General features: G+C 68.4%; 58 protein-coding genes and 2 pseudogenes (2 of these 60 running past the window's edge). 35 read left to right on the plus strand and 25 right to left on the minus strand.

Going from position 1 to position 53,727, the window contains the following annotated elements; all coding sequences use genetic code 11:
• The 3 genes in view from HNO51_RS19950 to hemC are tightly spaced (at most 6 nt apart) and all read right to left on the minus strand, a layout consistent with a single transcriptional unit that may run on beyond the window.
• Positions 1 to 823: the 5' portion of a uroporphyrinogen-III C-methyltransferase gene (locus HNO51_RS19950; RefSeq protein WP_209538150.1), read on the minus strand. Its footprint begins 749 nt before the window's first position; the window shows 823 of its 1,572 coding nt (coding positions 1-823); the start codon lies at positions 821 to 823; its stop codon lies beyond the left edge, outside the window.
• A gap of 6 nt (positions 824 to 829) precedes the next feature.
• A complete protein-coding gene (locus HNO51_RS19955; RefSeq protein ID WP_197448871.1) occupies positions 830 to 1,627 on the minus strand; it encodes a uroporphyrinogen-III synthase in 798 nt (265 codons plus the stop codon).
• On the minus strand, positions 1,628 to 2,566 hold the full coding sequence (gene hemC / locus HNO51_RS19960; RefSeq protein WP_197448872.1) for a hydroxymethylbilane synthase: 939 nt from the start codon (positions 2,564 to 2,566) through the stop codon (positions 1,628 to 1,630). It lies immediately after the preceding gene.
• Between the two features lie 254 nt (positions 2,567 to 2,820).
• Here hemC and argH point away from each other — a divergent pair, with 254 nt between their 5' ends.
• The 7 genes from argH to HNO51_RS19995 are packed head-to-tail and all read left to right on the plus strand — an operon-like array spanning position 2,821 to position 8,997.
• Positions 2,821 to 4,233 (plus strand): argininosuccinate lyase, encoded by a 1,413-nt coding sequence (gene argH / locus HNO51_RS19965; RefSeq protein WP_197448873.1) that lies wholly within the window; start codon positions 2,821 to 2,823, stop codon positions 4,231 to 4,233.
• A gap of 8 nt (positions 4,234 to 4,241) precedes the next feature.
• Positions 4,242 to 4,436, plus strand: coding sequence for an LPS translocon maturation chaperone LptM (lptM, locus tag HNO51_RS19970; RefSeq protein WP_209538151.1), 195 nt, complete (start codon positions 4,242 to 4,244; stop codon positions 4,434 to 4,436).
• Between the two features lie 3 nt (positions 4,437 to 4,439).
• On the plus strand, positions 4,440 to 5,732 hold the full coding sequence (gene lysA / locus HNO51_RS19975) for a diaminopimelate decarboxylase (protein WP_197448875.1): 1,293 nt from the start codon (positions 4,440 to 4,442) through the stop codon (positions 5,730 to 5,732).
• The gene (dapF, locus tag HNO51_RS19980) at positions 5,732 to 6,565 is read left to right on the plus strand and encodes a diaminopimelate epimerase (RefSeq protein ID WP_197448876.1); all 834 of its coding nucleotides are present in this window, start codon (positions 5,732 to 5,734) and stop codon (positions 6,563 to 6,565) included. The genes lysA and dapF overlap by 1 nt, the downstream gene beginning before the upstream one ends.
• A gap of 33 nt (positions 6,566 to 6,598) precedes the next feature.
• Complete coding sequence (locus HNO51_RS19985) at positions 6,599 to 7,318, plus strand: DUF484 family protein (RefSeq protein ID WP_197448877.1); 720 nt, start codon at positions 6,599 to 6,601, stop codon at positions 7,316 to 7,318.
• Positions 7,311 to 8,234, plus strand: coding sequence for a tyrosine recombinase XerC (locus HNO51_RS19990; protein ID WP_197448878.1), 924 nt, complete (start codon positions 7,311 to 7,313; stop codon positions 8,232 to 8,234). The genes HNO51_RS19985 and HNO51_RS19990 overlap by 8 nt, the downstream gene beginning before the upstream one ends.
• Positions 8,227 to 8,997: an HAD family hydrolase gene (locus tag HNO51_RS19995; protein ID WP_338035272.1), complete on the plus strand. Its 771-nt coding sequence runs from the start codon at positions 8,227 to 8,229 to the stop codon at positions 8,995 to 8,997. The genes HNO51_RS19990 and HNO51_RS19995 overlap by 8 nt, the downstream gene beginning before the upstream one ends.
• On the opposite strand, the gene yihA is transcribed toward HNO51_RS19995, so the two are convergent.
• Complete coding sequence (gene yihA, locus HNO51_RS20000; protein ID WP_209538153.1) at positions 8,994 to 9,611, minus strand: ribosome biogenesis GTP-binding protein YihA/YsxC; 618 nt, start codon at positions 9,609 to 9,611, stop codon at positions 8,994 to 8,996. The genes HNO51_RS19995 and yihA overlap by 4 nt on opposite strands.
• 250 nt (positions 9,612 to 9,861) lie before the next feature.
• Between yihA and HNO51_RS20005 the strand changes: the two genes are divergently transcribed.
• The 5 genes from HNO51_RS20005 (at position 9,862) to HNO51_RS20025 (ending at position 14,205) form a co-directional block, all read left to right on the plus strand.
• Entirely contained in the window at positions 9,862 to 10,482 is a 621-nt protein-coding gene (locus HNO51_RS20005) for a c-type cytochrome (RefSeq protein ID WP_197448881.1), read from the plus strand.
• Between the two features lie 185 nt (positions 10,483 to 10,667).
• Complete coding sequence (locus tag HNO51_RS20010) at positions 10,668 to 11,318, plus strand: thiol:disulfide interchange protein DsbA/DsbL (protein WP_197448882.1); 651 nt, start codon at positions 10,668 to 10,670, stop codon at positions 11,316 to 11,318.
• Between the two features lie 83 nt (positions 11,319 to 11,401).
• Positions 11,402 to 12,157: an endonuclease/exonuclease/phosphatase family protein gene (locus HNO51_RS20015; protein WP_197451131.1), complete on the plus strand. Its 756-nt coding sequence runs from the start codon at positions 11,402 to 11,404 to the stop codon at positions 12,155 to 12,157.
• 85 nt (positions 12,158 to 12,242) lie between these two features.
• Positions 12,243 to 12,791 (plus strand): TRAP transporter small permease subunit, encoded by a 549-nt coding sequence (locus HNO51_RS20020; RefSeq protein ID WP_197448883.1) that lies wholly within the window; start codon positions 12,243 to 12,245, stop codon positions 12,789 to 12,791.
• Between the two features lie 10 nt (positions 12,792 to 12,801).
• Positions 12,802 to 14,205, plus strand: a complete 1,404-nt coding sequence (locus HNO51_RS20025; protein ID WP_197451132.1) for a TRAP transporter large permease — start codon at positions 12,802 to 12,804, stop codon at positions 14,203 to 14,205.
• Positions 14,206 to 14,207: 2 nt separating this feature from the next.
• Here HNO51_RS20025 and HNO51_RS20030 read toward each other — a convergent pair whose 3' ends face one another.
• Positions 14,208 to 14,639 (minus strand): YqaA family protein, encoded by a 432-nt coding sequence (locus HNO51_RS20030; RefSeq protein ID WP_197448884.1) that lies wholly within the window; start codon positions 14,637 to 14,639, stop codon positions 14,208 to 14,210.
• A 43-nt stretch (positions 14,640 to 14,682) separates the two neighbouring features.
• On the opposite strand from HNO51_RS20030, the gene thiD reads away from it, so the two are divergent.
• The 3 genes from thiD (at position 14,683) to dtd (ending at position 16,921) form a co-directional block, all read left to right on the plus strand.
• Positions 14,683 to 15,495, plus strand: coding sequence for a bifunctional hydroxymethylpyrimidine kinase/phosphomethylpyrimidine kinase (gene thiD / locus HNO51_RS20035; RefSeq protein WP_197448885.1), 813 nt, complete (start codon positions 14,683 to 14,685; stop codon positions 15,493 to 15,495).
• Between the two features lie 81 nt (positions 15,496 to 15,576).
• Entirely contained in the window at positions 15,577 to 16,422 is an 846-nt protein-coding gene (locus tag HNO51_RS20040; protein ID WP_197448886.1) for a universal stress protein, read from the plus strand.
• Between the two features lie 61 nt (positions 16,423 to 16,483).
• Entirely contained in the window at positions 16,484 to 16,921 is a 438-nt protein-coding gene (gene dtd, locus HNO51_RS20045; RefSeq protein WP_197448887.1) for a D-aminoacyl-tRNA deacylase, read from the plus strand.
• A 79-nt stretch (positions 16,922 to 17,000) separates the two neighbouring features.
• Here the strand turns inward: dtd and HNO51_RS20050 are convergent, their stop codons facing one another.
• A complete protein-coding gene (locus HNO51_RS20050) occupies positions 17,001 to 18,953 on the minus strand; it encodes an ATP-binding cassette domain-containing protein (protein WP_209538154.1) in 1,953 nt (650 codons plus the stop codon).
• A 78-nt stretch (positions 18,954 to 19,031) separates the two neighbouring features.
• Here HNO51_RS20050 and HNO51_RS20055 point away from each other — a divergent pair, with 78 nt between their 5' ends.
• The 7 genes from HNO51_RS20055 (at position 19,032) to HNO51_RS20085 (ending at position 25,081) form a co-directional block, all read left to right on the plus strand.
• Positions 19,032 to 19,556: a TIGR02444 family protein gene (locus HNO51_RS20055; protein WP_209538155.1), complete on the plus strand. Its 525-nt coding sequence runs from the start codon at positions 19,032 to 19,034 to the stop codon at positions 19,554 to 19,556.
• Positions 19,557 to 19,657: 101 nt separating this feature from the next.
• Positions 19,658 to 20,674 carry a TRAP transporter substrate-binding protein gene (locus tag HNO51_RS20060; protein ID WP_197448890.1) on the plus strand — a complete coding sequence of 339 codons (1,017 nt, stop codon included), beginning with the start codon at positions 19,658 to 19,660 and terminating at the stop codon, positions 20,672 to 20,674.
• A gap of 214 nt (positions 20,675 to 20,888) precedes the next feature.
• Entirely contained in the window at positions 20,889 to 21,467 is a 579-nt protein-coding gene (locus HNO51_RS20065; RefSeq protein WP_197448891.1) for a TRAP transporter small permease, read from the plus strand.
• A gap of 24 nt (positions 21,468 to 21,491) precedes the next feature.
• Positions 21,492 to 22,775, plus strand: coding sequence for a TRAP transporter large permease (locus HNO51_RS20070; protein ID WP_197448892.1), 1,284 nt, complete (start codon positions 21,492 to 21,494; stop codon positions 22,773 to 22,775).
• 30 nt (positions 22,776 to 22,805) lie between these two features.
• On the plus strand, positions 22,806 to 23,249 hold the full coding sequence (locus tag HNO51_RS20075) for a universal stress protein (RefSeq protein ID WP_197448893.1): 444 nt from the start codon (positions 22,806 to 22,808) through the stop codon (positions 23,247 to 23,249).
• Between the two features lie 103 nt (positions 23,250 to 23,352).
• Complete coding sequence (locus tag HNO51_RS20080) at positions 23,353 to 24,036, plus strand: BamJ family beta-barrel-assembly machinery protein (protein ID WP_209538156.1); 684 nt, start codon at positions 23,353 to 23,355, stop codon at positions 24,034 to 24,036.
• 10 nt (positions 24,037 to 24,046) lie between these two features.
• Complete coding sequence (locus tag HNO51_RS20085; RefSeq protein WP_197448895.1) at positions 24,047 to 25,081, plus strand: alpha/beta hydrolase family protein; 1,035 nt, start codon at positions 24,047 to 24,049, stop codon at positions 25,079 to 25,081.
• Positions 25,082 to 25,102: 21 nt separating this feature from the next.
• Here the strand turns inward: HNO51_RS20085 and HNO51_RS20090 are convergent, their stop codons facing one another.
• Complete coding sequence (locus HNO51_RS20090; RefSeq protein WP_209538157.1) at positions 25,103 to 25,696, minus strand: SCO family protein; 594 nt, start codon at positions 25,694 to 25,696, stop codon at positions 25,103 to 25,105.
• Positions 25,693 to 26,205, minus strand: coding sequence for a hypothetical protein (locus HNO51_RS20095; protein WP_209538158.1), 513 nt, complete (start codon positions 26,203 to 26,205; stop codon positions 25,693 to 25,695). Before HNO51_RS20095 ends, HNO51_RS20090 begins: the two co-directional genes overlap by 4 nt.
• Positions 26,206 to 26,333: 128 nt before the next feature.
• On the opposite strand from HNO51_RS20095, the gene HNO51_RS20100 reads away from it, so the two are divergent.
• Positions 26,334 to 27,251, plus strand: a complete 918-nt coding sequence (locus HNO51_RS20100; protein ID WP_209538159.1) for an AEC family transporter — start codon at positions 26,334 to 26,336, stop codon at positions 27,249 to 27,251.
• 391 nt (positions 27,252 to 27,642) lie between these two features.
• On the opposite strand, the gene HNO51_RS20105 is transcribed toward HNO51_RS20100, so the two are convergent.
• Positions 27,643 to 28,548, minus strand: coding sequence for a LysR family transcriptional regulator (locus HNO51_RS20105; protein WP_197448899.1), 906 nt, complete (start codon positions 28,546 to 28,548; stop codon positions 27,643 to 27,645).
• Positions 28,549 to 28,633: 85 nt separating this feature from the next.
• On the opposite strand from HNO51_RS20105, the pseudogene HNO51_RS20110 reads away from it, so the two are divergent.
• Positions 28,634 to 29,488, plus strand: a pseudogene (locus tag HNO51_RS20110) (DMT family transporter); the annotation flags it as partial.
• Between the two features lie 10 nt (positions 29,489 to 29,498).
• Here HNO51_RS20110 and trmB read toward each other — a convergent pair.
• The 3 genes from trmB to thiS are packed head-to-tail and all read right to left on the minus strand — an operon-like array spanning position 29,499 to position 31,318.
• On the minus strand, positions 29,499 to 30,239 hold the full coding sequence (gene trmB, locus HNO51_RS21110; protein ID WP_242597162.1) for a tRNA (guanosine(46)-N7)-methyltransferase TrmB: 741 nt from the start codon (positions 30,237 to 30,239) through the stop codon (positions 29,499 to 29,501).
• Positions 30,240 to 30,263: 24 nt separating this feature from the next.
• A complete protein-coding gene (locus tag HNO51_RS20115; protein WP_197448901.1) occupies positions 30,264 to 31,058 on the minus strand; it encodes a thiazole synthase in 795 nt (264 codons plus the stop codon).
• Between the two features lie 59 nt (positions 31,059 to 31,117).
• Positions 31,118 to 31,318, minus strand: a complete 201-nt coding sequence (gene thiS, locus HNO51_RS20120; protein ID WP_197448902.1) for a sulfur carrier protein ThiS — start codon at positions 31,316 to 31,318, stop codon at positions 31,118 to 31,120.
• Between the two features lie 104 nt (positions 31,319 to 31,422).
• Here thiS and HNO51_RS20125 point away from each other — a divergent pair, with 104 nt between their 5' ends.
• Complete coding sequence (locus tag HNO51_RS20125; protein ID WP_197448903.1) at positions 31,423 to 31,827, plus strand: DUF423 domain-containing protein; 405 nt, start codon at positions 31,423 to 31,425, stop codon at positions 31,825 to 31,827.
• Here HNO51_RS20125 and HNO51_RS20130 read toward each other — a convergent pair.
• Positions 31,803 to 32,216, minus strand: a complete 414-nt coding sequence (locus HNO51_RS20130) for a PaaI family thioesterase (protein WP_111414879.1) — start codon at positions 32,214 to 32,216, stop codon at positions 31,803 to 31,805. The genes HNO51_RS20125 and HNO51_RS20130 overlap by 25 nt on opposite strands.
• A gap of 295 nt (positions 32,217 to 32,511) precedes the next feature.
• Between HNO51_RS20130 and HNO51_RS20135 the strand changes: the two are divergent.
• A pseudogene (locus tag HNO51_RS20135) lies at positions 32,512 to 32,751 on the plus strand (response regulator); the annotation flags it as partial.
• A 103-nt stretch (positions 32,752 to 32,854) separates the two neighbouring features.
• A complete protein-coding gene (locus HNO51_RS20140; RefSeq protein WP_209538161.1) occupies positions 32,855 to 33,790 on the plus strand; it encodes a substrate-binding domain-containing protein in 936 nt (311 codons plus the stop codon).
• A gap of 90 nt (positions 33,791 to 33,880) precedes the next feature.
• Here the strand turns inward: HNO51_RS20140 and HNO51_RS20145 are convergent, their stop codons facing one another.
• Positions 33,881 to 36,055, minus strand: coding sequence for a malate synthase G (locus tag HNO51_RS20145; protein WP_197448905.1), 2,175 nt, complete (start codon positions 36,053 to 36,055; stop codon positions 33,881 to 33,883).
• A 304-nt stretch (positions 36,056 to 36,359) separates the two neighbouring features.
• On the opposite strand from HNO51_RS20145, the gene HNO51_RS20150 reads away from it, so the two are divergent.
• The gene (locus HNO51_RS20150) at positions 36,360 to 37,343 is read left to right on the plus strand and encodes an alpha/beta hydrolase (protein WP_209538162.1); all 984 of its coding nucleotides are present in this window, start codon (positions 36,360 to 36,362) and stop codon (positions 37,341 to 37,343) included.
• A complete protein-coding gene (locus tag HNO51_RS20155) occupies positions 37,337 to 37,816 on the plus strand; it encodes a hypothetical protein (RefSeq protein WP_209538163.1) in 480 nt (159 codons plus the stop codon). The genes HNO51_RS20150 and HNO51_RS20155 overlap by 7 nt, the downstream gene beginning before the upstream one ends.
• A 6-nt stretch (positions 37,817 to 37,822) precedes the next feature.
• On the opposite strand, the gene HNO51_RS20160 is transcribed toward HNO51_RS20155, so the two are convergent.
• A complete protein-coding gene (locus HNO51_RS20160; protein ID WP_197448908.1) occupies positions 37,823 to 39,328 on the minus strand; it encodes a YifB family Mg chelatase-like AAA ATPase in 1,506 nt (501 codons plus the stop codon).
• 75 nt (positions 39,329 to 39,403) lie between these two features.
• Positions 39,404 to 39,760: an accessory factor UbiK family protein gene (locus HNO51_RS20165; protein WP_197448909.1), complete on the minus strand. Its 357-nt coding sequence runs from the start codon at positions 39,758 to 39,760 to the stop codon at positions 39,404 to 39,406.
• Positions 39,761 to 40,047: 287 nt separating this feature from the next.
• On the opposite strand from HNO51_RS20165, the gene HNO51_RS20170 reads away from it, so the two are divergent.
• From HNO51_RS20170 to glnK, 3 genes are all read left to right on the plus strand, one after another.
• Positions 40,048 to 40,386 carry a P-II family nitrogen regulator gene (locus HNO51_RS20170; RefSeq protein WP_197448910.1) on the plus strand — a complete coding sequence of 113 codons (339 nt, stop codon included), beginning with the start codon at positions 40,048 to 40,050 and terminating at the stop codon, positions 40,384 to 40,386.
• A gap of 45 nt (positions 40,387 to 40,431) precedes the next feature.
• On the plus strand, positions 40,432 to 41,757 hold the full coding sequence (locus HNO51_RS20175) for an ammonium transporter (RefSeq protein ID WP_209538164.1): 1,326 nt from the start codon (positions 40,432 to 40,434) through the stop codon (positions 41,755 to 41,757).
• 138 nt (positions 41,758 to 41,895) lie between these two features.
• Positions 41,896 to 42,234 (plus strand): P-II family nitrogen regulator, encoded by a 339-nt coding sequence (glnK, locus tag HNO51_RS20180; protein WP_086509163.1) that lies wholly within the window; start codon positions 41,896 to 41,898, stop codon positions 42,232 to 42,234.
• Positions 42,235 to 42,509: 275 nt separating this feature from the next.
• On the opposite strand, the gene HNO51_RS20185 is transcribed toward glnK, so the two are convergent.
• Positions 42,510 to 43,286 (minus strand): ferredoxin--NADP reductase, encoded by a 777-nt coding sequence (locus HNO51_RS20185; protein ID WP_197448912.1) that lies wholly within the window; start codon positions 43,284 to 43,286, stop codon positions 42,510 to 42,512.
• Positions 43,287 to 43,432: 146 nt separating this feature from the next.
• On the opposite strand from HNO51_RS20185, the gene HNO51_RS20190 reads away from it, so the two are divergent.
• Positions 43,433 to 44,359, plus strand: a complete 927-nt coding sequence (locus HNO51_RS20190; RefSeq protein ID WP_197448913.1) for a LysR family transcriptional regulator — start codon at positions 43,433 to 43,435, stop codon at positions 44,357 to 44,359.
• Positions 44,360 to 44,380: 21 nt separating this feature from the next.
• On the opposite strand, the gene HNO51_RS20195 is transcribed toward HNO51_RS20190, so the two are convergent.
• The 6 genes from HNO51_RS20195 to phnD all read right to left on the minus strand — a co-directional run bounded on the left by HNO51_RS20195 (position 44,381) and on the right by phnD (position 50,564).
• Complete coding sequence (locus tag HNO51_RS20195) at positions 44,381 to 46,444, minus strand: methyl-accepting chemotaxis protein (protein WP_197448914.1); 2,064 nt, start codon at positions 46,442 to 46,444, stop codon at positions 44,381 to 44,383.
• Between the two features lie 101 nt (positions 46,445 to 46,545).
• A complete protein-coding gene (locus HNO51_RS20200) occupies positions 46,546 to 46,974 on the minus strand; it encodes a host attachment protein (protein ID WP_197448915.1) in 429 nt (142 codons plus the stop codon).
• A 96-nt stretch (positions 46,975 to 47,070) separates the two neighbouring features.
• Entirely contained in the window at positions 47,071 to 47,880 is an 810-nt protein-coding gene (gene phnE / locus HNO51_RS20205; RefSeq protein ID WP_197448916.1) for a phosphonate ABC transporter, permease protein PhnE, read from the minus strand.
• Positions 47,874 to 48,683, minus strand: a complete 810-nt coding sequence (gene phnE, locus HNO51_RS20210) for a phosphonate ABC transporter, permease protein PhnE (RefSeq protein ID WP_197448917.1) — start codon at positions 48,681 to 48,683, stop codon at positions 47,874 to 47,876. The genes phnE (HNO51_RS20205) and phnE (HNO51_RS20210) overlap by 7 nt, the downstream gene beginning before the upstream one ends.
• Positions 48,670 to 49,476 (minus strand): phosphonate ABC transporter ATP-binding protein, encoded by an 807-nt coding sequence (phnC, locus tag HNO51_RS20215; RefSeq protein WP_197448918.1) that lies wholly within the window; start codon positions 49,474 to 49,476, stop codon positions 48,670 to 48,672. The genes phnE (HNO51_RS20210) and phnC overlap by 14 nt, the downstream gene beginning before the upstream one ends.
• An 80-nt stretch (positions 49,477 to 49,556) precedes the next feature.
• Complete coding sequence (phnD, locus tag HNO51_RS20220; protein WP_197448919.1) at positions 49,557 to 50,564, minus strand: phosphate/phosphite/phosphonate ABC transporter substrate-binding protein; 1,008 nt, start codon at positions 50,562 to 50,564, stop codon at positions 49,557 to 49,559.
• 157 nt (positions 50,565 to 50,721) lie between these two features.
• On the opposite strand from phnD, the gene HNO51_RS20225 reads away from it, so the two are divergent.
• Entirely contained in the window at positions 50,722 to 51,312 is a 591-nt protein-coding gene (locus HNO51_RS20225; protein ID WP_197448920.1) for a histidine phosphatase family protein, read from the plus strand.
• Positions 51,313 to 51,424: 112 nt separating this feature from the next.
• Positions 51,425 to 51,853, plus strand: coding sequence for a hypothetical protein (locus tag HNO51_RS20230; protein ID WP_197448921.1), 429 nt, complete (start codon positions 51,425 to 51,427; stop codon positions 51,851 to 51,853).
• A gap of 63 nt (positions 51,854 to 51,916) precedes the next feature.
• Here HNO51_RS20230 and HNO51_RS20235 read toward each other — a convergent pair whose 3' ends face one another.
• Together HNO51_RS20235 and HNO51_RS20240 are read right to left on the minus strand one after the other, a co-directional pair.
• Entirely contained in the window at positions 51,917 to 52,645 is a 729-nt protein-coding gene (locus HNO51_RS20235; RefSeq protein ID WP_197451133.1) for an amino acid ABC transporter ATP-binding protein, read from the minus strand.
• Between the two features lie 51 nt (positions 52,646 to 52,696).
• A protein-coding gene (locus tag HNO51_RS20240; RefSeq protein ID WP_197448922.1) for an amino acid ABC transporter permease crosses the window boundary here: on the minus strand, positions 52,697 to 53,727 show its 3' portion. It continues 70 nt past the right edge of the window; 1,031 of the gene's 1,101 nt are visible here — the last part of the coding sequence; the start codon falls outside the window, past its right edge; the stop codon is at positions 52,697 to 52,699.

Here is a 53,727-nt window from a genome sequence, read left to right on the forward strand (position 1 = left end):
GCACCTGGTCGAGCGCCTCGTCGACCTCGCTGCGGTAGCTGGCGAACTCGCCCTGCATGGCGTCGATCGCCTCCGACAGGGCGGCGTCGCGCTCCTGCTCGCCGCTCTCGAGGCGTTCGCGCAGGCTGGCGAGTTCGTCGGCCGAAGCGGCCCCGCCGGCGCGCTCCTCCAGTTCGGCCAGGCGCTGCTGCTGGGCGTCGAGCCGCTCCCAGGTATTCCACGCGAACAGCCCCGCACCGATGCCGAGGAACAGTACCAGGATCAGCGCCAGCACACCGGCGGCACGACCGGCCCCTTTGCCGCCACCGCCCCCCGTGGCAGGCAGGGTCGAGCCGCCGCCGCCCCCCGGGGCCGCCGGCTTGCCCGTGCTGTCGTCGGGCTTGCTCGCGCCCGTGGTCTTGCCCGTGGCGGCGGGCTTGTCAGGTCCGGCGTCCTTCGGCTTCGCGCTATCGGACTCGGCGCCCTTCGGCTTCGCGCTATCGGACTCGGCGCCCTTCGGCTTCGCGCTATCGGATTCGGCGCCCTTCGGCTTCGCGCCAGCACCGGAGTCGTCGCTGGCCTTGGCCGGGGCCGCCTTGGCCTCTCCCGGCGTGGCCGTAGAGGCAGGCTTGCTCGAGCTTGCGGAAGCATCGGCGGAGGCTGCCGGGGACGTCTCGCCGGCCTTGGCGGTCGTAGGCGGCGTCGATGAGCTGCCACGCGGAGAACGACCCTTGCCGGCATCGCTGCCGGACTTGTCCTTGGCTCCGGCCTCTCGCCCCCTGTCATCCTTGCCCTTTGCGGAAGGCGCCTTCTGTTCGTCCTGCTCGTTGGTCTGCTTGCTCATCTGTCGCTAGCCCTTTTCGAGATCATCTTGATCGACATCGGCATCCTCCTGGTGACAGGCCGCGGCCACAGCGCCGGCAAGCGCTGCCGGCGTGGCGCCCGGCGCCACCACGGGGGTGCGAAACCCCAAGTCGCCGGCCAGTGTAGCCAACCGGCGACTGGAGACGATTAACGGTGGGTTCAAGGTGGCCCTGGTGCTCCATCTTGCCAGATGTTCGAGGATTTCTCCGCTACTCACTACCAGCGCCCGAAACTCGCCCCGGGCGAGGCGTTCACGCAGGGCCGGGGGCGGCGGCTGCAGGCGCCGCCGATAAAGCGACAGCCGCGTGATTCGCGCCCCGCGTGCCGCCAGGGTGTCGGCCAGTAGCGCACGGCCGCCCTCGCCGGCCACCAGCAGCACGCGCTGGCCCGCGAGCGAGCGCAGCGAGGCGAGCTCGAGCAGCGCCTCGCTGGTATCCTCGCCGGCGGCGGCCGGCGGCAGGTGCACCCTGACCCCGAATCGCTCGTGCAGCACCTCGGCGGTGGCCGCCCCCACCGCGTACCAGGCCGTGCCCAACGGCAGCTGCGGCCAGTAGCGGTCGAGCGCCTGGTAGAGGCACTCGGCGGCGAAGGGGCTGACCACCACCACCTTGTGAAAGTGATCGAAGTCGAGCCACGCCTGGCGCATCGCGGGAGTCTCCGGCAGCGCCTCCAGCGTCATGGCCTCGAGGTTCGCCACCGGAAAGCCGGCGGCCTCGATGGCCGCCGCCAGGGCCGCCGCCCGCTCGCCGGGCCGGCAGATCAGCACGGGAGCCCCGCCAGACATTCAGGCGCCGTAGACCTGTGCCAGGATCTCGCCGGCGCCCTGCTCCAGCAGGTCTTCCGCCACCCGCACGCCCAGCGCCTCCGGCTCGTGGATCGAACCGCGCCCCTCGGCGCGCAGCACCTCGGTGCCCTCGGGGTTGCCCACCAGCGCCCGCAGCCACAGGGTCTGACCGTCCTCCTCGAAGACGGCATAGCCGCCGATGGGCACCTGGCAGCCGCCCTCCAGACGGGTGTTCATGGCGCGCTCGGCGCGCACCCGGGTCGCCGTGACGGGGTCGTCCAGCGGCGCCAGCAGCGAGACCAGCTCCGGGTCGTTGATGCGACACTCGATGCCCAGCGCACCCTGGCCGCAGGCCGGCAGGCACACCTCGGGGGGCAGCTCCTGGGCAATGCGCTCGCCCAGCCCAAGGCGCTTGAGCCCGGAGGTGGCCAGGATGATGGCATCGAACTCGCCGGCGTCGAGCTTGGCCAGGCGGGTCTGGACGTTACCGCGCAGGGTGAGGATCTCCAGGTCGGGGCGCTGCTCGCGCATCTGCAGGCCGCGGCGCAGGCTGGAGGTGCCGATGCGCGCCCCTTCGGGCAGCGCGTCGAGCGAGGCGTAGTGGTTGGAGACGAAGGCATCGGTGGGCTCGGCCCCGGCGAAGATCACCGACAGCCCCAGCCCCTCGGGGAAGTGCATCGGCACGTCCTTCATCGAGTGCACGGCGATGTCGGCGCGGCCGTCGAGGATCGCCTCCTCCAGCTCCTTGACGAACAGCCCCTTGCCGCCGATCTTCGCCAGCGGCGTGTCGAGGATCTTGTCGCCGCGGGTGGAGAGCGCGACCAGTTCCACCTCGAGCCCCGGATGCTCGGCCATCAGCAGGTCGCGAACGTGTTCGGCCTGCCACAGGGCCAGCAGGCTCTTGCGGGTGGCTATGCGCAGCGTAGTGTTGGATCGCACGTGGTTCTCCCCTGCAGCGGGCCCGGCTGCCCCTGCTCAGCTGTAGTTGCCGTGCCATTATCGGTCACGGCCGGTAGACGGTCATTGACGATCATCATAAAGCACCGGGCGAAGCAGGAAAAATTGGCCCTCTCGTCGCCCGCCGCGCCCCTCGCCACTCGCGCCGACTCTGGTACACTGCAAGACTTGACCTCCGCCGCCGCACGCGGCTCCCGAGAACGCCACAGCACGCAACACGCAGGATGTCCACGCCGATGAGCTCTAGTTCCCCAACCCCCGGCACCAACCAGTCCTGGGGCGGCCGCTTCAGCGAACCCACCGATGCCTTCGTCGAACGCTTCACCGCGTCGGTCGACTTCGACCGGCGCCTGGCCCTTCAGGACATCCAGGGCTCCATCGCCCATGCCACCATGCTGGCCCGGGTGGGCGTACTGACCGACGCCGAGCGTGACGCCATCGTCGCGGGGCTGACCGAGATACGCGGCGAGATCGAGCGCGGCGAGTTCCAGTGGTCGGTGAAGCTCGAGGACGTGCACATGAACATCGAAGCACGCCTGACCGACAAGATCGGCGTCACCGGCAAGAAACTGCACACCGGGCGTTCGCGCAACGACCAGGTGGCCACCGACATCCGCCTGTTCCTGCGCGACGAGATCGACGTGGTCGAAGGTGAGCTGGCGCGCCTGCGCGCAGGGCTGATCGAACTCGCCGAGCGCGAGGCCGACACCATCATGCCCGGCTTCACCCACCTGCAGACCGCCCAGCCGGTGACCTTCGGCCACCACCTGCTGGCCTGGCAGGAGATGCTCGCCCGCGATCACGAGCGGCTGCTCGACTGTCGCAGGCGGGTCAACGTGATGCCGCTGGGCGCCGCCGCGCTGGCCGGCACCACCTATCCCATCGACCGCCACGTCACCGCCGAGCTGCTGGGCTTCGAGCGCCCCGCCGAGAACTCGCTCGACGCCGTGAGCGATCGCGACTTCGCCATCGAGTTCGCCAGCTTCGCCAGCATCCTGCTGATGCACCTGTCACGCATGAGCGAGGAGCTGGTGCTGTGGACCAGCGCCCAGTTCGACTTCATCGACCTGCCCGACCGCTTCTGTACCGGCAGCTCGATCATGCCGCAGAAGAAGAACCCCGACGTGCCCGAGCTGGTGCGCGGCAAGACCGGGCGCGTCTACGGCCACCTGATGGGCCTGCTGACGCTGATGAAGTCGCAGCCGCTGGCCTACAACAAGGACAACCAGGAGGACAAGGAGCCGCTGTTCGACACCCTCGACACGGTGCGCGACTGCCTCAAGGCGTTCGCCGACATGGTGCCGGCCATCGAGGCGCGCAAGGCGAACATGCATGAGGCCGCCCGCCGCGGCTTCTCCACCGCCACCGACCTCGCCGACTACCTGGTGCGCCGCGGCGTGGCCTTTCGCGATGCCCACGAGATCGTCGGCCAATCGGTGGCCTTCGGCATTCGCGAGAAAAAGGATCTCTCCGAGATGAGTCTCGACGAGCTGCGCCAGTTCTCCGAGGTGATCGAGGCCGACGTCTTCGAGGTGCTGACGCTGGAGGGCTCGGTGGCGGCGCGCAACCATATCGGCGGTACCGCCCCGGACCAGGTGCGCGCCGCGGCGAGCCGCGCCCGCGAGGCCCTGGCGAACCTGGGCCGCTGACCATGCGCATGACGAGCACACGCGCGGCACCGCGGGCCCGCCCGCTGGCGCTGGCGCTGGCGCTGGCCGCGCTGCTGCTGGCCGGCTGCGGCCAGAAGGGGCCGCTCTACCTGCCCGGCGACGAGGCCGCCGAGGAGCGCTACGGCAGCGGGGCGGCACACCAGGGCGAGCGGCACGACGCCGACGACGAGGACACGGACTGAATCATGGATCACTTCGAATATCGCGACGGCGTGCTCTACGGCGAGGAGGTACCGCTGTCGCGGGTGGCCGAGGCGGTCGGCACGCCCTGCTACGTCTACTCCAAGGCGACCCTGGCGCGCCACTTTCGCGCCTATACCGAAGCACTGGGCAGCCACCCCCACCTGATCTGCTACGCGGTCAAGGCCAACTCCAACCTGGCGGTGCTGGGTCTGCTGGCGCGCCTGGGCGCCGGCTTCGACATCGTCTCCGTGGGCGAGCTCGAGCGCGTGCTGGCCGCCGGCGGCGACCCGGCCAAGGTGGTGTTCTCCGGCGTGGCCAAGCAGGAAGCCGAGATGGCCCGCGCGCTCGAGGTCGGCATCAAGTGCTTCAACGTCGAGTCGCGCCCCGAGCTCGAGCGGCTCAACGCCGTGGCCGAGCGGCTGGGCCGGGTGGCGCCGGTGTCGCTGCGGGTCAACCCCGACGTCGACGCCGGCACCCACCCCTACATTTCCACCGGGCTCAAGGACAACAAGTTCGGCATTCCGGTGGACGAGGCGCTCTCCGTCTACGAGCTGGCTGCGCGCCTGCCGGGGGTGAGGATCGTCGGCCTGGATTGCCATATCGGCTCGCAGCTCACCGAGCTCGCCCCCTTCCTCGACGCCCTGGACCGCCTGCTGGTACTGCTCGAGCGCCTGCGCGAACGCGGCATCACGGTGGAACACCTCGACCTCGGCGGCGGGCTCGGCGTGCCCTACCGCGGCGAGCGCCCGCCGCAGCCCTTCGACTACGCCGCCTCGCTGCTCGAGCGCCTGTCGCGCTGGGAGCACGGCGCCGGCCTGACCCTGCTGTTCGAGCCGGGCCGCTCGATCGCCGCCAATGCCGGCGTGCTGCTGACCCGGGTGGAGTACCTCAAGCCCGGCGAGACCAAGAACTTCGCCATCGTCGACGCCGGCATGAACGACCTGATTCGCCCCTCGCTCTACCAGGCCTGGCAGGCGATCATCCCGGTGGACACCCGCCCCATGCGTGAAAGCGCCACCTACGACGTGGTCGGCCCGGTGTGCGAGACCGGCGACTTCCTGGGCAAGGAGCGCGAACTGGCGATCGACGCCGGCGACCTGCTGGCGGTACGCTCCGCCGGCGCCTACGGTTTCGTCATGGCTTCGAACTACAACAGCCGGCCGCGCCCCGCCGAGGTGATGGTCGACGGCGAGGCCTTCCATGTGGTGCGCCACCGCGAGAGCGTGGCGTCGCTGTGGGCCGGCGAGTCGCTGCTGCCCGAACCGGCAGCGGCACAGGACGGAGAGAGGCGCTGATGCTGCTGCACTTCACCAAGATGCATGGCCTCGGCAACGACTTCATGGTGGTCGACCTGATCACTCAGCGCGCCCGCCTGCGCGACGAACAGATCCGCCGGCTCGCCGACCGCCGCTTCGGCGTGGGCTTCGACCAGCTGCTGCTGGTCGAGCCGCCGCGCAACCCCGACATGGACTTTCGCTATCGCATCTTCAACGCCGACGGCAGCGAAGTGGAGAACTGCGGCAACGGCGCGCGCTGCTTCGCCCGCTTCGTGCGCGACCAGCGCCTGACCCACAAGCGCGAGATCCACGTGGAGACCGCCGGCGGCCCGCTGACGCTGGTGGTACAGGAGGACGGCCAGGTCACGGTAAACATGGGCAGCCCGCGCTTCGCACCGGCGGCGCTGCCCTTCGATGCCGCCGAGGATCGTCCGCTGCACGCCCTCGAGGTCGACGGCGAAAGCTACTCGATCGGTGCCGTCTCGATGGGCAACCCGCACGCGGTGCTGCGGGTCGACGACGTCGATTCGGCTCCGGTCGAGCGTCTCGGCCCGGCCATCGAGGCCCACCCCCGCTTCCCGCGGCGGGTCAACGTGGGCTTCATGCAGGTAGTCTCGCCCCACGAGATCCGCCTGCGAGTCTTCGAGCGCGGCAGCGGCGAGACTCTGGCCTGCGGCACCGGTGCCTGTGCCGCCGTGGCCAGCGGCATGCGCCAGGGCCTGCTCGAGAGCCCCGTCACGGTCCACCTTCGCGGCGGCGACCTGCGCATCGAGTGGCCCGGCGGCGAAGCGCCGCTGTTGATGACCGGGCCCGCCGAACGCGTCTTCGAGGGACGCATCGCCCTGGCCTGACCAGCCGGGCCCACCCGAACCGAGGAGCCAAGCATGACCCGAGCCGTCCCCGAACCGCGCAAGACCCTCGATCCGGACCGGGTCGCCGAGTGGCTGGCCCGCCACCCGGACTTCTTCGTCGGCCGCGAAGGGCTGCTGCAGCAGCTCAAGGTGCCGCACCCCGAGGCCCATGGCACCACCTCGCTGCTGGAGCGCCTGGTCTACGACCTGCGCCGCCGCGCGGAGCAGGCCGAGTGGCGCCTGGAGCAGCTGCTGGAATCGGCGCGCCACAACGAAGTGCAGTATCGACGCACCCGCGAGCTGGTGCTGGCGCTGCTGGAAGCCGAGGACGCCGACGCCCTGGGCCAGGCGCTGGCCACCCAGATGGCCGAACATTTCCAGATCCCCGCCGTGGCGCTGTGGTGCCCGGCGCAGCTCACCGACCACGAGCCGCTGCCGCCGCAGCCGCCACGCCACGTCCTCGACGAGCACGCCGGCGTGCGCCTGGCCGCGCTGCTCGACGGCCGCACCAGCCGCTGCACCCGGCTCACCCCCACCGACTGGGGGCGCCTGCTGCCGCACGCGCGGCCGCCGCGCCAGGCCGGCTCCTGTGCCCTGGCCCGGCTGACCGTGGGCGAGCCGATGGGCTACCTGGTGCTGGCCAGCCCCGACCCCGACCACTTCCGCGCCAGCATGGACACGCTGTTCACCGAATACCTCGGCGACGTGCTGGCGCGGCTGCTGCTGCGCCATGCCCCGGCCAGCCATGGCTGAGGCTCCGCTGCGCCGACAGCTGGCGGCCTGCCTGGAGGCCCTGGCGCGCACCGCCAGCCCGGCCACGCTGAGTGCTTACCGCCGCGACCTCGAGGCGCTGGCGGCCTTCCTCGAGGCGCGCGGCATCGCCGACGGCGCCGGGCTCGACGTCGGCCTGGTGCGCCGCTTCCTCGGCGCCGAGCGCAGCCGCGGCCTCGCTCCGCGCAGCCTGGCGCGACGCAGGGCGGCCATCTCGCACTTCGCCGGCTTCCTGGTGCGCGCGGGCGTGCTCGGGCACAATCCCGCCGAGCTGGTGCCCACCCCGCGCCAGGGGGCGCACCTGCCCAAGCCGCTGGACGTCGACCAGCTCGCCCGGCTGCTCGATACACCCCACGACGGCTCGCCGCTGGCACTGCGCGACCAGGCGCTGCTGGAGCTGTGCTACTCCAGCGGGCTGCGCCTGGCGGAGCTCGCCGGCCTCGACCTCGACGACCTGGAGCCGCGTCGCGTGCGGGTGCTCGGCAAGGGCGGCAAGCCGCGCCAGGTGCCGGTGGGGCGCAGCGCCCGGCGCGCGCTCGACGCCTGGCTGGCCTGCCGCTCGGCGCTGGCCGCCCCCGGCGAGACGGCGCTGTTCGTCGGTGCCCGCGGCCGGCGCCTCGGGCACCGCGCCATCCAGAAGCGGATGACCGAGGTGGCCCGTCGGCGCGGCCTGCCCGAGCACCTGCACCCGCACCGCCTGCGCCACTCCTTCGCCAGCCACCTGCTGGAATCGAGCCAAGACCTGCGCGCGGTGCAGGAGCTGCTGGGCCACGCCAACCTCTCGACCACCCAGGTCTACACCAAGCTCGACTGGCAGCACCTGGCGGCGAGCTACGACGCCGCTCACCCTCGTGCCCGGCGGCGCCACACCGAATCACGCGACAATGACCATGGCTGACCTCTTGCCTCTCCAGGCCATCACCTTCGACCTCGACGACACCCTGTGGGACAACCACGGCGTGATGGTGGCCACCGAAACCGGCCACTACGCCTGGCTCGACCGCGAACTCGCCGCCTGGCGGCAGACCCGCGGCGAAGCCGCTTCGCCACGCTTCACCGAGCGCTTCCCGCTGGAGAGCTTCGAGCTGCGCCGTCGCGCGCTGGCCCATGCGCACCCGCTGCATCGCGGCCACTTCACCTGGCTGCGCGAACGGGCGCTCAGGGAGATGCTGGGAGAGTACGGCCTCGAGCCGGCCACGGCGGAGCAGTGGGCCAGGGCGGCAATGGCGCGCTTCATGGAGCTGCGCCATCGGGTCGAGCCGCACCCCGAGGTGGAACCGCTGCTGACCGGGCTGGGCCGGCACTACCGCCTGGCCAGCATCACCAACGGCAACGTCGACGTGCGGCGTCTGGCCGTCGGCCGGCACTTCCCGGTGGCCATCGCCGCTGGCGAGATATTGGCCCCCAAGCCCGACCCGCGGCCCTTCCTGGCGGCACTGGCGCGGCTCGATGCATCGCCGGCCCGTGCCCTGCACGTGGGCGACTCCTGGCGCGAGGACGTCGAGCCGGCCCGGCGCCTGGGCATGCAGGTGGCCTGGATCTCGCCCCAGGTGGAGGAGCTCCCCCTGCCGCCGGGGATTCATCGCCTCGATCACGTGCGCGAACTGCCCGCGCTGCTGCGCCGGCTGGGCCAGCCGGCGCCGGCGTGTGAGTCGCGCTAGGCGGGTTCGGGGCCGGCCAGCCAGGCGTCGAGGCGGGCACTGGCCTCGTCGACCCCTTCGCGCTTGAGCGACGAGAACAACTGCACCGTCACCAGGTCCTCCCATTCGCGCAGGCGGCTGCGCACCTGCTGCAGGGCGTTCTTGGCCGCGCCCGACTTCAGCTTGTCGGCCTTGGTCAGCAGGATGTGGACCGGCATGTCCTGGTCGTCGGCCCAGCCCAGCAGGGTCTGGTCGAATTCGGTCAGCGGATGACGCACGTCCATCACCAGCACCAGGCCGCGCAGGGCGCGGCGCCCCCGCAGGTAGTCGGCGAGGTGACGCTGCCACTCGCGCTTGACCGCCTCCGGCACCTTGGCATAGCCGTAGCCGGGCAGGTCGACCAGTCGGCGGCTGGTGTCATCGCCCAAGGCGAAGAAGTTGATCAGCTGGGTGCGCCCCGGGGTGCGCGAGGTGCGCGCCAGCGCCTTCTGCCGGGTCAGGGTATTGATGGCACTGGACTTGCCGGCATTCGAGCGCCCGGCAAAGGCGACCTCGGCGCCCTCGTCGGGCGGGCACTGGGCCAGCGTGGGCGCGCTGGTCAGGAAGCGCGCGCTCTGGTAGTTCATGCGGATCATGACCTCAACGTTTCGCCGGCAGGAGCGCTGCGGGCAGCGCGGGTGGCCGCCCTGCATTTCCGATGCCGGCTTGTTTCGTTATAATGCGATGTCTTTTTTCTGCGACCTGGGCGCGCTAGTGTAGCACCGTGCTCTGGCCGGCAGCGACCGACGCTGCGGCAGCAGGGCAAGGCCGGCCTGGCATCAGCAAGGCGGGACAGCCCCCAGGAATGCGTACCGGTATAATCCATAACGGCATAGTGAATCAGCGATGAGAAAGTTACTGGCAAGCCTGGCAATCACCCTCGGCGCCGTAGGCGTCGCTCACGCCGACCTGGAAGCAGACGCCGACGCTGCCGCTGGTCGCGAAAAAGCCCAGAGCTGTGCGGCCTGCCATGGCCAGAACGGCATCAGCTCGGCCCCCTCCTTCCCGCATCTCGCCGGCCAGCAGACGACCTACCTGGCCAAGCAGATCATCGACATCCGCGACGGCAACCGCGTGGTGCCCGAGATGGCCGGGCAGGTCGACGACTTCTCCGACCAGGACGCCTGGGACGTCGCCGCCTACTTCTCCGAGCAGGACGCCAACGTCGGCCAGGCCGACCCGGCCGAGGAAGCGCTGATGCGCGGCCAGGAGCTCTATCGTGCCGGCGACATGGCCAAGGGCATCCCCGCCTGTGCGGCCTGCCACGGCCCCACCGGTGCCGGTATCAATACCGCCGTCTACCCGGCGCTTTCCGGCCAGTTCCCCCAGTATGTCGTCGCCTCGCTGCAAAAATTTGCCGCCGGCGAGCGCACCAACGACCCCAATGGCATGATGGGCGACATCGCCGCCAAGATGAGCGACACCGACATGCAAGCCGTGGCCAACTACATCAGCGGCCTGCACTGAGCGTCTCGTCGTCTGGCAATGGTCGGCCACGGCCGGCATGAAAGGCGGCCGCTGGCCGCCTTCGCCGTTTTGGATCGTCAGCCGAACCGGGAACCGTGAGCGGTTCATGCGCTCAAAGTGATCGACACACCCGTTCTTGCTGACAAAGCCGCTACTTACAGGCGATCTTTCAAGGAGCCTCACCCATGTTCAAGCCCTTGCGCATCCTCCAGTCAGCCGCTTTCGCCGTGGCCGGCCTCGGCCTGGCGACGCTGGCCGCCGCCGACAACCTGGTCGAGGGCCAGCACTACGAGAAGCTGCCCGAGCCCATCGAGACCAGCGCCGGGGGGGACCGGGTCGAGGTGACCGAAGTGTTCTGGTACGGCTGCCCGCACTGTTACAACCTGGAGGAACCGCTCAACGCCTGGGTCGCCGAGCAGCCCGAGGACGTCGCCTTCAACCGCATGCCGGCCACCATGGGCGGCGACTGGAACACCCACGCGATGATGTTCTACGCCGCCGAGGAGCTGGGCATTCGTGAGGACGCCCATGACGACATCTTCCACGCCATCCACGAGGAGGGGCAGCGCCTCAACGACGCCGACAGCATCGCCCGCTTCTTCAGCAAGTACGACGTCAGCGAGGAGGAGGCCCGCCAGGCGCTGGACGCCTTCGGTGTCAAGGCCCAGGTCAACAAGGCCCATGCGCGCATGCGTGCGATGCGCCTGATGGGCGTGCCGGCCCTGGTCGTCGACGGCCGCTACCTGGTGACCCCGAGCAGCGCCGGCAGCCTCGAGAATATGCCGCAGGTCGCCGGCGCGCTGGTCGAGCGCGTCCGCCAGGAACGCACGGACTGACCGTGCCCGTCGAGTCATCGCACCTGGTCGACGCCAGGACGCCGCCCCTGGAGGGTGGGCACCTCAAGTTGCTCACCTTCAACATGCAGGTGGGCATCCAGACGTCGGCCTACCATCACTACCTGACCCGCAGCTGGCAGCACCTGCTGCCGCATCCCCAGCGGGTGCGGCGGCTGGACATGGTCAGCAGCGTGCTGAGCCGCTTCGACATCGTCGGCCTGCAGGAGGTCGATGGCGGCAGCTTTCGCTCCAGCCACGTCAACCAGATCGAGTACCTGGCCACGCGCGGCGGCTTTCCGCACCACTACCAGCAGCTCAACCGCAATCTGGGGCGCTTCGCCCAGCACAGCAACGGGCTGCTGTCGCGCCTCTCCCCCTCCCAGGTCGAGGAGCACCGCCTGCCCGGCACCCTGCCCGGGCGCGGCGCCATTCACGCCCGCTACGGAGACGGCGCGGATGCGCTGCACCTGTTCGTCGCCCACCTGGCCCTGAGCCACCGGGCCCGGGTGCGCCAGCTCGACTATCTCAGCGAGATCATCCAGCCGCTGCAGCACGTGGTGGTGATGGGCGACCTCAACTGCACGCCGGACCAGCTGCACACCCATACGCGCTTCTGCGCCTCGCTGCCGCTGCACCCGGTCCGCCCCTTGCTCAGCTACCCCTCGTGGCAGCCGCGCCGGGCGCTGGACCATATCCTGATCTCCAGCTCGCTGAAGGCGTGCGACGTCCGTGTGCTCGATCACCTGTTCTCCGACCACCTGCCCATCGCCGTCGACGTGGCGCTGCCGCCCGGCTGTCTGGCCCTGCTCGAGGGCCTGCGCAAGCGCCAGCAGCGCTAGCCGAGACGTTGAGCCGCGAGGATGACGCACGCCGCGTAATCAGCGATGATGCGTTCCCTGAAATGTTTCGACACGAGATTCCACCATGCAAACCGCGAACCGCGATCCGGTCCTGCTCGCATGGCTCGACGGCTTTACCGAGGTCGTGGGCCGCTCCATCGCCTGGCTGGTGATCGTCATGATGGCGGTACAGTTCGCCATCGTGGTGATGCGCTACGTCTTCGCTCTCCACAGCATCGCCATGCAGGAGTCGGTCATGTACATGCATGCCGTGGTGTTCATGCTGGGGGCCGCCTGGACGCTGCGCCACGATGGTCACGTCCGCGTCGACATCTTCTACCGCAAGCTCTCCGCCCGCGGCCGGGCGTGGATCGACCTGCTCGGCACGCTGTTCCTGCTGTTTCCGGTGACGCTGTTCATCGCCGTCTCGAGCTTCGGTTACGTGAAGAGCAGCTGGGCGATACTCGAACGCTCGCCGGACGGCGGCATCCCCGGGGTCTTCCTGCTCAAGTCGCTGATCCTGGTGATGATGGCCCTGCTGCTGCTGCAGGGCGTGGCGCAGGTGTTGCGCCAGGTCCTGATCCTGCGCGGCAAGGCCCCAGGCAACACGCCTGACCACGACGAGGTGATCTGACGTGGAAGCCCTGCTCGAATTCATGCCGCTGTTCCTGTTCCTCACCGTCTGTGCCGTGCTGATGCTGGGCTACCCGGTTGCCCTGTCGCTGGCCGGCACCGCGCTGATCTTCGCCGGGCTTGGCCACCTGATGCTGCAGATGGGCGTGCCGGTGCCCTTCGAGCCGCGCATGCTGGGTGCCATGCCCAACCGCCTCTACGGCATCATGACCAACCAGACGCTGCTGGCAGTACCGCTGTTCGTGCTGATGGGGGTGCTGCTGGAGAAGTCGCGCGTCGCCGAGACCCTGCTCGATGCCATGGCCATGCTGTTCGGCTCGCTGCGCGGCGGACTCGGCATCTCGGTGATCCTGGTCGGCATGCTGCTGGCCGCCTCCACCGGGATCGTCGGGGCCACCGTGGTCACCATGGGCCTGCTGTCGCTGCCGACGATGCTCAAGCGCGACTACTCGCCGTCGCTCGCCACCGGCACCATCTGCGCCACCGGCACCCTGGGCCAGATCATCCCGCCCTCCATCGCGCTGGTGCTGCTGGGTGACGTGCTCTCCAATGCCTATCAACAGGCACAGCTGGCCATGGGCGTGTGGAGTCCCAAGACCGTGTCGGTGGGCGACCTGTTCGTCGGCGCGCTGGTACCGGGCCTGCTGCTGGTGGCGGCCTACATCGTCTACCTGCTGGCTGTCGCCTGGTGGAAGCCCGCAAGCGCCCCGCCCGCGGACCGCGAGGCGCTCAAGCAGGAACTCGGTCACACCGGCAGCCTGTGGCCGCTGCTGATCAAGGGCCTGATTCCCCCCGTGCTGCTGATCGTCGCCGTGCTGGGCTCGATCCTCGGCGGCTTCGCCACCCCCACCGAGGCCTCGGCGGTGGGCGCCATGGGTGCGCTGCTGCTGGCGCTGACCAACCGTCGGCTCAACGTGGCGATGCTGCGCGAGGTGGTCCAGTCCACCGCCAAGGTCACCAGCATGGTGTTCCTGATCCTGATCGGTGCCGCGCTGTTCTCGCTGGTGTTCCGCGCCTACGGCGGCGAGGAGCTGGTCAAGCACCTGTTCGAGGCGCTGCCCGGCGGCGTGGTGGGGGCCACCCTGGTGGTGATGCTGGTGATCTTCCTGCTCGGCTTCATTCTCGACTTCATCGAGATCACCTTCGTGGTGGTGCCGATCGTCGGGCCGGTGCTGCTGATGATGGGTCTCGATCCGATCTGGCTCGGCATCATGATCGCGGTGAACCTGCAGACCTCGTTTTTGACGCCGCCGTTCGGTTTCGCGCTGTTCTACCTGCGCGGGGTGACGCCGGACTCGGTGCCGACCGCCGCCATCTATCGCGGCGTGATTCCGTTCATCCTGCTGCAGCTCGGCATGCTGCTGGCGCTGGCGCTGTTCCCGGGGCTGGCGACCTGGCTGCCGTCGGTACTGTAGGCTCAGCCGCACAGCGGGGCCAGCCACGCCTGGGCCAGATAGAGCACCACGGCGTAGCGTGCCCCCTTGGCCAGGGTGATCAGCAGCACGGCCCGCCACCAGGGCAGGCGAAAGATGCCGGCGAGCACGGTGAGCGGGTCGCCGATCAGCGGTGCCCAGCTCGCCAGCAGGCTCCACTCGCCGAAGCGGTGGTACCAGCGCTCGGCGCGGGCCAGGCCCTCGCGCGAGGCGGGGAACCAGCGGCGGTCCTGGAAGCGGCGCGCGTAGCGCCCCAGCCAGACGTTGACCAGGCTGCCCAGGGTATTGCCCGAGGTCGCCACCAGCCACAGCCCCAGCAGCGGCTGGCCCAGGCACCACTGGCGTGCCAGCCACACCTCCGAACCGCCCGGCAGCAGCGTGGCGCTGGCGAAGGCCACCAGGAACAGACTCAGCATTCAGCGCCCCCCTCCTTACTTCCCGCATGCAGGACGAGACGCCATGACGAACGACCGCCCCATTCCCAACGTTCTCAGCATCGCCGGCTCCGACCCCAGCGGCGGCGCCGGCATCCAGGCCGACCTCAAGAGCTTCTCGGCCTTGGGCGCCTATGGTACCAGCGTCATCACCGCGCTGACCGCGCAGAACACCCGCGGCGTGCGCGGCGTGCACCCGGTGCCGGTGGAGTTCATCCGCCTGCAGCTCGACACCCTGCTCGACGATGTCGCCATCGATGCGGTGAAGATCGGCATGGTGGCCAGCCGTGAGGTGGCCGAGACCATCCGCGACGCGCTGCAGTCACGGCGCCCGCGCTGGATCGTGCTCGACCCGGTGATGGTGGCCAAGAGCGGCGATGTGCTGGTCGACGACGCCGGCATCGCCGCGGTGCGCGAGGTGCTGGTCCCGCTGGCCGACCTGATCACGCCCAACCTGCCCGAAGCCGCGGTGCTGCTGGCGAGCCCCACACCGGCCAGTCGCGACGAGATGCTGGCCATGGCGCCGGGCCTGGCGGCGCTGGGCGCCGCCGCCGTACTGCTCAAGGGGGGGCATCTGCGCGACGAGGGCTGCCCCGACCTGCTGATCGGCAACGGCGACCCGCACTGGGTCGAAGGCCCCCGGATCGGTACCGACAACCTGCATGGCACCGGCTGCTCGCTCTCCTCGGCCATCACCGCGCGCCTGGCGCAGGGCGACACCCTGCCGCAAGCGATCGCGACGGCCAAGCAGTGGCTGGAGGCGGCACTGACCGAGAGCCGGCGCCTCGACGTCGGCAGGGGCCGTGGCCCGGTGCACCATTTCCACCGTTGGTGGTAGCGAAACGCGCCTTGCGCCCTGGCCGAGTGCCACCCATGCTGAAGTCTGTCCCGCCCGGCTCATCCGCGATGGAGAGACGCCATGACCCAGACCTTGCTGTTCGCCTGCGACCTCTCGGCCGAGAACCGCGCCGCCTTCGCCCGGGCCATTCGCCTGGCCATCGAGAGCGGTGCGCGTCTTGACGTTATCCACGTACTCGACCCCTACCTTCCCCGCCGGGTGCTGCACGACCTGGAAGAGGCCGTAGTGGCCGACATGCAGGCCATCCTGACCGACGTGCGTGAGGACTATGCGTTGCCGGAACCGAGCGTGATGCTGCAGACGGTGGCCGGTGTGAGCTATGCCGAGATCATCCGCGAGGCGCACGATCGCGAGGTGGACATGATCGTGCTCGGCTCCCACCGCAAGCGCGGCCAGCCCGACCTGGTCGCCGGTACCACCCTGGCGCGGGTACTGCGCAGCGCGCCCTGCCCGGTGCTGTCGGTTTCCCAGCCGGCCAGTCGCGACTGGCAGGAGATCCTGGTACCGGTGGATTTCTCGCTGGCCAGCCGCAACACCCTGCGCGAGACGCTCAAGCGCTTTCCCGAGGCCCGCCTGACGCTGCTGCATGCCTGGGACATCCCCGGCGAGCGCGAGCTGGGCTCCGACAGCGACTACGCGCGCTGGCGCGACCGCGAGGTGGAGCGCCTGCGCTGCCAGATCGAGCGCGAGACCGACCAGTTGATGGGCGAGCTCGACTGCGTGCCGGAGGTGGAGCTGGTGCTCGAACAGGGCGAACCGCTGGAGGTACTGCTGACTCAGCTGCGGCGGCGGGCGCCCGACCTGCTGGCACTGAGCTGCCGCGGCCAACTGGGTCGCCAGAGCCCGATCACCGAGGCACTGCTCGCCGAGCCGCATTGCGACATCATGCTGTGCCGCGCCTGGTAACACTCACTGTCGGGCGTGATACCCTTTCGGCCAGCTCATGGTCAGAAAGGGAAACCCGCCTATGAAGGCCCTGATACAGCGCGTGCATCGCGCCAGCGTCACGGTGGAAGGACGCCGAGTCGGCGCCATCGACCACGGCCTGCTGGCCCTGGTGGGGGTGGAGAAGGGCGACGACGAGGCCGCCGCCGAGCGGCTGCTGCACAAGCTGTTGCGCTACCGGGTGTTCAGCGACGCGGCGGGCAAGATGAACCTCGACCTGCAGCAGGTCGACGGCGGGCTGCTGCTGGTCTCGCAGTTCACCCTGGCCGCCGATACGCGCAAGGGGCTGCGGCCGAGCTTCTCCAGCGCCGCACCGCCGGCCGACGGCGAGCGGCTGTTCCACTACCTGCTCGACCGCGCCCGGGCGGCCTGGCCCCGGGTCGAGAGCGGCGAGTTCGCCGCCAACATGCAGGTCGAGCTGATCAACGACGGGCCGGTGACGTTTCTGCTGGAGAGTTGAAGGGGGCCTGTCCCCGGCGCCGCTCGCCAAGGCAAGGCAAGGCAGCCATTGGCGGCCGTAATGTCTTGCCCCGTGTCTGTCAGGCCCCGCTTTCCAGCAGCTCCGCCTCCATCGCCTCCAGCGCCTCCTCGGCGGCCAGCCATTCGGCTTCCAGCTCTTCCAGTCGCGACTTCAGCTCGCCCTGGCGGGCCAGCCGCTCGGTGAGTTCGGCCTTGCGCGCCGGGTCGGTGTAGAGCTCGGCCTCGCCCAGCGCCTCCTCCACCGCCGCGAGCTCGCCCTGGGCCTTCTCCAGCGCCTGGTCGGCGCGGTCACGGGTCTTCTTCAGCGGACGCAGCTTCTCGCGCAGCTCGGCGGCGGCGCGGCGGCTCGCCTTGCGGTCCTCCTTGGGTGCGGCACCCTCCGCCTGGCGCCCGGCCTTGTCGGCCCGCGCCTCGCGCCGCTCGCCCTCCAGCCGCGCCTTGAGCCAGGCGCGATAGTCCTCCAGGTCGCCGTCGAAGGGCTCGACGCGATGGTCGGCCACCTTCCAGAACTCATCCACCGTGGCACGCAGCAGGTGGCGGTCATGGGAGACCAGGATCACCGTGCCCTCGAAGCTGGCCAGGGCCTCGGTGAGCGCCTCGCGCATCTCCAGGTCGAGGTGGTTGGTGGGCTCGTCGAGCAGCAGCAGGTTGGGCTTGCGCCAGGCCACCAGGGCCAGGGCCAGGCGCGCCTTCTCGCCGCCGGAGAAACGCCCCACCTCGCCGAAGGCGTCGTCGCCCTGGAAGCCGAAGCCACCGAGGAAGGTGCGGATCGCCTGATCGCTGGCGGTGGGCGAGAGCCGCTGCACGTGCATGAACGGCGTCGCCGCCATGTCGAGCCCCTCGAGCTGGTGCTGGGCGAAGTAGCCGACGGCGAGATGCTCGCCCGGCACCCGCTTCCCCGCCAGCAGCGGCAGCTCGCCGGTCAACGACTTGATCAGGGTCGACTTGCCGGCCCCGTTGGGGCCCAGCAGGCCGATGCGCTGGCCCGGCAGCAGGGTCAGCTTGACCTCGTCGAGCTGGACTTTCTCCTCACCGGCGGTGTCGCGGTAGCCGAGCCGGGCCTGGTCGAGCACCAGCAGCGGGTGGGAGGTCTTGTCCGAGGCCGGAATGGTGAAATGGAACGGCGAGTCGGCATGGGCCACGGCGATGTCGCCCATGCGCTCGAGCATCTTCATCCGGCTCTGGGCCTGGCGCGCCTTGCTCGCCTTGGCCTTGAAGCGCGCCACGAAGCGCTCGATCTCCTCGCGTCGGGCCTGCTGCTTGGCCGCCTCGGCCTGCTGCAGCGCCAGCTTTTCGGCGCGGGTGCGCTCGAAGGTGGAGTAGTTGCCGCGGTAGAGCACCAGCCGACGCCGGTCGAAGTGGACGATGTGGTCGCACACCGCGTCGAGGAAGTCGCGGTCGTGGGAGATCAGCAGCAGGGTACCGGGATAGCGTACCAGCCACTGCTCCAGCCACAGCAGGGCATCGAGGTCCAGGTGGTTGGTAGGCTCGTCGAGCAGCAGCAGATCCGAGGGCATGAACAGCGTGCGCGCCAGGTTGGCGCGCATGCGCCAGCCGCCGGAAAACGCCGACAGCGGCCGCGTCAGGTCGGCCTGGGTGAAGCCCAGCCCGATCAGCAGCTGGGCGGCACGCGCCGGGGCACTGTAGCCGTCAAGCGCCTCGATGACGCCGTGCTGCTCGGCCTCGGCGTGGGCGTCGCCGCGCTCGCGCGCCGCCTCCAGCGCCGCCTCGGCCTGGCGCAGCTCGCGGTCGCCGTCGAGCACGTAGTCGACGATGGCGCGATCCAAGGCATCGACCTCCTGGGCCATGTGCGCGATGCGCTGTCCGCCGCTCATCTCGATCTCGCCGCGATCGGGGGCGAGCGTGCCCAGCAGCAGGCCGAACAGGCTGGACTTGCCGGCACCGTTGGGGCCGACGATACCGGCCTTGTGGCCGGCGTGCAGGGTCAGCTCGGCATCCTCGAGCAGGGTCTGGGTGCCGCGTTGCAGGGCAACCTGGCGCAGTGCAATCATGCAGGCTCCAACTGGCAATTCAGGGGGGCGGTCGTCGCCTCCGCTCGATCTCGAGAGAGCCGCCGACGACAGCCGATCATGAGTGACGATTCTACCGCAACCACAGCCGCGCTGCGGGCCGGGCTTGGCGCCGACCCGCTATGGGACTTCGCCCTGGCCTTCTACGCTCGCCCCGGCGTGGAAGCCGCCTGCCTGCGGCTGCAGGACGAAGCAGGGGTCGACGTGTGCGAGCTGCTGTGGCACTGCTGGCTGTACCGCCACGGCCTGACCCTGGCCGCCGAGCCCGTCGAACTCGAGGCCATTCGCCACTGGCAGTGCGAGGTCACACGACCGCTGCGCCGCCTGCGTCGTCAGCTCAAGGCCGAGGCCGCCTGCAGCCGCGGCGTCGCCGAGGTGCGCCGGCAGATCCAGCAGGCCGAGCTGGCGGCCGAGCGTGAAACCCTGGAGCGACTTCAGCGCCTGGCCGAGCAGGCCAGGGAGATCGCCCCTCTGCCCGCCCCCGCTAAAAGTCTCGAAATTTCTCTGGCAAGTCGCTGGAAATTACAGAAAAAAGCGCAACTTTTGGCAGTACAAACCCTCGAATACCGCCTTGACCCTCTGTAGGGGGCACGCTAGCCTGAAAAAAGCTGTGTAGCCTTTTTGGCTACCGATGCCTGTTGATGTCGCTATTTTCACCGGGCCAAACCTGCGAGGAGAAGATAATAATGAAGGCAACCAAGCTGTTGACCACTGCCAGTATCGGCGCAATGCTGTTCGGCATGTCGGCTGCCGCTCATTCCGCTGAATGGCGTTACGCGCATGAGGAATTCGAGGGTGACGTACAGGACGTATTTGCCGTCGCCTTCAAGGAATATATCGAGGAAAACTCCGACCACACCGTACAGGTTTATCGTTTCGGCGAGCTGGGTGAGTCCGACGATATCATGGAGCAGACCCAGGCCGGCATCCTGCAGTTCGTCAACCAGTCGCCCGGCTTTACCGGCGCCCTGATTCCCGAAGCCCAGATCTTCTTCATCCCCTATCTGCTGCCCACCGACGAAGAGACCGTGCTCGAGTTCTTCGACGAGAGCAAGGCCATCAACGAAACGTTCCCGGAACTCTATGCCGAGCAGGGCCTCGAGCTGCTCAAGATGTATCCCGAAGGCGAGATGGTCGTCACCGTGGACGAGCCGATCCGCACCCCGGAAGATCTGCGCGGCAAGAACATCCGCACCATGACCAACCCGCTGCTCTCCGAGACCTACCGGGCCTTCGGCGCCACACCGACCCCGCTGCCCTGGGGTGAGGTGTACGGCGGCCTGCAGACCGGCATCATCCAGGGCCAGGAGAACCCGATCTTCTGGATCGAGTCCGGCGGCCTCTACGAGGTTTCCCCGCACCTGGTGTTCACCGGCCATGGCTGGTTCACCACCGCGATGATGGCCAACAAGGACTTCTTCGACGGCCTCTCCGAGGAGGACCAGGAACTGATCCGCGAAGCCTCAGAAGCGGCCTACGACCACACCATCGAGCATATCCAGGGCCTGGCCGAAGAGTCGCTCGAGAAGATTCAGGAAGCCTCCGACGAGGTCACCGTGACGCGCCTCGACGAGGACGAGATCCAGGCCTTCCGCGAGCGCGCACCACAGGTCGAGGAGCGTTTCATCGAGATGACCGGCGAGCGCGGCGAGGAGCTGCTCGAGCAGTTCAAGGCCGACCTGGAAGCCGTGTCAGGCGAGTGACCCCGCAAGCACGGGCAACTTGCCGTGAAACGCATGAAGGGGTAGCCGGCCGGCTGCCCCTTCGTGTTTCCGGCCGGCGCGTTCCCCCGGCCAATCAGCGTTGAAGCCGGCACGCTCTTGCCGGGCTCATGTTGTTACCCTTTGGTGAGGGAAACACGCTTCACTATCTTGCGGGGGAGCCCCTTGCAGGCAAGTCCCCCAGGAGACCGGTCGCATGACAGAAGAAGATTCGGAAAAGAACTACCGCTCCACGCTCCCCGGCCCGCTTGGCATCGTCGACACCTGGATCAGCCGCGCCGAGTCGGCCATTCTGGCGCTGGGCGTTATCCTGATGGCACTGAACACCGTGGCCAACGTGGTCAGCCGCTTCGCCCTGGGCGAAAGCCTGCACTTCTCCGAGGAGATCAACCGCATCCTGATCGTGATGATCACCTTCGCCGGGCTCGGCTATGCCGCCCGCCATGGCCGCCATATTCGCATGTCGGCGATCTATGACGCCCTGCCCACCGGGGGCCGGCGCGCCCTGATGGTCGTCATCTGTCTGTTCACCTCGCTGGTGATGTTCGTGCTCTGCTACTTCTCGATCGGCTATATCGAGACTTTGTATGGTCGCGGCCGCGTGCTGCCTTCACTGAGCATTCCGGTCTGGATCATCTACCTTTGGGTACCCGTCGGCTTCACCATTACCGGCATTCAGTATCTGCTTACCGCCATCAAGAATCTCACCTCCCGTGACGTCTATCTGTCGACCCATGTGGTCGATGGCTACAAGGATACCGAAACGGAAGTCTGACGCAGGGCGCGAGGAAACATCACCATGACAACCATCATAGTCTCCATCATGATCGTGCTCCTGCTGCTGGGGTTTCCGATGATGATCCCGCTGGCGACGGCTGCCTTCGTCGGCTTCTTCATGACCTTCGGCGGCCTCGGGCAGATGGAAACCCTCATCCAGCAGATGATGGGGGGTATTCGTCCCACGGCACTGATCGCCGTGCCGATGTTCATCCTGGCCGCCGACATCATGACCCGCGGTCAGTCCGCCGGGCGCCTGATCGATATGGTCATGAGCTTCGTCGGCCACGTGAAGGGCGGGCTCGCCGTCAGCACCGCCGCCTCCTGCACCCTGTTCGGCGCCGTCTCGGGTTCGACCCAGGCCACCGTGGTGGCGGTGGGCTCGCCGCTGCGGCCACGCATGCTCAAGGCCGGCTACTCGGACTCCTTCACCCTGGCGCTGATCATCAACTCCAGCGACATCGCCTTTTTGATACCGCCGAGCATCGGCATGATCATCTACGGGGTCATCTCGGGCACCTCGATCGGCGAGCTGTTCATCGCCGGCATCGGCCCGGGGCTGCTGATCCTGGCGATGTTCTCCGTCTACTGCATCGCCTATGCCGTTCTCAACCATGTGCCCACCGAGCCCAAGTCGAGCTGGAGGGAGCGAGCCCGCGCCGTGCGCGACGCGCTGTGGCCGCTGGGCTTCCCGGTCCTGATCGTGGGTGGTATCTACGGCGGCATCTTCAGCCCCACCGAGGCCGCCGCCGCCTGCGTGCTGTATGCGGTGCTGCTCGAGTTCGTGGTCTTCCGCTCGCTGAAGCTGCCGGACATGTATACCATTGCCAAGTCCACCGGCCTGATCACCGCGGTGGTGTTCATCCTGGTGGCGGTGGGCAACGGCTTCTCCTGGATCATCTCGTTCGCCCAGATCCCGCAGACCCTGCTGGGGGCATTCGGCATCAACGAGGCCGGGCCGGTCGGCGTGCTGGTGGCCATCTCGGTGGCCTTCTTCATCGCCTGCATGTTCGTCGACCCCATCGTCGTGATCCTCGTACTCACGCCCATCTTCGCCCCGGCAATCTCGGCCTCGGGCCTCGACCCGGTGCTGGTGGGCGTGCTGATCACGCTGCAGGTGGCGATCGGCTCGGCGACGCCACCCTTCGGCTGCGATATCTTCACCGCCATCGCGATCTTCAAGCGACCCTACTGGGAGGTGATACGCGGCACGCCGCCCTTCGTGTTCATGCTGATCCTGGCGGCGGCGCTGATCATCATGTTCCCGCAGATCGCCCTGTTCCTGCGCGACCTGGCCTTCCGCTAACGGACCGCCCGATACTGAGGAGTTGCTGAGATGTTCAATCGCATATTGGTACCGGTGGACGGTTCGAAGGGTGCCCTCAAGGCGCTGGAGAAGGCCGTCGGCCTGCATCTGCTCACCGGCGCCGAACTCTACGTGCTGTGCGTGTTCAAGCACCACAGCCTGCTCGAGGCATCGCTCTCCATGGTGCGTCCGGAGAGGCTCGACATCCCCGACGACGCCCTCAAGGAGTACGCCACCGAGATCGCCGTGCATGCCAAGAGCGAGGCGGTCGAGCTGGGCGCCGACCCGGCCCGCCTGCGCGCCTTCGTCAAGGGCGGGCGCCCTTCGCGCACCATCGTGCGCTTCGCACGCAAGCGGGAGTGCGACCTGATCGTGATCGGCGCCCAGGGCACCAACGGCGAGAAGAGCCTGCTACTGGGCAGCGTGGCCCAGCGCGTTGCCGGCTCCGCTCACTGTCCCACCCTGGTGGTGTGAGCCTGCCGGGCGGGCAGCGTGCGGCAAGTGCGGAACCGGCCCCGCCCTGATAGAGTCCGAATACTGTTGCACGCCGCTCAATGACTAATCGATAGGACTCTGCATGAAGACACTGCTGACTTCCGCCTCCTTGGTTGCCCTGGTGGCCACGACGCCGTTCGTTCTGGCCGCGCCGGAAACCGAGGACGAACGTCTCAGCTACAGCCTGGGTGTCGCCTACGGGCAGAGCATCGCCCAGGAATACCCCGAGCTCGACATCGACGCCTTCACCGATGCCATTCGCGACCTCATCGAGGGCAACGACCTGGCCATGGAAGCCGACGAGATGGCCGAGACCCTGAGCCAGTTCCAGCAGGATGCGCTGGCGGCGCGCCAAGCCGAGGCCGAGGAGATAGCCGAGCGTAACCTCACCGAGGGGCAGGCGTTCATGGAAGAGAACGCCGAGCGCGAGGAGGTCACCACCACCGACTCGGGCCTGCAGTACGAAGTGCTGGAGAGCGGCGATGGTGAGAGCCCCGGGCCGAGCTCCCACGTCGAAGTGCACTACGAGGGCACCCTGGTCGACGGCACCGTGTTCGACAGCTCCTTCGACCGCGGCCAGCCGCTGAGCTTTCGCGTGGACCAGGTGATCGAGGGCTGGCAGGAAGCGCTGCAGCTGATGAGCGTGGGCGACACCTGGATGCTGTTCATTCCACCGGAGCTGGGCTACGGCGCCCAGGGCCAGGGACCCATCGGCCCCAACGAGACGTTGATCTTCCGCGTCGAACTGCTCGATGTCGTGGAGTGACGCCGGTCGCATGCGCGTCGCGCCCCTGATCGCCGCCGGGCTGCTGCTGGCGTCCGCCGCGAACGCCGAGGAGCGCCTGCCGGAGCTGCCCCGTCTCGCCGTTGTCCCTGACGATACCAGCGTGATCGGCGTCTCCTCGGGCGGCTACATGGCCACCCAACTGGCCATCGCCTGGCCCGAGCGCTTCCGGGGCCTGGCCGTGCTCGCCGCGGGCCCCTGGAGCTGCGCCGAGGGCGGCCTGGGGCAGGCGCTCGGCCAGTGCATGTCGCTGCGCCGCGGGCGCCCCGACCTCAACGCCCTGGACGTGCGCCGGCGCGACTATCAGGCGCGCGACCTGGTGGGCGAGGCCGATGACATTGCCGAACTGCGCGCCTTCGTCTGGCATGGAGAGGCAGATGGCGTGGTAGATCCCTCGCTCGGCGGTGCGCTGGCCGAGCAGTTGGCCGGCTGGCTGAACGACCCCGAGGAGCAACTCAAGGTGGTGCAGTCGCCCGATGTCGGCCACGGCTGGCCGATCGAGGCCGATGAGCGGATCCCGCCCAGCTGGCTGGCCCCGTGCGGCAGCGGCGGCGGCTCGCACATGCTGGCCTGCGGCCTGGATATCGCCGGCGAGGCGCTGGCGTGGCTGCATGGGTCGCTGGAGCCGGCGCAGCCCATTTCGCCGGCCCGGTTGCTACGCTTCGACCAGGCCCCCTTCGACGCCCGCGGCCTGGGCGATGTCGGCTACGTGCTGGTGCCGGAGGAGTGCGAGGCGGGAGGCTGCGGCCTGACCGTGGCGCTGCACGGCTGCGGCATGACCGAGGAGCAGATCGACGAGGCCTTCGTACGCTACAGCGGCCTCAACGAATGGGCCGCGGCCAACCGCCGCGTCGTGCTCTACCCTCAGGCCAGCCCCAGCCTGGCCAATCCTCAGGGCTGCTGGGACTGGTGGGGCTTCGCCGAGAGCACCTGGCAGCTCGATCCGTTGCACGACACTCGCGAAGGCACCCAGGTGAAGGCGCTGATGGCCATGGTCGAGCGACTCGAGGAAGCTTCCGAGGAGTAGGTGCGGGCGGGGCTTGCGCCGCTAGCCGCCGAGCTCCTGCTCCAGCGCCGCACGCAGTGCATGCGGCGTCGGCGAGTAGAGTACCCGCTGCCGGATCGTGCCGTCACGATCGACCAGGTAGAGCGAGGAGCTGTGGTCGATGGTATATGCCATGGCCGAGTCGGGCGTCTCCACCCGACGCCACACCACGCCGTAGCGCTCGGCCAGCTCCTCGAGCTGGGCCTGACTGCCGGTGGCGCCGATGAAGGCGTCGCCGAAATAGCCGACGTACTCGCCGAGACGCGCCAGCGTATCGCGCTCGGGGTCCAGCGACACCAGCAGCGGCACCACACGCCGCCGTTGATCTTCGTCCAGCCCCTGCATCACCTGGCGCATGACCGACAGGCTCATCGGGCAAACGTCCGGGCAGTGGGTGTAGCCGAAGAACAGCACGGCCAGCTGGTCGTCTTCGAGCTGGGTCAGCGAAAAATCGCCCTGGGTCGAGGGCAGCTCCACCGGCCCGCCCTTCGGGCTGCCGTCGTCGGCCCGGTGCAGCTGCTGGTAGCCGAACAGCCCGCCAAGGGCCACCAGTATGACCAGCGCACCTACCGCCCCCCAGATACGTTGCCGCTTCATGGCACACTCCGCTCCACCGTGAAATCGAACCGGCTTCCCAGCCGGCCTGCGGGGGTTTCCACGATCACCTGCGCCTGCCAGGGCATGGCCGACTGGGTGCAGATCGGCACTTGGCCGACCCCCTCGAAACGCCCCTTATCCTGCTTGCTCAGGGGGAAGCGATGCAAGCCCATGTCCATGTCGCGGCCGACGAAGTCGACGCTTGCCGCCTCCACCTCGACGCCGTCCACGCGGACCGTCAGCGGCAGCCGCTCCAGCGCCCGGATCCCCGCAGGAGCGTCGATGCTCAGGGTCAGCGTGCGCCCCTCGCCGAGGCCGGCGCTGCAGGCCGCGCGGTGCAGGTCGCAGGGCAGCGTGGCGTAATGCCAGTCGACGTCGGACTCGCCGCGCAGCAGGTGGGCCGCCAGGTACCACAGCGCCACGCTGAGCGTCACCAGCGTGGCCAGCATCATCAGGCGCAACCTCGGGAAGCGGGATTTGTCCGCATCGGGCAGGGAGGAGGAGGTCATGGCAGCGAAGGCAGCACTTCAAAGGATAGAGCGGTAAGCTTAACAGCATTTGGCTTCCGGCCAGGCGTGTACCGTTGTCGCAGGGTTTAACGCTCAATTGATGGCCAACAAACCACAAGGATACCGCTATGCAAGGCGTCGCCGATGCGCTGGGGCCCCTGTTTCTGCTGATTCTGCTCGGCGCCGCGCTGGGCCGGCTGCGCCAGCCGAACGGAGAATTCTGGGCTCAGCTCGAAAAGGTGATCTATTTCCTGCTGTTCCCCGCCATGCTGGTCGCCACCCTGGCGACCGCCGACGTGGGCGAAGTTCCCGTGGTCCGGCTGGCCACCGCCCTGCTCGGCGGGCTGGTCGCGTTCGCCGTCCTGCTGTGGGCCGTGCAAGGGCGGCTGAGCCTCGAGCCGGCGGCCTTCACGTCGGTGTTCCAGGGCGCGCTGCGCTTCAACACCTACGTCGGCGTGGCCGGCGCCGCGGCCCTGCACGGTTCCGCCGGTGCCACGGTGGCGGCGGTCGCCGTGGCGCTGATGGTGCCGGTGGTCAACGTGCTGTGCGTGGCCAGCTTCATCGCCGCCGGTACCCTCGGCCCCTCGAGCCTGGGCAAGAGCCTGGCGGCACTGGTGCGCAACCCCCTGATCCTCGCCTGCCTGGCCGGCATCGGCCTCAATCTCTCCGGCATCGGCCTGCCCGGCTGGAGCGCCTCCGCCGTGGAGCTGCTGGGCCGCGCCGCCCTGCCGCTGGGGCTGGTCGCGGTGGGTGTTGCCCTGCGCCCCCAGGCGCTGCTGCGGGTGGATCGCGGCGTGTGGACTGCCAACCTGGTCAAGCTGCTGTTGATGCCGGCGCTGGTGCTGGCCGTGGCGCTGCTGCTGGGGCTGGATGCCGTGAGTCGCGACGTGGCGCTGCTGTTCGCCGCCCTGCCCACCGCCACGTCGGCCTATATCCTGGCGCGCCAGCTGGGTGGCGATGCCGAGCTGATGGCCGCCCTGATCACCGGCCAGACGCTGCTGGCCATGGCGACGCTACCCCTGTGGCTGCATCTCGCCGGAAGCTGAAATAAAAAACATTCGCATTCGTGTTGACGGCGATAATGAGAATGGCTTACATTGAAGGCGTGGTGTTGATGAGGCACCACGGCCATTAGGGGAACCGCCAGTTTCCCGCTATGGTTTCTCCCCCTCATTGCTAGTCACGGTCTTGCCTGCGCCTCCCCTGGAGGCGCTTTTTTTTGCTTGGAAGGTCCCTCATTGCTGCTTTTTACAAGGCCAGGGTCTTGCCTGCACCTCCTCTGGAGGCGCTTTTTTTTGCTTGGAAGGCCCCTCATTGCTGCTTTTTACAAGGTCAGGGTCTTGCCTGCGCCTCCCCTGGAGGCGCTTCCTTGTTCAGAAACACCCCCTCATTGCTGCTTTTTACAAGGTCAGGGCCTTGCCTGCGCCTCACCCACCCTCATCCCGCTCCTGCGCCGCGCCAGGGCCCACGCCCCCGCAGGCGCTCGCGCAGCAACTCAGCCAGCGCCTGGGCGGCAGGCCGCGAGCCCGGCTCGATGGCGCGGGCGAAGTGCAGCTGCGCTTCGCAGCGCCCGAGCACGGGCAACCCTTCGGCCTCGCCCAGCTCACGCATGGCGGGGGTCAGACGCTCGCGGTCGAGCACGCTGATCGCCAGGCCCGTCTCCACCGCGCGTTCGATGGCGTGGATGCTGGTGCTGGTGAACACCGCGTGCCAGGGCCTGCCCAGCCGCTTCAGGGCTTCGGCGGCCAGCGCCCGGTAGGGACAATCGACCTCGTGCAGGGCCAGCGGCAGGCTGTCCCGCTCGGTCAGGTTGGCGATACGTGGCGCGGCCCATACCGGCCGGGTGCGCCACAGCGGCTCGCCCCCGGGCAAGGCGATGGGGCGGTCCAGCACCACCGCCAGGTCCAGCCGCGCGCGCTCCAGCTGGCGTGCCAGCTCGCCGCTGGTGGCCGTCACCGCCTGCAGCAGCACCTCGGGGTGGCGCGCGGTGAACTCGGGCAATACGTCGCCGAGCAGCTCGCGGGCGTAATCCTCGGGCAGGCCGAAGCGCACCTTGCCCCGCAGGCCACGCCCGGCGTAGCGAGCGACAATGCCGTCGTGCATACGCAGCAGTTCGCGCGCCTCCTGCAACAGCGCCTCGCCGGTGGCGGTCGGCACGACGCCGCGCGGCCCGCGCTCCAGCAGGCGGGCATCGAGCAACGCCTCCAGGCGCTTGATCTGCATGCTGATGGCGCTGACGGTGCGGTGCCGCTGTTCGGCCGCCGCCGCCAGCGAGCCAAGCCGGGCCGCTGCCTGGAAGCTGCGCAGCAGTTCGAGATCCAGCGTCGCCGAGACTTCAACCATATTGAACCCTGCCTGCAAACAATATCGCTTCATTGAAGCCTCGATAGCCGTCAAGCTCAAGCTCCCGTAACCGAGGAGCACAACAATGCCTCAGCAGATCCTGTCGCTACTGATCGCCGCCGGCTTCGTGGTGTGCTGGAGCTCCGGCTTCGTTGGTGGCCGACTTGCCAGCGCACTGGATACGCCAGTGCTCAGTCTGTTCGCCTGGCGCTTTCTGCTCGCCGCCCTGCTGGTGGCGCTATGGTGCCGGTGGCGGCTCGACGAAGCGCCGAGGGCGAGCGATATGCGGCGGGAGATGGCGGTCGGCAGCCTGACCATGGGCGGCTACCTGCTGGGCGTGATCGTGGCCATCGACCTGGGCGTCAGCGCCAGCGTCACGGCGCTCGTCACCGCCCTGCAGCCGCTGCTGGCAGCGGCACTGGCAGGCCCGCTGCTGGGAGAACGCCTGCAGCCGCGTGGCTGGCTGGGAATGGCCATCGCCAGCCTGGGCGTGGCGCTGTGCGTGGCCGACGACATGCAGCAACCGCTGGCCGCGCCGTGGTGGGCCTATCTAGTGCCGCTGTTGTCGGTGGTCTCGGTCACGCTCGGCAGCGTACTGGCGGTGCGTCAGGCACCCGCCATGCCGCTACCGGCGGCGCTGCTGGCCCAATTGCTCGCGGCCGCGGGAATCTTCCTGCTGGCCGCGCTGGTAGTGGGGGGAGGCAGGCTGTCGCCGCCGACGCTGGCCCCCCCTTTCCTTGCCGCCATCGGCTGGCTGGTGGTGCTGTCGAGCCTGGGCGGCTACGGCTTCTTCATCGCCAGCCTGCGGCGCCTCGGCGTCACGCTGACCTCGGCGCTGGTGCACCTGACGCCGGGAGTGACGCTGCTGTGGGCCGCGGCGATGTTCGGCGAGCGCCTCGGCCCGACCGGGCTCGCCGGCATGGTGCTGGCCGGCGGCGGTGCCGGCCTGGCTATTCGCTACGTTCGAAGATCAGGTCCCACACCCCGTGACCGAGACGCTCGCCGCGTGCCTCGAACTTGGTCAGCGGGCGAAACGCCGGACGCGGCACATAAGGTGCCGTCTCGGGCGTCGCAGAGTTGACGTAGCCCGGCGCGGCCGCCATCACCTCGGCCATCCACTCGGCGTAGGCCTGCCAGTCGGTGGCCATGTGCAGCTTGCCACCCAGCTTCAAGCGGGTACGAATCAGCTCGACGAAAGCGGGCTGCACGATGCGCCGCTTGTGGTGCTTCTTCTTTGGCCAGGGGTCGGGGAAGAACAGCTGCAGGGTGTCGAGGCTGGCTTCCGGCAGGCACTGTTCGAGCACGGCCAGGGCGTCCTCGCGATAGACGCGAAAGTTGGTCAGGCCGCGCTTGTCGGCCTCGTCGAGCAGCTTGCCCACCCCCGGGGCGTGCACCTCGATGCCGATGAAGTCGGTGTCGGGGTGGGTCTCGGCCTGCTCAACCAGCGAGGCGCCCATGCCGAAGCCGACCTCCACCACCCGCGGTGCCCGGCGCCCGAACAGGGCGTCGAGGTCCTGCCGACCGTCGGCCAGGGTCAGGCCCAGCCGCGGCCAGACCTCTTCCAGGCCGCGGGTCTGGGCCTGGGTCATGCGCCCGGCACGCAGCACGTAGCTCTTGATGCCGCGACGATGCAGCGGGGCGTCCGGCCCTTCCGGGCCGGTGGTGGCGGTATCGCGTTGCGGGTCACTCATGGATTCGTTGCGGCTCCGGTGGGTTCAGCCGTTGATGCGGCCGGCAAAGGGCGAGGAAGGCTCGGCGGTCTGGCGACGCGGCATGCGTCCGGCGAGGAAGGCCTCGCGCCCGGCCTCGACGGCCTTCTTCATGGCGCTGGCCATCAGCACCGGCTGGCGGGCGTGGGCGATGGCCGAGTTCATCAGCACGCCGTCGCAGCCCAGCTCCATGGCCATGGCGGCGTCAGAGGCGGTGCCGATCCCGGCATCCACCAGCACTGGCACCTGCGCCTGGTCGATGATCAGGCGGATGTTGTGCGGGTTCTGGATGCCGTGACCGGAGCCGATCAGCGAGCCCAGCGGCATGATCGCGCAGCAGCCCAGGCGCTCGAGCTCCTTGGCCACGATGGGGTCGTCGCTGGTGTAGACCATCACGTCGAAGCCGTCCTTGAGCAGCTCCTCCGCCGCCTTGAGGGTTTCGACCACGTTGGGATAGAGGGTCGAGTCGTCGCCCAGCACCTCGAGCTTGACCAGCTTGTGGCCGTCGAGCAGCTCGCGCGCCAGCTTGCAGGTGCGCACGGCGTCCTTGGCGGTATAGCAGCCGGCGGTATTGGGCAACAGGGTGAAGCGCTCCGGCGGTACCACGTCGAGCAGGTTGGGACCGGCTTCCTGGCCGAGATTGGTGCGGCGCACGGCGAAGGTGACGACCTCGGCGCCTGAGGCGGCGATGGCCTCGGCGGTCTCGTCGAAGTCCTGGTACTTGCCGGTGCCGACCAGCAGGCGCGAGGCGAAGGCGTGGCCGGCAATCCGCAGCGGCTGGTCCTGGAAGAAGTCTGTCATCGTTTGGGCCTGTGTCTGTAGCGAAGTCTGGATCGGCAAGCGGGCGGACGACGTAGGCGTCAGCCACCGCCGATGGCGTGGACGATCTCGATGCGGTCGCCGTCGGTCAGGGAGGTGGTGTCGTGCTCGCTCTTGGGCACGATCTCCTCGTTGCGCTCGACGGCGATACGCCGCCCGCTCAGACCAAGGCTGTCGATCAACTGCGCCAGCGTGAGACCGGGGGCTAGGTCTCGGGCCTCACCGTTGAGCTGAATCTGCATGGCGTGCTCTCCACGTTGACGAGTGTCGCGGGCCGATATTGTAGCCCCTTAGCGCTCCCCGCGGTACGGTAGGCGGCAATGCCTTGTCCGCAGGAGGAGACACGATGCATGACCGCGGTTGGTGGTGCCTGGCGGCGCTCTCGGGTGGCATGACGGTGATGGCCGGCGCCTTCGCCGCCCACGCCCTGCAGGGCCAGCTGCCCGAACGGTTGGCGGCGGCCTTCGAGACCGGCGTGCGCTACCAGATGTGGCACACCCTGGCGCTACTCGGCGTGCTGGGCTGGCGCGCCGCGCGTCCCACCCGCGGCCAGTACCTCGTGCTGGGTCTTTGGACAGCGGGGATCCTGCTGTTCTCCGGCTCCCTCTACGCGCTGGCACTCAGCGGCCTCGGCGGCCTGGGCATGGTGACGCCGTTCGGCGGCGTGCTGCTGATCGCCGGCTGGCTGGCGCTGGCCGTCTGTGCGCTGCGCGGCCTGCCCGAGGCTCAGTCCGAATCCGGGATGGCGTAGGTCGCGGTGACGTGGGCCACGGGGCGCTCGTCGCCGGCGGAGAACAGCTGCACCTCACCCACCGCCAGGCGGCGCCCCAGCTTGATCACGCGGGCGTTGGCGATCAGGTCGCGGTCGCCGCGGGCGCGGCGCAGGAAATGGCAGTTGAGGTCGGTGGTCACGGCCATCGGCTCGGGGCCGATCTGGGCCAGGATCGCCACGTAGAGGCAGACGTCGGCGAGCCCCATCATGGTCGGCCCGGACACGCTGGAGCCCGGCCGCAGGTGCTCGTCCTCGATGGCCAGGCTCATGGTCGCCCGCATGTGATCGACCGCCTCGATGGTGCCGGCGCGCTGGGGAAACACCTCGTCGAGAAAGTCCTCGATGGCGGCGGCGGTCATCACGGGCATGAGACTCTCCTGGCAGTAGGCGATGGAAGCGAGGCTCAAGATAACGCAAGCCAACCCTTCCGCACAGTCGTCCTCCACAGGAAACCGTACGCCCCCGCACGACGACAGCATGAACCGAATCGTTCAATGGTCGAGCATACCGCTAACGGTGAAATCTTCCATTAACATGCCGGGGCAAGGATACCCTCGACAGGTTGGGGGCGCGTGCGCCCTGGCGGGAGAGACAATGACAATACCCAGCCCCGTGACGAACCAGGCCCGCTACCACATTGCCGTGGTGGACGACGAAGTCGACATGCTGGATGTGCTGCAGGATGTCCTTCAGGAGGAGGGCTACCGGGTCAGCGCCCTGCGCAGCGGCCAGGCCCTGCATGAACTGCTCGCCCGCGACCCGGCCGACCTGGTCGTGCTCGACCTGAAATTGGCCGGCGAGAACGGCCTGCAGGTGGCTCGCGAGGTTCGCGCGACCAGCCCGGTGCCGATCATGATGCTGACCGGCAAGGGGGATGAAACCGATCGCATCCTGGGCCTGGAGGTCGCGGCCGACGACTTCCTGATGAAGCCGTTCAACCTGCGCGAACTGATGGCGCGGGTGGGTGATCCGCCAATACGCTTCACCCCAATCGAAGGGAGCCCGTGTGCGCAAGCTGTTCATCCTCCTGGTGGCGCTGTATGCCGCTCCTCTTCACGCCGAGCCGCTCAGGATCGGGGTCAGCGTGGCGGATCTGGGCAATCCCTTCTTCGCCACCCTGGCAGAGGCCATCGGCGACTCGGCGCAGGCGCTGCATCCCGGCGACGTGGCGCTGGAGGTCAGGTCGAGCGCCTACGACCTCGAACGCCAGGTCCACCAGCTCGACGCCTTCACGCAAGCGGGCATGGACATCATCGTGCTGGCCGCCGCCAACAGCGAGGCCATCGGGCCGGCCGTGCGCCGGGCCCAGCAGGCCGGCATCGTGGTGGCAGCGGTCGACATCGATGCACAGGGGGCGGATGTCACCGTCACCACCGACAACGTTCAGGCCGGGGAGGTGGCCTGCGCTTACATGGCCGAGCGTCTGGGGCACGCCGGGCGAGTGGCGATCATCAACGGCGCGCCGGTGTCGTCGGTGACGGATCGCGTGAGCGGTTGTCGCGCGGTGCTGAACCGGCACCCCGGGATCGAACTGCTCAGCGACGACCACAACGGCGGTGGCACCTACAGCGGCGGCCTCGAGGCCATGACCTACCTGATCAGCGTCTACCCCGAGCTGGATGCGGTGTTTGCCATCAACGACCCATCGGCCATCGGGGCGGCCAGCGCCGCTCGCCTGGCCGGGCAGTCGGGCCTGTTCATCGTGGGGGTGGATGGTTCACCCGAAGGCATCGCAGCGCTGCAGGAGTCCCCGGCGCTGCTGGTCGCCACCGCCGCGCAATCCCCGCGCCGCATGGCGGAAACGGCCATTCGCGAAAGCCTGGGTCAGCTGGCCGCGAGCGGGCGCCAGGAGCGCCAGGCGATCCGGCTCGCCACGCAGCTGATCACGCGGGAGAATGCCGGGCATTTCGACCCTTGGGGAGACGGCGCCGCAGCCAAGTAGCGATGCGCGGGACGCCGCCTTGCCGCAATGCACAGCGCCCCCGCCGGTCTCCCGACGGGGGCGCTGTTTCAGGGCCGGCGTCGGCCGCGATCACTTGGCCTTGTGCACGGCGCGCCAGTGGTGCAGCAGCGGCTCGGTGTAGCCGGAAGGCTGCACGCGACCCTTGAAGATCAGGTCGCTGGCGGCCTGGAAGGCGCTGGAGCCGGCGTAGTCGGCCGACATCGGCGTATAGGCCGGGTCGCCGGCGTTCTGCTCGTCGACCACCTTGGCCATGCGCTCCAGGGTCTTCTGCACGCGCTCGGCGTCGACCACGCCGTGGTGCAGCCAGTTGGCGATGTGCTGGCTGGAGATCCGCAGCGTGGCACGGTCCTCCATCAGCCCCACGTCGTGGATGTCGGGCACCTTGGAGCAGCCCACGCCGTGCTCGACCCAGCGCACCACGTAGCCGAGGATGCCCTGACAGTTGTTGTCGAGCTCCTGCTGCCGCTCGGCGTCGGACCACTCGGCCTTCTCGGCCACCGGCACGGTGAGCAGGTCGTCCAGGAAGTCCGGCTCGCCCTGGGCCTCCAGCTCGCGCTGGATGGCGGCAACATCGATCTGGTGGTAGTGCAGCGCGTGCAGGGTCGCGGCGGTGGGCGACGGCACCCAGGCGGTGTTGGCCCCGGCCTTGGGATGGCCGACCTTCTGCTCGAGCATGGCGGCCATCAGGTCGGGCATGGCCCACATGCCCTTGCCGATCTGGGCGCGGCCGCGCAGGCCGCAGGCCAGGCCGACCTGGACGTTGTTGCGCTCGTAGGCGCCGATCCAGGCGGCATTCTTCATGTCGCCCTTGCGGATCATCGGGCCCGCCTCCATGGCGGTGTGCATCTCGTCGCCGGTGCGGTCGAGGAAGCCGGTGTTGATGAACACCACTCGCGAAGCGGCCTCGGCGATACACGCCTTGAGGTTGACCGAGGTGCGGCGCTCCTCGTCCATGATGCCCATCTTGAGGGTGTCGCGGGCCAGGCCCAGCAGGTCCTCGATGCGGCCGAACAGCTCATTGGCGAAGGCGACCTCCTTGGGACCGTGCATCTTCGGCTTGACGATGTAGACCGAGCCCTGGCGCGAGTTGCGCGCCTCACCTTCACCCTTCTTCAGGTCGTGCATGGCCAACAGGCTCGTCACGATGCCGTCGAGGATGCCTTCAGGCAGCTCGTTGCCGTCGGCGTCGAGCACCGCCGGGGTGGTCATCAGGTGGCCGACGTTGCGCACGAACATCAGCGAGCGGCCCGGCAGCGTCAGGCTGCCGCCGTCCGGCGTGGTGTAGTCGCGGTCGGCGTTGAGGCGGCGGGTGAAGGTCTTGCCGCCCTTCTCGATGGCTTCCGCCAGGTCACCCTTCATCAGCCCCAGCCAGTTGGCATAGACACCGACCTTGTCCTCGGCGTCGACCGCGGCCACCGAGTCCTCGCAGTCCATGATCGCGGTCAACGCGGCCTCGACCAGCAGATCCTTGACGCCGGCGGGATCGGTCTTGCCGATCGGGTGGCTGGGGTCGATCTGGATCTCCAGGTGCAGGTCGTGGTTGGCCAGCAGGATCGCCTCGGGGCTGGCGGCGTCGCCCTGATAGCCGATCAGCTTGCCCGGCTCCTTCAGGCCGGTCTCGCGGCCACCCTCGAGGGTTGCCACCAGATGCCCGTCGCGCAGCGCATACTTGACCGCGTCACGATGGCTGCCGGTGGCCAGCGGGGCGGCCAGGTCGAGCACGCCGCGAGCGTAGGCGATGACCTTCTCGCCGCGCTTGGGGTTGTAGCTCGCGCCCTTCTCGGCGCCGTCCTCCTCGGAGATGGCATCGGTGCCGTAGAGCGCGTCGTAGAGGCTGCCCCAGCGGGCATTGGCGGCATTGAGCGCATAGCGGGCGTTGCTCACCGGGACCACCAGCTGCGGGCCGGCCTGGAGGGCAACCTCGCGATCGACGTTGGCGGTGGAGACCGTGACCTGGGAGGGCGCCTCCGCCAAGTAGCCGACCTCCTCGAGGAAGGCGCGATAGACGCTCATGTCGCGCACGGGACCGGGGTTCTCGCGGTGCCAGGTATCCAGCTGCTCCTGCAGGCGCTCACGCTCGGCGAGCAATTCCCGGTTTTTCGGTGTCAGATCATGAAAGATGGCATCGACCCCGGCCCAGAAGCTCTCGGCATCGAGACCGGTGCCGGGGAGAGCCCGGTCGTTGATGAAACGGTCCAGTTCAGCGGCCACCTGGAGACGATGGCGTGTGACGCGTTCGGACATGGAAAAGTCTCCTCCTGCGTGGCGGCCGATGTCATGCGCTCGGCCAGCCGCAATTCGTGGGGTGATACCACTGCGAAGGCGCCAATTCTGTGGAAAACTGTTCCACATGTAAACCCGAAGGAGGGGCTACCCTACTAGACATAGGGTTAAGAACCGGCATTTTGACCAAATGGTCAGAAAAATGTGGCTTATCACAGTGATAGCTCACCCACAGCATGGTCGGTAGGTAAACTTACTGCACGCTTTATGCCGCGGTAGACGAAAGGATTCGAGGGGACAATGTCTTGATTCGCTGGAGAACGCCATGACCGACTTCACCCCGCTGCAGGCGCTGGGGCCGATTGCCCCCTTCCGGGCCGATGGAGAACCTTCGCTGGCCGGCTACCTGGCCCACTATGGCCTGGCGCCGCTGCTCACCGAGCGGGTCGGGCTCTACGTCGGCTACGTGGATGCCCAGCGCTACCAGCTCTGGACCCAGGTGTGGAACCCGACAGCGCCGATCGGCACGGTCTTCGTCGTGCACGGTTACTACGACCACCTCGGCCTCTATCGCCACCTGCTGGAACGGCTGCTGGAACGCCACTGGCGGGTGGTGCTGTGGGATCTGCCGGGGCATGGCCTGTCCAGCGGCAAACGCGCCTGCATCGACGATTTCGCCCACTATGGCGAATGCCTCCATGCGCTGCAGGAGCAGCTGGATGCCGGGGGCCTGGCCCCCCGCCCGTGGCTCGGCATCGGTCAGAGCACCGGCGCCGCCATTCTCGCCACCGACGCCTTGAGCCGACCTGGCGAAGGGCACTGGTCGGGCCTGGCCCTGCTCGCCCCCCTGGTGCGCCCCTTCGGCTGGCCCCAGGCGGGCTGGCTGCACACCCTGGTGGGCCCCTTCGTGCAGAGCGTGCCGCGGCGCTTCGCGGCCAACTCCACCGACGCCGAGTTCGCTGCCTTCCTGCGTGAGCACGACCCGCTGCAGCCGGAGCACCTCTCGCTGAACTGGGTCAGCGCCATGCGCCGCTGGATGCCCCAACTGCTCGCCCTGCCCCCCAGCGAGGTGCCCACCCTGATCCTGCAGGGGGAGCAGGACGTCACGGTGGACTGGGAGTGGAACCTGGCGGTGCTCGAGCGCAAGTTCCCCCATGCCCGTATCCACCGCCACCCGGAAGCACGTCATCACCTGGTCAACGAGGCCGAGCCCATTCGGGCCAGCCTGTTCGCCATCCTCGATGCCTTCGTCGCCGAGCTGGAACAAGGCCTGACGCCGACCGCCCAGGAGCGCCTCTCCCGATGCTGAGACCGATCGCCCTGCTCCTGCTGCTCGCCCTGTTCACCGGATGCGCCGCCCCGCCCCCCGAGCCCGACCCCATTCGCCGTGCCCTGCAGAACCTGAGCGACCGCGCCGTCGCTCGGGTGATGGACGTGGACGCCCTGCAGCCCACCCAGGAGCAGGTGTTGCTACTGGTGACACCCGAGGTGGATGCCAGTCTCGAGATCGGCAGCGAGCGCTTCCTGGAGAGCCTCACCCGCGCCCTGCTGGCGGCGAGCGACGGCCCCCAGGTGCTCGACTGGCGGCCCGCCATGAGCGGCGAGGGCGGCGACCACCAGTGGCGCATGGAGAGCCGCCTGGAAGCCACCGCCCCCCGCCTGACCCTCTCCGACCGAGACCTGTTGCCCTACCGCCTCACCCTGTCGCTCTATCGCCCCGACGCGGAGAGTGCACTGTGGGAGACCGAGATCGAGGGTGCCTTCGACGCCACGGCGTTGTAGCAGCCCCTATGCCTGGCGGAGCTGGCGGTCTAGCTGCCGGTAGCCGATCGCCTCCATCAGCTCGCCGCGCTCCGGATGCGGCTTGGCGGCCAGATCGGCCAGCGTCAGCGCCACGCGCAGCACCCGGTGGTAGGCGCGCGCCGACAGACGCAGGCGCTCGAGCACCCCCGCCAGCCAGGCACGGTCGGCCGTCGACAGGGCGCAGGCCGCTTCCAGTTCGCGCCCGCCCAGGTGGGCGTTGAGCGCGCCGCGGGCGTACTGCCGCTCGCGGGCGGCCACGACCCGGGCGCGCACCTCCGCCGAGCTCTCGCCTACCTCGCGTGAGGTGAGCTGCTCCGGCGGCAGCGCCGGCACTTCGATCTGCAGGTCGATGCGGTCGAGCAGCGGCCCGGAGAGCCGCGACTGGTAGCGCTGGATCTGCGCCGCGGTGCACTGGCAGGCCTGGCGCGGGTCGCCCAGGTGACCGCAGGGGCACGGGTTCATCGCGGCCACCAGCTGGAAACGGGCAGGGAAGCGGCGCTCGTGGTTGGCGCGAGCGATATGGATGCGGCCCGACTCCATCGGCTCGCGCATCACCTCAAGCACGTGACGGCTGAACTCGGGCAGCTCGTCGAGAAACAGCACGCCGTGGTGGGCCAGCGAGATCTCGCCCGGCCGCGGCCAGGAGCCGCCGCCGACCAGCGCCACGGCGCTGGCGGTGTGGTGCGGCGCGCGGAAAGGGCGGCGCCCCCACTGCTCGGCCAGGGGCAGGCCGCACACCGAGCGGATGGCGGCGACTTCCAGCGCCTCCTCCTCGGTGAGTTCGGGCAGGATACCGGGCAGGCGGCTCGCCAGCATGGTCTTGCCGGTGCCGGGTGGCCCCGCGAAGAGCAGGTTGTGCGAGCCGGCCGCGGCGATTTCCAGCGCGCGGCGGGCCTGGTGCTGGCCGCGCACCTCGGCCAGGTCGCCCTCGCGGGTGTCGGCGAGGGGTGGCGCTTCGAGACGGTGCGCGGCGATGGGCTCCTGCCCCAGCAGGTGGGCCATCACCTCGAGCAGGTGCTCGGCCGGCAGCACCTGAAGGTCGCCGGCCAGCGCCGCCTCGTCGGCATTCTCCCGGGGCACGATCAGCTTGCGCCCGGCCTTGCGCGCGGCGAGCGCCAGGGGCAGCACGCCGTTGATGGGGCGCAGACGGCCGTCCAGCGCCAGCTCGCCGACGCTCTCGATGCCTTCGAGTGCCTCGCCGGGCAGCTGGCCGGAGGCCACCAGGATGCCCAGTGCAATGGGCAGATCGAAGCGCCCGCCGACCTTGGGCAGGTCGGCGGGCGCCAGGTTGAGCACGATCCTGCGCGTATTGGGGAAATCGAAGCCGGCGTTGGTAAGGGCGCTACGCACCCGCTCGCGGCTCTCCTTGACGGCGGCCTCGGGCAGGCCGACCAGGGTCATCCCCGGCAGGCCGTTGGCCAGATGTACCTCGACCTGCACCTCGGGCGCTTCCAGCCCCAGGCCGGCCCGTGTGGCAACGATCGCCAGCATCGCGCAGTCCCTCGCAGTCCATGTGCGTAAGGGCTAGATACTAGCACTCTGCCGCAACGGGCTCTCCACGCTGGCTCAGCGCTCGGCCTGGTCGTCCTCCGCGTTGCTCGGTGCATCCTGCGGGGGAGAGGCATCTGCGGCGCCCTGCCCGGCCGGCGCGAGGGTCGCCTGGGTCACCGGCGTCTCGCGGGCCGCCAGCGCCTTCTCCAGTGCCGCTACCTGCTGCTCGAGGGCCTCGACGCGGATTCGCGTGCGCTGCATCACGTCCATGAGGATGTCGAAATCCTCCCGCGACACCAGCTCGAGGCGGTCGAAGGCACCGCGTACGACCTGCTGAATGCCCTTCTGGAACTCTTCCGGCGCCTGGGCCGCGCCCTGCAGGCGCTCGCCCAACTGCTGCGCTAGCCGGCTGATGGGGTCCTGACTCGCCATGGTGCGCTTCTCCTGTTGGCCTGAATGTTGCCCTACAGCATACGCAAGGCCCCGCCGTGGCGCATGCCCTTCTCCCGCCCCCTCATGGCGCAGCCGCACCACACGCCAGCACCACCTTGGTGCACATCCCCGGCACCCGCTGCGCCATTGCGGCGCAAGACACGCCGAAAACCGCCCGCAACGTTATGTTTCCGCGAAAATAAGAGAGGTTTGGCACGATCCGCGCATGGATGGCGTACAGCCGGCCGGCGACCCCGCCGTCCCTTTTACCAGCAGGGAGAGACGCGATGAAGCTCATCACCGCCATCATCAAGCCATTCAAGCTCGACGACGTCCGCGAGGCGCTGGCCGACAACGGCGTCCAGGGCATCACCGTGACCGAAGTGAAGGGCTTCGGGCGCCAGAAGGGCCACACCGAACTCTACCGCGGCGCCGAGTACGTGGTCGATTTCCTGCCCAAGGTGAAGGTCGAGGTCGCCGTGGACGACTCCCGCGTCGAGGGCGTGCTCGACGCCATCTGCGGCGCGGCCAACAGCGGCAAGATCGGCGACGGCAAGGTCTTCGTGACCCCGCTGGAGGATGTCATTCGCATCCGCACCGGCGAGCGTGGCGCCGAGGCCGTGTAACGGCTCCCCTCAAGAGAAGAGCAGACAAGAGCGATGGAGACCCCCATGAATGAACTTGCCGAGTTGAGCTACGCGCTCGACACCTTCTATTTCCTGATATGCGGCGTGCTGGTGATGTGGATGGCCGCCGGCTTCTCGATGCTCGAGGCGGGCCTGGTACGGGCCAAGAACACCGCCGAGATCCTGACCAAGAACATCGCCCTGTTCGCCATCGCCTGCACCATGTACCTGCTGGTGGGCTACGCCATCATGTACTCGAGCGACGCCGGCGGCATCCTGCCCAACCTGGGCGTGCTGATCGGCGCCGAGAACGGCGTGGACGCGGTCACCGCCGGCGGCGACGACGCCCCCTACTACTCCATGCGCGCCGACTTCTTCTTCCAGGTGGTGTTCGTCGCCACCGCCATGTCGATCGTCTCCGGCGCCGTGGCCGAGCGCATGAAGCTGTGGGCCTTCCTCGCCTTCGCGGTGGTCATGACCGGCGTCATCTATCCGGTCTCGGGCTACTGGACCTGGGGCGGTGGCTGGCTCTCCGAGCTGGGCTTCTCCGACTATGCCGGCTCCGGTATCGTGCACCTCGCCGGAGCGGCCGCGGCGCTGGCCGGCGTGCTGATCCTCGGCCCGCGCAAGGGCAAGTACGGCAAGGACGGCAGCATCCACGCCATCCCCGGCGCCAACCTGCCGCTGGCCACCGTCGGCACCTTCATCCTGTGGATGGGCTGGTTCGGCTTCAACGGCGGCTCCGAGCTCAAGCTCTCCGACGTCGCCTCGGCCAACAACGTGGCCCAGGTGCTGGTCAACACCAACGCCGCCGCCGCCGGCGGTGTGATCACCGCGCTGGTCCTGGCCAAGCTGTGGTTCCGCAAGGCCGACCTGACCATGGCGCTGAACGGCGCCCTGGCCGGGCTGGTGGCGATCACCGCGGGTCCGCTGACCCCCTCGGCGCTGGGCGCCACGCTGATCGGCGCCGTGGGCGGGATGATCGTGGTGGCCGCCATCGTCACCCTCGACAAGCTCAGGATCGACGACCCGGTCGGCGCCATCTCGGTGCATGGCGTGGTGGGCATCTGGGGCCTGCTGGCGGTACCGCTGTCCGACGCCGACACCTCCTTCGGCGCCCAGATCGTCGGCGCGATCGCCATCTTCACCTGGGTCTTCGTCGCCAGCCTGGTGGTATGGCTGGCCATCAAGGCGCTCATGGGCGTTCGCGTCAGCGAAGAGGAGGAGTACGAGGGGGTCGACCTGGCCGAATGCGGCATGGAGGCCTATCCCGAGTTCAGCGTCGCCCGGGTCTACGGCGGCAGCAGCGGACGCCCGCAATCCGGCGGCTACGGCGTCGGCGCACCGCTCGGCCAGCCCCACGTCGAGTAGGCACGACAGGCTTGTCAAAGGGCTCCCCGCGGGGAGCCTTTTTTCTTCCTGCCGAGGGCGGTGTATGCTTGAGGCCAACCGCTCCCGTATCATCCGGGTCCGAGCTGCGGACCCTGCCCGACCATGAGGAAACAGACCATGAAACTGGTGACTGCCATCATCAAGCCGTTCAAGCTCGACGACGTTCGCGAGTCGCTTTCGGAGATCGGCGTCCAGGGCATCACCGTCACCGAAGTGAAGGGCTTCGGCCGCCAGAAGGGCCATACCGAGCTCTACCGCGGCGCCGAGTACGTGGTCGACTTCCTGCCCAAGGTGAAGGTCGAGATCGCCATCGACGACGACCTCGTCGAGCAGGTGATCGACGCCATCACCCAGGTCGCCAATACCGGCAAGATCGGCGACGGCAAGATCTTCATCACCCCGCTGGAGCAGGTGATCCGCATCCGCACCGGCGAAACCGGCAAGGATGCCGTATAGACCCAGGTCGCGCCTACACATTCAGCAAGATCGGCGACGGCAAGATCTTCATCACCCCGCTGGAGCAGGTGATCGGGAAGCCGCACCTCCGCATCCGCACCGGCGAAACCGGCAAGGATGCAGTCTAAGCTCGAAGCTCGAAGCTCGAAGCTCGAAGCTCGAAGCTCGAAGCTCGAAGCTCGAAGCTCGAAGCTCGAAGCTCGAAGCCAGACAGCTTATACAAAAAACCCCGGGGGCCTGCCCGGGGTCTTTTCTTCAATCTTGCAACTCAAGGCTTACTTCTCGACGAAGGCGCGCTCGATGACGTAATCGCCGGGTTCGCCCATGCGCGGCGAGATGTTGAAGCCCAGGTCGTCGAGCAGCGCGCTGGTCTCGTCGAGCATCGCCGGGCTGCCGCAGATCATGGCGCGGTCCTGCTTGGGGTCCATCGGTGCTACGCCGGTGTCCTCGAACAGCTTGCCGCTGCGGATATGATCGGTGAGGCGGCCCATGGTGTGGAACTCTTCGCGGGTCACGGTGGGGTAGTAGACCAGCTTCTCCTTGATCTCGTCGCCCAGGTACTCGTGGGCCGGCAGCTCCTTCTGGATGAAGTCGGCATAGGCCAGCTCGCTGACGCTGCGCACACCGTGCACCAGGATCACCTTCTCGAAGCGCTCGTACACCTCGGGGTCCTGGATCAGGCTCATGAACGGGGCCAGGCCGGTACCGGTGGAGAGGAAATAGAGGTTGCGCCCCGGCAGCAGGTCGTCGGTGACCAGGGTGCCGGTGGGCTTGCGGCTGACCATGATCGAATCGCCCACCTTGAGGTGCTGCAGGCGCGAGGTCAGCGGGCCGTCGGGCACCTTGATGCTGAAGAACTCGAGATGGTCCTCGTAGTTGGGACTGGCGATGGAGTAGGCCCGCATCAGCGGCTTGCCGTTCACCTCCAGGCCGATCATCACGAACTGACCGTTCTTGAAGCGCAGGCTGCGCTCGCGGGTGGTGCGGAAGCTGAACAGGGTGTCGTTCCAGTGATGGACGCTAAGCACCTCTTCCAACGCAAACTTGCTCATGCCGGCTCCTTCCTATTCCAATATCGAATAAATCAAAGGGCAAAACGATTTGCTTGCATTATAAGAGCGCAAGGTTTATCTGTTAATTGGATTGTATGGATAACCTTTATCCAGACTACTGATATAGATCAACGACGAGCCGCTTCATGCATTTCACCCTGCGCCAGCTCGAGGTCTTCGTCGCCGTCGCCCAGCACGAGAGCGTCTCGCGTGCGGCGCGCGCCCTCTCCTTGTCGCAGTCGGCCACCAGTACCGCCCTGGCCGAGCTCGAGCGCCAGTTCGACTGCCAGCTGCTCGACCGCGTCGGCAAGCGACTACGGCTCAACGCGCTGGGCTTCCAGCTGCTGCCCAAGGCGGTGGCGCTGCTCGACCGCGCCGAGGAGATCGAGGAGATTCTGCACGGCCAGCAGGGCATCGGCTCCCTCGACGTGGGCGCCACCCTGACCATCGGCAACTACCTGGCCACCCTGCTGATCAGCGACTTCATGCAGCGCCACCCGGGCAGCCGGGTGCGCCTGGCGGTGCGCAACACCCGCGAGATCGTCGACCGCGTGCGTCAGCACGAGCTCGACCTGGGGCTCATCGAGGGGCACTGCGAGGAGGAGGACGTGATCACCCAGCCGTGGGTGGAGGACGAGCTGTCGGTGTTCTGCTCACCGCGTCATCCGCTGGCCGGGCAGGGGCCGGTGGAGCTGGATCGCCTGCTGCGCGAAGCGTGGATCATGCGCGAGCAGGGCTCGGGGACGCGCATGACCCTGGAGCAGGCCGCGCGCCACCGCCGCGGGCGCTTCAATACCCTGCTGGAGCTGGAGCACACCGAGGGGATCAAGCGGGCGGTGGAGTCGGGGCTCGGCATCGGCTGCGTCTCGAGGCTGGCGCTGCGCGACGCCTTCCGCCGCGGCAGCCTGGTGCCGATTCCCACCCCCGAGCTCGACCTGAGCCGCCAGTTCGCCTTCATCTGGCACCGCCACAAGTACCTGGCTACCGGCATGCGCGAGTTCCTGCGCCTGTGCCGGCAGATGACCGAAGGGGTCAGGCGCAGCGACGAGATCGACCTGCCGCCGGTGTCCTGACCCCTCCCGCCCCTCTGCCCGTCAGCGTTCGCGCAGGCGGAAGCCGCCGACGACCTGCGCCAGGCGGTCGGCCTGCTCGCTGAGACGCTCGGCGGCGGTGGTCGACTCTTCCACCAGCGCCGCGTTCTGCTGGATCGTGCGGTCGAGATCGGCCACCGCCACGCTGACCTGGCCGATGCCGTCACTCTGCTCGCCGGCGGCCATGCTGATCTCGCCGAGCATGTTGGCCACCCGGTTCACGCTGGCTACCAGCTCGCTCATACGCTCCCCGGCGCGGCTCACCAGCTCGGTGCCGTTGGCGACCCGCTGGGTCGAGGCGTCGATCAGCGCGCGAATGTCGCGCGAGGCCTCGGCGCTGCGGGTGGCGAGCTGGCGCACCTCGCCGGCGACCACGGCGAAGCCGCGACCGTGCTCGCCGGCCCGCGCCGCCTCGACCGAGGCGTTGAGCGCCAGCAGGTTGGTCTGGAAGGCGATGCCGTCGATGACCTTGACGATCTCGCCGATCTGCTCCGACGAGCGGCTGATCTCGTCCATGGTATCCACCACCTGGCCGACCGTTTCGCCCGAGCGCTGGGCCACCTCGGCGGCTGTTTTCGACAGGCCGTTGGCCTCCCGCGAGGAGGCCGAGGTGTGCTCGACGGTGGCCGAGATCTGCTCCATCGAGGCGGAGGTCTGCTGCAGGCTGGCGGCGGCCCGCTCGGTGCGCCGCGACAGGTCCTCGCCGCCGCTGGCGATCTCGCTGGCCGCCACGCGCACCGATTCGCTGCTGTCGCGCACGTCGAGCAGCACGTCGTGGATCTTGTCGACGAAGGCGTTGAACTGGGTGGCGAGCCTGGCGCTCTCGTCGCGCCCGCGCACCGGCAGCCGCTGGGTCAGGTCGCCGTTGCCGCTGGCGATCTCGCGCATGCGCTCGGCCAGCAGGCGCAGCGGCCGCGAGACCCGGGTGCCGACCCACCACAGCGCGGCAAGGCCCAGCGCCGCCAGCAGCAGGCCGACCAGCGCCATGCCCAGGGTGTCGGCACGGCGCTGCTCGCCCATGACCTCTTGCAGCGCGACCAGTTCGGCCATCACGGCTTCTTCGGGCAGGCGGATCAGCAGCGTCCAGGGCGCGTCGCTGGCGCCAATGGTGAACGGCTGGTAGCGCTCCAGCATGCCGTCCCGCGCCAGGCTGACACTGATGCCCTCCTCTCGCGCCCGGTCGATGGCGCCGAGCACCTCGGCGTCGAAGGTCTCGCTCGCCGCCGCGCCGAGCCGCCCGGCATCGCCGGTATGGGCCACCAGGCCGCCGCGCCCGGCGATCAGCGCCATCTCGCCGGCGCCGCCATAGAGCGTCTGGTTGGCCTCGAGCAGCAGTGCCTGGATGAAGTCGAGTGCCAGGTCGACCCCCGCCACGCCGCGGAATTCGCCGTCGACGAGGACCGGCACGTTGAACGAGGTGACCAGCAGCGTCTCATCGCCGTACTCGTAGGGTGCCGGATCGATGATGCAGGGCGCCAGGGTCTCGCGCGGGCAGAGATAGTATTCGCCTTCGCGTACACCGCTGGCGAGCAAGGTCGTGCTCTCCATGGTCTCGCCCAGCGGCAGCACCTCGACCGCTCCTTCGCCGCTGCGATACCACCAGGGCATGAAGCGCCCGCTGCCGTCGTAGCCGTCGCTCTCGCCGAGGTCGGCATGCAGCGCATCGCGGCCGAAGGCGTCGGGCTCCCAGCCGATGAAGGCATCGAGCAGCGAGGGGTTCTCGACCACGGTCTGGCGCACCAGGTTGGAGAGTTCGCGCCGGCTAAGCGAGAGGGCGCGCCGCCCGCTGGCGTCCTGCTGACCCATCAGGGCGTTGGTGTCGGCCAGTTGGGTGGCCAGCGTCAGGGCATGCTCGAGTTCGCGCTGGATGCGGCCGGCCTCGGCGTCGGCCAGCACCGCCAGGCGCTCGTCGATGGCGCCCTCGAGCAGCTCGCGGGTATGGGTCTCGGCGGTCTGCTGGGTGCGCGCCGAGGAGAACAGGCCATAGAGAACCAGGGCCACGACCACGGCCAGCAGGCAGGGGCCGGCCAGCAGGATCACGAACTGGCGGATCGATCTGAGATGCATGGGCGCTCTCGCTGAGGTGGACACGGTGGCAGCGAAGACAACTTCGCACCGGTGTCCGCTTTATCGGCAAGAGCGGCCCTAGCTTGAGACGAAAGTCGCGATCAACGCATATCGCTGACGGCCTCCTGGATGTCACCCAGCGGCGCCTTGGACAGGTCCTTGTCCAGGGTGTGGATGACCAGCTTGCTGGTCGGCCCGTCGAGCTTGTCGCGCAGCACGCCGAGAAAACGCGGCGGGGCGACCAGGATCAGCTTGTCCATGCTGTTGTCGACCCGGGCCTTGTAGATGCGCTCGGCGATCTGCTTGGCGAAGATCTCCGCCTCGTGGTCCAGGGCGACGCTGTCGCCGCGGCTGGCACGCCGCGTATGGGACGTCGACTCATCGACGCTACCGGTGGTGCCGGTGACCAGATCACCCTCATGCAGGCGACCCTCGGCGTGCACCAGGCTCTCCCTCTCCTCCAGCTTGAGCGCATCGCGGGTGAACAGGCGTGCCCGCGCCGCATCGGCCACCACGATATACGTTGTCATAGCCTCTCCTTGAGTCGGGTTGAAGGAAAAAGTCCGCCATCCGGTTGCGGACGTCCTTGCTTCAACATGGCAATCAGACTCTCCAGGGTCAACCGGCTAGAGCACCTTGCCGCGCAGCAGGCTGGTGATTGCCTCGCCGATCAGCACCAGCACGACGATGGCGATCAGGATGGTAGCCACGGTGGGCCAGGCGAAGGTATCGATGGCGCCCTGCAGGATCACCCCGATGCCCCCGGCGCCGACCAGGCCCAGCACCGTCGACTCGCGGATGTTGATGTCCCAGCGCAGGATGACGATGGCGAAGAAGGCCGGCATCACCTGCGGCACGATGGCGTAGGCGATCACCTTGGCCTTGGAGGCGCCGGTGGCCTCCATCGCCTCGACCGGCCGTCGATCGATCTCCTCGATCGCCTCGCCCATCAGCTTGCCGATGAAGCCCACCGAGCGGAACATGATGGCAAGTATCCCTGCCAGCACGCCCGGGCCGAAGATCGCCACGAACAGCAGCGCCCAGATGATGGTGTTCACCGAGCGACTGGCGACCAGGATGAAGCGGCCCAGCCACAGGCAGGCGCGGTTGGGCGTGGTGTTCTGCGCGGCGATGTAGGAGACCGGCAGCGCGATGAAGATGGTCAGGGCGGTGGCCAGCGTGGCGATATGCACCGTCTCGAGCAGCGCATTGACGATCGCGGCGAGCCGCGAGGGGTCGGGCGGCCACATGCGCGCGCCGAGCCGGGAGATCTGGTTCGGGGCGTCCCACACCCAGGGCCAGAAGATGTCGATGTCGCGCACCGCCCAGTAGATCACCAGCACGGTGGCCAACAGCACGGCGTAGCGAATCAGACGCTGCTTGCGGTCGTAGCGTCGCCACACGCGGTCGGCGAGGGCATCGGCATGGTCTACCATATCTGCTTCCTCACCCAGCCGCTGATGCCCTCGCTGACCAGGATCACGGCGATGATCGTGAGCAGGATGGCGAAAGCGAAGTCATAGTCGTAGCGGCCGAAGGCGTTCATCAGGGTCCCCCCGATGCCCCCGGCACCGACGATGCCGACCACCGCCGAGGCGCGCAGATTGCTGTCGAGCTGGTACATCGAGAGTCCCACCTGGCGCGGCAGGATCTGCGGGAAGACGGCATAGACCAGGGTCGCGAGGTAGCCCGCCCCGGCGGCCTTCATCGCCTCGACCTGGCCCCAGTCGATCTCCTCGATCTCCTCGGCCAGCAGCTTGCCGACGAAGCCGATCGAATAGATCGTCAGGGTGAGGATGCCGGCCAGCGGACCGAAGCCCACCGCGGCGACGAACAGGATGGCGACGATCACCGGATGGAAGCTGCGCGACACGATGATCACCGCACGGCCGAACAGGTAGATCGGCCTGGGCGCGACGTTCTTCGCCGCCATCACGGCGAACGGGATCGACAGCGCCACGCCGAGCAGGGTGGCCAGAATGGCGATCTGGAAGCTCTCCTTGAAGCCGCTGATCAGCAGGCCGCTGCGCTCGAAGCTGGGCGGAAAGCCACCGCCGAAGATACGTGCCGCCCGCGGCAGCCCCTCGCCGATGCGCTCCCAGTTGAACGGCAGCGACCCCAGGGCCCACACCAGGTAGACGGTCGCCGCCAGCCACAGCCCGTAGCGCAGAGCGGGATTGGCGATGAAGGGCGGCTTGCGCCAGGTGCGCGGCAGGCCTGTGCCGTCAGGTCGAGTCATGCGCCACCCCCTGGGTCGAGCGGCCGGGTTCCGCAGTGAGTTCGTCACCGGCCGCCTCGATGCCGCCATAGATGGCGTCCAGCGCCGCCTTGTCGAAATCGGTCGGCACGCCGTCGAAGATCATGCGCCCATGGCGCAGGCCGACGATGCGCTCGGTGTAGGCCTTGGCCTGGGCGACGTTGTGGATGTTGATCAGTACCGGCAGCGAGAGCTCACTGGCCAGGCTCTGCAGCAGTTTCATGATCTGCTCGGAAGTGCGCGGATCGAGCGAGGCCGTCGGCTCGTCGGCGAGCAGGATCTCCGGCTCCTGCATCAGCGCCCGCACCACGCCGACCCGCTGGCGTTCACCGCCGGAGAGCTCGTCGGCACGCTTGTTGGCGTAGTGGGCGATGCCCACCCGCTCCATCAGCTGGAAGGCGCGCTCGATGTCGCTCTGCGGATAGCGCCGGGTGATCGCCTGGAACAGATTGACGTAGCCGAGCCGGCCGGCCAGCACGTTCTCCATCACCGTCAGCCGGTCGATCAGGTTGAAGCCCTGGAAGACCATGCCGATCTTGCGCCGGGCCCGGCGCAGTTCGCGCCCCTTGAGCGTCACCAGCTCGGTGCCGTTGAGCCTGATCGAGCCCGAGCTGGGTTCCACCAGGCGATTGATGCAGCGCAGCAGAGTACTCTTGCCGGCCCCGGAGGCACCGACGATGGAGACCACGCTGCTGCCCTCCACCGTCAGGTCGAGCCCCTCCAGCACCGGCTTGTCACGGCCGTAGCGCTTGACCAGTTGCGAAATCTCCAGCATTCATCGACCTCACTCACAGGGAAAGGAGCGCCCCCGACCGTGCCGGGGGCGCCGGGCGCTGCTGGCGTGGCGCGCCGGACTCACTCCTGTTCCAGGTCCTCGCGGGTGTAGCGCACGCCGTTGGCTTCCTGGATGGTGCGGATGACCTTCCAGTGCTCCTGGTAGTTGATGGGGATGAACTTCTCGACGCCCTCGAATTCATCGCCCAGCGCCGTGCCGGCGAAATCGAAGGAGAAGAAGGCCTCCTCGATCTTGTCGACCAGATCGGGATGCAGGTTGTGGGCATAGGTGTAGGAGGTGGTCGGGAAGCGGTCCGACTCGAAGATCATGCGCACCTCGTCCTCGTCGTAGAGGCCGCGCGCTGCCATGCGCTCGACCACTTCGGAGGCCACCGGGGCGGCGTCGTAGTCGCGGGCGACCACGCCCAGCATCGACTGGTCATGGCTGCCCGAGTAGACCACCTCGTAGTCCTCGTCGGGCACCACGCCGAGCTCGGGGAACAGCGCTCGCGGCGCCTGGTTGCCGGAGTTGGAGGTCGGCGAGGTATGCGCCACGCGCTTGCCCTTGAGATCCGCCATCTCCTCGATGTCCGAGTCGACATGGGTGTAGACCTGCAGGGTGTAGCCGAACTGGCCGTCGTCGGAGCCCATCAGGGCGAAGGGCACCGCCCCCGCCAGGTTGACGGCAAACGGCGTCGGCCCGGTGGAGAAGCCGGCGATGTGCAGCCGCCCGCTGCGCATCGCCTCGACCTGGGCCGAGTTGGATTGCACGGCGAAGAAGCGCACGTCGCGCCCGGTGACTTCCTGCAAGTGGTCGATGAAGGGCTGCCAGATGTCGGCGTAGATCGCCGGATCCTCCACCGGGGTGTAGGCAAATATCAGCGTATCGGGATCGACCCACTCGGATTCGTCGGCGGGTCGGTCGGCGACCAGGTCACCGTCCTCGTCGCAGTAGAGCGCATCCAGGGCGCCGCGCTGGCAATCGGACTGAGCCTGGGCCTGGGCGGACACCAGCAGGGCCAGCGGCAGCAGCGAGGAGAGGACCAGCATGGCGAAGGGGGAACGACCGAGCTTGTGGGAAGTTGTCATTGGCGTGTCTCTCTGTATCACTGTCATTATGTTGTTTTCAGCGACGGCGGGGGCGAGGACGCCCAGAGGATCCGCTCATCTGCTCGAAAGCGAACACGAAACCATCCGAATGATCGCAAACGAAACTAACCACCAATCTAGGTAGTATGACAAGACGATGTCAATTCGATTTCACTCGGCGCCGGGCCGGCGCCACAACCGCTACCTGCTGATGCGTCACGGCCACAGCCAGGCCAATGCCCGGCGCCTGATCATCAGCACCCCGGCCCGCGGCCTGGCGGATTATGGCCTTTCCGAGCAGGGCGAGGCACAGCTGGAAGCGCTGCTCGCCGACTGGCACTGGCCGGCACCCACCCGCATCCTGCATTCGGACTTCCTGCGCACTACCGAAACCGCCCGGCGAGTGGCCGCTCACTTCGGCCTCGAGCCGCAGCCCGAGCCGCGCCTGCGCGAGCGCGACTTCGGCGACCTCGAGGGGCTGGCCGACAGCCACTACCGGCGAGTCTGGGAGCATGACGCTCGCGATCCCGAACATCGCGAGTACGGCGTCGAGAGCACAGCCAGCGTCGCCGCTCGCATGCAGGGCGTGATCGCTTCGCTGGAGCAGGCGCTGCGGGGCGAAACCGTGCTGCTGGTGAGTCACGGCGACCCGCTGCAGATCATGCTGACCGCGCTGGAAGGCCGCCTGCTGACGGCGCATCGCGCCCGCGAGGCGCTGCTTCCGGCCAGCATCACTATGCTCGACTGAGCGAGGGAACGACGCGGCGGCTGACGCCCGGCGCCATCTGCGGTAGCATCGACGAGTCGGCAGGGAGGTCGGCCACTTCATCGTACTGCGATGCGCCAACGGGAGGACCCCGATGCGACAGTTCCTGTTTCCCCGCCGCCCGCTGTCCCGGGGGGTGCTGCTCTTCCTTCACCTGTTCCTGCAGCTGGGCCTGCTGTGCGCGGCCACGCTGTGGCTGCTGCCCCGTACGCCCTGGCAAGCCGCCATCGGCTGGGAGCAGGCATGGCCCGACCTGGCATTCGGCGCCGGGCTCTGGCTGGCGGCGGCGATCGTCCTGCGCCTGCTGATCGAGCTCTGCCTGCTGCCGCACCACCTGACCAGCCGCACCGGCTTCGCCCCGGGCGACGTGGTGACCCGCTCTTTCGAGCGCCGCCCGGCGGTGCACGACCGTCAGGCGGCCTGGACCAGTGAGGCACGCCCGGTGGAGACCGAGCCCAGCGTGCTGGGCAACGCGCGCGTGACGCGCCCCGCCGAGCCCCTCAAGCCCCAGGGCAGCGTGTGAGCCTGACCCAGCACCAGACGCCGCCGAGCCCGCGGGGCGCGGCGGGATCGACGGCTCCAGGCCTCAGTGGCCGAGGATCTGGCTGAGGAAGAGCTGGGTCCGCTCGGACTGCGGGTTGTTGAAGAACGGCTCGGGCGCGTTCTCCTCGATGATCTGGCCCTGGTCCATGAAGATCACCCGGTCGGCCACGGTCTTGGCGAAGCCCATCTCGTGGGTCACGCAGAGCATGGTCATGCCCTCGCGTGCCAGCTCCACCATGACGTCGAGCACCTCCTTGATCATCTCCGGGTCGAGCGCCGAGGTGGGCTCGTCGAACAGCATCACGTCGGGGTGCATGCACAGCGAGCGGGCGATCGCCACGCGCTGCTGCTGGCCGCCGGAGAGCTGGCCGGGATACTTGCGCGCCTGCTCGGCGATCTTGACCCGCTCCAGGTATTGCATGGCGAGGCGTTCGGCCTCGCGGCGCGGCTTCTTCTGGACCCACATCGGCGAGAGGCAGCAGTTCTCCAGTACCGTCAGGTGCGGGAAGAGGTTGAAGTGCTGGAACACCATGCCGACGCTGCGGCGGATCTGCTCGATGCGCTTGACGTCCTGGGTCAGCGGCACACCGCCAACCACGATCTCGCCGGCCTGGTGCTCCTCGAGATGGTTGATGCAGCGGATCAGCGTCGACTTGCCCGAGCCCGAGGGGCCGCAGATGACGATCCGCTCGCCACGCTTGACCTCGAGGTTGATGTCGCGCAGCACGTGGAAGTCACCGTACCACTTGTTGACGCCGCGCATCTCGACCATCAGGGTCTCGGTGCCGGTCTGGGTTGCCTGTTCAGTCATTGTTCTCGTTCCTTACCGCTTGTGGCCGGTATGCAGTTTTCTTTCCAAGTATTGGCTGTAGCGCGACATGCTGAAGCAGAAGATCCAGAACATGAACGCGGCGAACACGTAGCCCTCGAGCGAGAAGCCCAGCCAGCGGGAATCCGACAGCGCCGCCTGCACGATGCCCAGCAGGTCGAACAGCCCGATGATCATGACCAGGGTGGTGTCCTTGAACAGCGAGATGAAGGTGTTGACGATACCGGGGATCATCATCTTCAGCGCCTGGGGCAGCACGATCAGGCCCATGCGCATCCAGTAGCTCATGCCCAGCGCTGCCGCCGCCTCCTCCTGGCCGCGGGGGATCGCCTGCAGCCCGCCGCGGATGACCTCGGCCATGTAGGCGCTCTGGAATAGCGTGATGCCGATGAAAGCCCGGATCAGGCGGTCGACGCTGACGCCGGTGGGCATGAACAGCGGCAGCATCACCGAGGCCATGAACAGCACCGTGATCAGCGGCACGCCGCGCCAGAACTCGATGAACACCACGCAGAAGCTCTTGACGATGGGCATCTGCGAGCGGCGCCCCAGCGCCAGCAGGATACCGATCGGCAGCGCCCCGACCATGCCCACCACGGCCAGCACCAGGGTCAACATCAGCCCGCCCCAGCGGTGGGTCTCCACCACCCGCAGGCCGAAGAAGCCGCCGTAGAGCATGAAGTAGGCGAACAGGGGGAACACCACCAGGGTCGCCAGCGCCACCCAGCGCTTGAACGGCAGCCGCGGGATCGCCAGCCAGGCGATCAGCGCGGCGAAGGTGAGGAAGGTCACGTCGACCCGCCAGAGCTCGCCGCGCGGATAGAGGCCGTAGATGAACTGGGTGAAGCGGGCGCTGACGAATACCCAGCAGGCCCCCTCGCGGGAGCAGTCGTCGCGGGTGGTGCCGATCCAGTCGGCGTTGATGAAGGCCCACTGGATGGTGGGCGTCAGCAGCAGGTAGAGCAGGTAGAGTCCCAGCAGGGTGAAAAAACTGTTCACCGGCCCGCTGAACAGGTTGGCGCGCA

It is taken from the genome of Billgrantia sulfidoxydans, from assembly GCF_017868775.1.
GTDB lineage: Bacteria > Pseudomonadota > Gammaproteobacteria > Pseudomonadales > Halomonadaceae > Halomonas > Halomonas sulfidoxydans.

Coding starts and splice junctions, on each gene's coding strand:
- HNO51_RS19955 (WP_197448871.1), bottom strand. CDS start 1,627: ATGTCTGGCGGGGCTCCCGTGCTGATCTGCCGGCCCGGCGAGCGGGCG.
- argH (WP_197448873.1), top strand. CDS start 2,821: ATGAGCTCTAGTTCCCCAACCCCCGGCACCAACCAGTCCTGGGGCGGC.
- lptM (WP_209538151.1), top strand. CDS start 4,242: ATGACGAGCACACGCGCGGCACCGCGGGCCCGCCCGCTGGCGCTGGCG.
- lysA (WP_197448875.1), top strand. CDS start 4,440: ATGGATCACTTCGAATATCGCGACGGCGTGCTCTACGGCGAGGAGGTA.
- dapF (WP_197448876.1), top strand. CDS start 5,732: ATGCTGCTGCACTTCACCAAGATGCATGGCCTCGGCAACGACTTCATG.
- HNO51_RS19985 (WP_197448877.1), top strand. CDS start 6,599: ATGACCCGAGCCGTCCCCGAACCGCGCAAGACCCTCGATCCGGACCGG.
- HNO51_RS19990 (WP_197448878.1), top strand. CDS start 7,311: ATGGCTGAGGCTCCGCTGCGCCGACAGCTGGCGGCCTGCCTGGAGGCC.
- HNO51_RS19995 (WP_338035272.1), top strand. CDS start 8,227: ATGGCTGACCTCTTGCCTCTCCAGGCCATCACCTTCGACCTCGACGAC.
- yihA (WP_209538153.1), bottom strand. CDS start 9,611: ATGATCCGCATGAACTACCAGAGCGCGCGCTTCCTGACCAGCGCGCCC.
- HNO51_RS20005 (WP_197448881.1), top strand. CDS start 9,862: ATGAGAAAGTTACTGGCAAGCCTGGCAATCACCCTCGGCGCCGTAGGC.
- HNO51_RS20010 (WP_197448882.1), top strand. CDS start 10,668: ATGTTCAAGCCCTTGCGCATCCTCCAGTCAGCCGCTTTCGCCGTGGCC.
- HNO51_RS20015 (WP_197451131.1), top strand. CDS start 11,402: ATGCAGGTGGGCATCCAGACGTCGGCCTACCATCACTACCTGACCCGC.
- HNO51_RS20020 (WP_197448883.1), top strand. CDS start 12,243: ATGCAAACCGCGAACCGCGATCCGGTCCTGCTCGCATGGCTCGACGGC.
- HNO51_RS20030 (WP_197448884.1), bottom strand. CDS start 14,639: ATGCTGAGTCTGTTCCTGGTGGCCTTCGCCAGCGCCACGCTGCTGCCG.
- thiD (WP_197448885.1), top strand. CDS start 14,683: ATGACGAACGACCGCCCCATTCCCAACGTTCTCAGCATCGCCGGCTCC.
- HNO51_RS20040 (WP_197448886.1), top strand. CDS start 15,577: ATGACCCAGACCTTGCTGTTCGCCTGCGACCTCTCGGCCGAGAACCGC.
- dtd (WP_197448887.1), top strand. CDS start 16,484: ATGAAGGCCCTGATACAGCGCGTGCATCGCGCCAGCGTCACGGTGGAA.
- HNO51_RS20050 (WP_209538154.1), bottom strand. CDS start 18,953: ATGATTGCACTGCGCCAGGTTGCCCTGCAACGCGGCACCCAGACCCTG.
- HNO51_RS20055 (WP_209538155.1), top strand. CDS start 19,032: ATGAGTGACGATTCTACCGCAACCACAGCCGCGCTGCGGGCCGGGCTT.
- HNO51_RS20060 (WP_197448890.1), top strand. CDS start 19,658: ATGAAGGCAACCAAGCTGTTGACCACTGCCAGTATCGGCGCAATGCTG.
- HNO51_RS20065 (WP_197448891.1), top strand. CDS start 20,889: ATGACAGAAGAAGATTCGGAAAAGAACTACCGCTCCACGCTCCCCGGC.
- HNO51_RS20070 (WP_197448892.1), top strand. CDS start 21,492: ATGACAACCATCATAGTCTCCATCATGATCGTGCTCCTGCTGCTGGGG.
- HNO51_RS20075 (WP_197448893.1), top strand. CDS start 22,806: ATGTTCAATCGCATATTGGTACCGGTGGACGGTTCGAAGGGTGCCCTC.
- HNO51_RS20080 (WP_209538156.1), top strand. CDS start 23,353: ATGAAGACACTGCTGACTTCCGCCTCCTTGGTTGCCCTGGTGGCCACG.
- HNO51_RS20085 (WP_197448895.1), top strand. CDS start 24,047: ATGCGCGTCGCGCCCCTGATCGCCGCCGGGCTGCTGCTGGCGTCCGCC.
- HNO51_RS20090 (WP_209538157.1), bottom strand. CDS start 25,696: ATGAAGCGGCAACGTATCTGGGGGGCGGTAGGTGCGCTGGTCATACTG.
- HNO51_RS20095 (WP_209538158.1), bottom strand. CDS start 26,205: ATGACCTCCTCCTCCCTGCCCGATGCGGACAAATCCCGCTTCCCGAGG.
- HNO51_RS20100 (WP_209538159.1), top strand. CDS start 26,334: ATGCAAGGCGTCGCCGATGCGCTGGGGCCCCTGTTTCTGCTGATTCTG.
- HNO51_RS20105 (WP_197448899.1), bottom strand. CDS start 28,548: ATGGTTGAAGTCTCGGCGACGCTGGATCTCGAACTGCTGCGCAGCTTC.
- trmB (WP_242597162.1), bottom strand. CDS start 30,239: ATGAGTGACCCGCAACGCGATACCGCCACCACCGGCCCGGAAGGGCCG.
- HNO51_RS20115 (WP_197448901.1), bottom strand. CDS start 31,058: ATGACAGACTTCTTCCAGGACCAGCCGCTGCGGATTGCCGGCCACGCC.
- thiS (WP_197448902.1), bottom strand. CDS start 31,318: ATGCAGATTCAGCTCAACGGTGAGGCCCGAGACCTAGCCCCCGGTCTC.
- HNO51_RS20125 (WP_197448903.1), top strand. CDS start 31,423: ATGCATGACCGCGGTTGGTGGTGCCTGGCGGCGCTCTCGGGTGGCATG.
- HNO51_RS20130 (WP_111414879.1), bottom strand. CDS start 32,216: ATGCCCGTGATGACCGCCGCCGCCATCGAGGACTTTCTCGACGAGGTG.
- HNO51_RS20145 (WP_197448905.1), bottom strand. CDS start 36,055: ATGTCCGAACGCGTCACACGCCATCGTCTCCAGGTGGCCGCTGAACTG.
- HNO51_RS20150 (WP_209538162.1), top strand. CDS start 36,360: ATGACCGACTTCACCCCGCTGCAGGCGCTGGGGCCGATTGCCCCCTTC.
- HNO51_RS20155 (WP_209538163.1), top strand. CDS start 37,337: ATGCTGAGACCGATCGCCCTGCTCCTGCTGCTCGCCCTGTTCACCGGA.
- HNO51_RS20160 (WP_197448908.1), bottom strand. CDS start 39,328: ATGCTGGCGATCGTTGCCACACGGGCCGGCCTGGGGCTGGAAGCGCCC.
- HNO51_RS20165 (WP_197448909.1), bottom strand. CDS start 39,760: ATGGCGAGTCAGGACCCCATCAGCCGGCTAGCGCAGCAGTTGGGCGAG.
- HNO51_RS20170 (WP_197448910.1), top strand. CDS start 40,048: ATGAAGCTCATCACCGCCATCATCAAGCCATTCAAGCTCGACGACGTC.
- HNO51_RS20175 (WP_209538164.1), top strand. CDS start 40,432: ATGAATGAACTTGCCGAGTTGAGCTACGCGCTCGACACCTTCTATTTC.
- glnK (WP_086509163.1), top strand. CDS start 41,896: ATGAAACTGGTGACTGCCATCATCAAGCCGTTCAAGCTCGACGACGTT.
- HNO51_RS20185 (WP_197448912.1), bottom strand. CDS start 43,286: ATGAGCAAGTTTGCGTTGGAAGAGGTGCTTAGCGTCCATCACTGGAAC.
- HNO51_RS20190 (WP_197448913.1), top strand. CDS start 43,433: ATGCATTTCACCCTGCGCCAGCTCGAGGTCTTCGTCGCCGTCGCCCAG.
- HNO51_RS20195 (WP_197448914.1), bottom strand. CDS start 46,444: ATGCATCTCAGATCGATCCGCCAGTTCGTGATCCTGCTGGCCGGCCCC.
- HNO51_RS20200 (WP_197448915.1), bottom strand. CDS start 46,974: ATGACAACGTATATCGTGGTGGCCGATGCGGCGCGGGCACGCCTGTTC.
- phnE (WP_197448916.1), bottom strand. CDS start 47,880: ATGGTAGACCATGCCGATGCCCTCGCCGACCGCGTGTGGCGACGCTAC.
- phnE (WP_197448917.1), bottom strand. CDS start 48,683: ATGACTCGACCTGACGGCACAGGCCTGCCGCGCACCTGGCGCAAGCCG.
- phnC (WP_197448918.1), bottom strand. CDS start 49,476: ATGCTGGAGATTTCGCAACTGGTCAAGCGCTACGGCCGTGACAAGCCG.
- phnD (WP_197448919.1), bottom strand. CDS start 50,564: ATGACAACTTCCCACAAGCTCGGTCGTTCCCCCTTCGCCATGCTGGTC.
- HNO51_RS20225 (WP_197448920.1), top strand. CDS start 50,722: ATGTCAATTCGATTTCACTCGGCGCCGGGCCGGCGCCACAACCGCTAC.
- HNO51_RS20230 (WP_197448921.1), top strand. CDS start 51,425: ATGCGACAGTTCCTGTTTCCCCGCCGCCCGCTGTCCCGGGGGGTGCTG.
- HNO51_RS20235 (WP_197451133.1), bottom strand. CDS start 52,645: ATGGTCGAGATGCGCGGCGTCAACAAGTGGTACGGTGACTTCCACGTG.